This window comes from Hoeflea sp. CAU 1731 (assembly GCF_039888615.1).
In the GTDB taxonomy this organism is placed as follows: Bacteria; Pseudomonadota; Alphaproteobacteria; order Rhizobiales; family Rhizobiaceae; genus Flavimaribacter.
The window spans coordinates 168,431-216,597 of record NZ_JBDQQS010000011.1 but is presented as its reverse complement, the minus strand read 5'-3'; the positions used below and the strand labels follow the sequence as shown (position 1 = coordinate 216,597).

Genomic DNA, 48,167 nt, shown 5'->3' with positions numbered 1-48,167 from the left:
GGTGCGCGACGCCATGCATAGTGGAGAACGGTTGCCGGTCGTGCGGTCTGGCACTGTGCTGATCGACGCTATATCGGTGATCTCGGACAAGGGTTTCGGCCTGACCGTGATAATTGATGAAGACGACAACATCCGCGGCATCATCACCGACGGCGACCTGCGGCGCCACGCTCATGTCGACGCCAATTTGACTATCGTCGACGAGGTCATGACCGTGGGGGGACAGACCATACAGCCCGATATGCTGCTCGCGACGGCCCTGAAGACCATTCAGGATCGCCGGATCGGCGCGCTGGTGGTCGAGGAAGCCGGCAAGCCGGTGGGCATTCTTCACGTCCTTGACATGCTGCGCATCGGCGCCGCCTGAAGAGGGACGAACATGCGCGCGGATAACCGCGCGCATGATGATTATGCAACTTCAGGCGCGGATCTTGCGCAGAACGCCCCAAACCGCCGGTACAATTGCCGACGCGAGCGCGACCTTGATCAAATCAGGCAGGAGGAACGGCGCAACGCCGAACTGCCAAGCCTTGTCCGCGCCGATCAGCACAGCCAGCCAAGCAAAACCGAAAAGCATGATGGCTGCTTCGGCCGACAGGACGGCGCCGAACAGCTTGAACGGATTGCGATCCCAACCACGATCCGCAGCCCAGCCGACGATGGCGGCGGCGGCCACAAAACCAACAAGATATCCGCCGGTCGATCCCATCATGTAAGCCAGTCCGATTCCCTTTTCAGGCGTCCCCTGGAAGACCGGCAGACCATAAAGGCCTTCCGCCATATAGAGAAGCAGTGTCACAACGCCGAGACGCAGGCCGAACGTCGCCGCGATCAGGAATATCGCAAGGGTCTGCATCGACATGTCTACAGGCCCGAGAACAACCTTCGTCTTGGCTGATATTGCCAGTATGATCGTACCGGCAACAACCAGGAAAGCGTACCAGGCATAGCGCAGAACAGGGTTGTCGGAAGCCAGATTTACCGCGAGCGAACGCGTCGGCGCAGATGTCAACATATACAATCTCCAAATTTTCAATTCCCGCAACAGACCCGGAGCAACCTCCGGTGGTCATGAAGCAATTGTAGGTATATTGACTAACTTCAGACGTCGCAATACGCAGAAAGGACACTTAAGGCCTTGTCTTCACCCGAATTCAGCACGGCGTTCGAGCCCGCGCAAGGAAGCGCTGTAGAGGTCGAACCGGGCGTCCAGAGAATAACCGCCCCCAACGCCGGTCCATTGACGTTTCATGGCACCAATTCCTACATCATCGGACGTGATTCCGTCGCAGTCATCGACCCCGGACCGCAGGACGACAGTCATTTCGCAACCCTTATGAAGGCGCTCGAAGGGCGCGAAGTCACGCATATCTTCGTCAGCCACACCCACAGCGATCACTCGCCGCTCGCCAGACCGCTTGCCGAGAAGACGGGCGCGAGAATTGTCGCCGAAGGGCCGCACCGCCCTGCCCGTTCCCTGCATATCGGCGAAACGAATCCACTCGAAGGCAGTTCGGACACGGATTTTCGGCCGGACATCGTCGCAAAGGATGAAGAGATTATTTCAGGCGACGGCTGGGCCATGCGGGTCTTGCACACACCCGGCCATACCGCCAACCATGCGGCTTTTGCACTGGAGGGAACGGGTGTCGTGTTTTCTGCCGACCACGTCATGGCCTGGTCCACGTCAATCGTGGCGCCGCCGGACGGCGCGATGGCGGACTACATGACTTCACTGGACAAGATGCTGCAGCGTGAAGACCGGGTTTATTATCCCGGCCATGGCGGGCCAGTGACCGAACCTTCAAAATTCGTCCGCGCGCTGAAGAGCCATCGGCGGATGCGCGAATCCGCCCTGCTCGACCGGCTCTCCAAGGGCGACCGGACAATTCCAGACATGGTGAGATCGATTTACCGGGATACGGATCCGCGCCTTCACAAGGCGGCGGCCCTGTCGTTGCTCGCGCATCTGGAAGACCTAGTGAACCGCCAGATCGTGCAAACGGAAGGCCCGCCTTCGATCGAGGGAAGCTACAGGCTGAAATGATGCACCAAAGCGAAAGCCCCTCTTGTATCTGACCTTCGACACTATGGACGCGGCGCATGACGTCTTTCTCGGAAAGTCGCCGCAATAGCCCTGCAGGGCAATAAGCTGCCGATGCTACCGTACGGCAATTCCCAGGAGCTCTGCGTCCAGTGCATTGAGAAAGCGCGTGATGATTTGCGCGTTTACGCCAAAATCATGCGGGCCAAAACGCGATACCGATCGCATATCGACGAATGTCGTCTGGGCTTCCTCGGTCAACCTGATGCTGATGTCGCTTTCCAATCCCCAGACGAGCGTCCGGGTTTCGGCCTGGATTACGATTTCGGCGGTTTTACCGGCCGCGCCCTCAAGCAGCAACTGAACGTCGAGCGGCCCGAGGATAAGAGCCTCGGTGGCTTCCTCCTCGTTTTGCGGCGCAGTGATCGAGGAAGGCTCCGCCGTCGACACTTCTATGATGCTGCCTGCGCCTTCTTCCGCCTCTGCAACAGGTTCGGATTCCCCATCGGTCTCCGATGCAGGTTCATCCGGCGCAACATCCTGCTCGGATTGCGGCTCAAGCGTCTCGACAATTTTCAGTCCCTGTTTTTCAGCCACCAGACGCACGGCCTGCAAAATACGGTCCACCGCTCCCTCGTAGCGTCGTCCGGTTACCAGTGGATAGGCCTCCGTCTGCCCGGCGTACGGTCCGGCCGGCGTCATGAAATCCGCGATCAACCACTCGCTTTCATGCGACACGGGCTGCAGGAAGCCGGGCGGCTCCTCAACATTGGTCGTGATGTCATAGATCCGCGGCAAGGTAGAGGCCCGATAGAGCACCAGTCCCGAGGGGATAAGAACCGCCATCGCCATGAGCAGGCCTTTGAAAGCCGCCATGCCGCCAACTGCGCCAACCAGCCAAAGACGGAATATCCCCCAGAGCGCCAGGAGCAGAGCAAGCAGGGCTATAACGCCGCTGAGCGCGAAAGTCGCCGCGAAAGTGATCGCCTCCAGAAACCCAAAGCGATGCAGCACGGCTGTGAATACGAAGAGCGCCAACGCGAACAGACCAAGGCGTCGGGACCATTGCGCGGCATGGGAAACGGATCGCTCGTAACGGACTTTCATGATGCAGACAGGATCGCTCTTACCAGCAAAACGCGCTTCCACCCGGCAGTGAGCGGAAATCGGGAATCTGAATAAAGCCTAGGCTGGATCAAATCCAGCCGAGAATGCAAATTCCCTCGACAGCGGCGGACCGGACGCGATAATGTCCCGTCACTTCCCATACGCGGTTCGATCCCTCGTTTCCTCCCATCTCCCATGCAGGTATAACCATGAACAGCAATCCTCCCCTTACGAATGTTCAGGCTCGCGATCTGGATGCGATCCTGCATCCCTACACGCCGCTGCACACCCTGCCGCAAACGGGCGCGACAGTGATCGATCACGGCAAGGGCGTCTATGTCTACGACACCCAGGGCAACGAATATATCGAGGGCATGTCGGGTCTGTGGTGCGCCGGCCTGGGTTTCGGCAACGAAGAGATGGTTGAAGCGGCCACGGAACAGATGCGCTCGCTTCCATATTATCACCTGTTCGGAGGAATGGGCATCGAGCCGGCGATCGAACTCGCCGAAAAATTGAAGGAACTGGCTCCGGTCCCGATCTCCAAGGTGTTTTTCACATCGTCCGGTTCGGAAGCGAACGACACGCAAGTGAAGCTCGCCTGGTACTACAACAATGCGCGGGGAAAACCGGAAAAGAAGAAGATCATTTCCCGGATCAAGGCCTATCACGGTGTCACTATCATGTCCGCTTCGCTGACCGGTCTGCCCTACAACCACAAGGGTTTCGACCTTCCGATCGACCGCGTCGTGCACACCGAGTGTCCGCATTACTACCGCTTCGGGCAGGACGGCGAATCCGAGGCCGACTTCGTGACGCGGTTGGCCACATCCCTGCGCGAACTCATCGAACGCGAAGGACCGGACACAATCGCAGCAATGATTGCCGAGCCGGTGATGGGCGCCGGCGGGGTGATTGTGCCGCCCAAGGGTTATTTCGAGGCGATTCAGCCGATCCTTGATGAATACGACATCTATCTCATCGACGACGAAGTCATCAACGGCTTCGGCCGAACCGGCAACTGGTGGGGCTCGGAAACGCTCGGCATGACGCCGAAGACGATCTCCGCGGCCAAGCAGTTGACGTCGGCCTATGCCCCGCTTGGCGCCGTTATGCTGCCGGAAGACATCTATCAGGCGTTTGTCGACCACTCGCGGCAAATCGGAACATTCGGTCATGGCTTCACCTATGGCGGTCATCCGCTCGGATGCGCGCTGGGCATCAAGGCGATCGAGATTTATCAGAAGCTCGACATTCTCAGCCACGTCCGCAGCCTCATCCCGGTTTTCGAGGCGCGCATGAAGAAAATTGCGGACCATCCGATTGTCGGCGAAGCCCGGTATTGCGGTCTGATGGGCGGCGTGGAACTGGTCGCCGACAAGGCGACCAAACAACCTTTCGACGCTTCCGTCGGCATCGGACCGAAGGCAGCCACTCTCGCCCGGCAGAACGGCGCGATCTTCCGGGCCATCGGCGACACGCTCGCGGTCTGCCCGCCGATGATTATTACGGCCGAAGAGCTCAATGTACTCTTCGACCGGATGGAAAAGGCGCTCGACGAGACAGAACAGCTGGCCAAGAAGGACAATCTTCGGGGTTAAGGCGCGCGTCGCGCAGGTGAAGACCGGAGTCCGGAGGGTCTAATGGCGCCATGCGGACTCAAAAGTCCAATGTGACGGGTTTGACAAATCAAACCGCATTCCTGATGCTCACCGTTTTCGTTTCGAGGAAGACGAGATGGCGGACAAAATGTGGGGCGTCGTTCTGACCGGTCACGGCGGCACGGACATGCTGGAATGGCGTGATGACCTTCCGGTTCCCGTTCCAGGCAGGAACGAGGTGCTGATCGAGGTCGGCGCTGCAGCTGTCAACAACACCGACATCAACACGCGCACCGCCTGGTATTCGAAGGGCGATGCGGACGCCGCCGACGCAACCTGGTCCGGTACGCCTCTGAAATTTCCGCGTATTCAGGGCATAGACGCCTGCGGCAGGATTATCGCTGTTGGCGACGGCGTCGACAGCAGCCGCATCGGCGAGCGTGTGCTGGTGGAGCCGTGTCTCGTAGAAGCGGCGGGCAGGCCGTTGGAGACACCCTGGTATTTCGGCTCTGAGTGTGACGGTGGCTTTTCCCAGTTTACAAAGGTGGCTTCACGTCATGCCCACAAGGTTGACAGCAGTCTGACGGATATCGAACTGGCGTCCTTTCCCTGTTCCTACTCGACGGCCGAAAACATGCTCACCCGCTCGGGTGTGGAGGAGGGCGAAACCGTTCTTGTTACGGGTGCGTCGGGCGGCGTGGGGTCAGCGGCCGTTCAACTGGCGCGCGCCCGGAATGCGACTGTCATCGCCGTCACCAGCCCGACCAAGGCGGAACAACTGCTGAAACTTGGCGCTGCAAGGACGATCGGTCGCGATGAAGAACCCGCAACCACTTTGGATCAGAGCAGTGTCAATGTGGTTGTCGATCTTGTGGCCGGACCCAAATTCCCATGGTTGCTGGATATCCTGAGGCCTGGCGGTCGATACGCAGTCGCGGGAGCTATCGGCGGCCCCATCGTGGAACTCGACGTTCGCACGCTTTATCTCAAGGATCTGAGCTTCTTAGGTTGCACCAAGCTTGGGCCCGAGGTCTTCGGCAATCTCGTCAAGCGGATAGAGCGCAAGGAGATCAAGCCGCTGGTCGCCGAAACCTATCCGCTTCGCGAGATCGCGGCTGCGCAGGAGGCCTTCATGAAGAAAGGTCATGTCGGCAAGATCGTCCTTGAAGTGCAATGAACTACCTGAAATAGGCGCTAACCGGTCTCCCCCTTCAGCGCCGCCTGTGCGGCGGCGAGGCGGGCGATGGGCACGCGGAACGGCGAACACGACACATAGTCAAGCGCCAGTTCCTCACAGAAATGGATCGAGGACGGATCGCCGCCGTGCTCGCCGCAAATGCCGAGCTTGATGTCAGGACGTCCGGCCCTGCCCTTTTCCGCCGCCATCCGGATCAACTGGCCGACGCCCGCGATATCCAGCGAGATGAACGGGTCGCGTTCGATGATGCCCTTCTTCTGATAGGTCGACAGGAATGACGATGCGTCATCGCGCGAGATACCGAAAGTTGTCTGGGTCAGGTCATTGGTGCCGAAGGAGAAGAATTCGGCGGCTTCGGCGATGACATCCGCTCGAATGGCGGCGCGCGGCAACTCGATCATGGTGCCGATCAGATAGTCGATCTTCTGACCCGCTTCTTCCATGATGTCCTCAGCCACCTTCTCGATGTGCTGCTTGACGTATTCGAGTTCCGTCATCATGCCGACAAGCGGGATCATGATTTCGGGCACCACATGTTCGCCAGTTTTCGCGCCGGCTTCGACGGCCGCCTCGAAGATCGCGCGGGCCTGCATCTCGGCGATTTCCGGATAGGACACCGCCAGACGGCAACCGCGATGGCCGAGCATCGGGTTGAACTCGTGCAGCGCCTCCAGCCGCTGGCGCAAAAGCTCCTCCTCGACCTTCATGGCCCGGGCCACTTCCGCGATTTCCTCGTCGGTCTTCGGCAGGAACTCGTGCAGCGGCGGATCGAGCAGCCGGATCGTGACTGGAAGCCCCTTCATTATCTCGAAAAGCTCCACGAAGTCCGCCCGCTGCATGGGCAGCAACTGCGCGAGCGCGGTCCTTCGGCCCTCCTCGTCTCCGGCCAGGATCATTTCGCGCATTGCCACGATACGGTCATCCTCGAAGAACATGTGTTCGGTGCGGCAAAGGCCGATGCCCTCTGCGCCGAAACTGCGCGCCACATTGGCGTCCGCCGGCGTTTCGGCGTTGGTGCGGACTTTCATGCGCCGCGAAACGTCCGCCCATTCCATGAGGCGTCCGAAATCACCGGACAGCTCCGGATGAAGCATCGGCACAGAGCCTCGAAGCACCTGGCCGGAAGAACCGTCGACGGTGATGATTTCGCCTTCCTTCAACGGTCCGGACTCAGTCAGCAGAAGCTTACGGCGAATATCGACCCGGATATTGCCGGCGCCGGAGACACAGGGCTTTCCCATTCCGCGCGCGACGACGGCCGCGTGACTGGTCATGCCGCCGCGCGACGTGACGATGCCCTGCGCCGCATGCATACCGTGAATGTCTTCCGGGCTGGTTTCGACACGCACGAGGATGACCTTTTTGCCTGCTTCCGACTTTTCGACCGCTTCATCAGGCGTGAAGACGATTTCGCCGGTGGCGGCGCCCGGCGACGCCGGCAGACCGCTGCCGATGACATCGCGCGAGACCGACGGGTCGATGGTCGGGTGTAGAAGCTGGTCGAGCGACGCCGGATCGATGCGTTCGATCGCCTCCTGCTTCGTGATCAGGCCTGATTCAGCCAGATCGACCGCGATCCTCAATCCGGCGCGGGCCGTGCGCTTACCCGCGCGCGTCTGCAGCATCCAGAGTTTGCCGTTCTCGATTGTGAATTCGAGATCCTGCATGTCCTTGTAGTGGTTTTCAAGCCTGTTGCAGATTCCGAGAAACTCGGAAAATGCATCCGGCATCAGCTTTTCAAGCGACGGCTTGTCGGAGCCGGCCTCGATGCGAGCAGCCTCGGTAATGTTCTGCGGTGTGCGGATGCCCGCAACGACGTCCTCTCCCTGGGCGTTGACCAGGAATTCGCCATAGAGGGTGTTCTCGCCGGTCGACGGGTTGCGAGTGAAGGCGACGCCCGTAGCCGAGCCGTCTCCAAGATTGCCGAAAACCATCGCCTGCACATTGACCGCCGTGCCCCAACCGGACGGGATGTCGTGCAATTGCCTGTAAGTGACGGCGCGGGCGTTCGTCCAGCTTGAAAACACGGCGCCAATGGCGCCCCAGAGCTGTTGCTGGGGATCCTGTGGAAAGGCTTGCCCGAGCTCTTCCTCGATGACCGACTTGTAACGCGCGATCACCTGCTTCCATTCGTCGGCGGTCAGTTCTGTATCGAGTTCGTGTCCGAAACGCGCCTTCTCGTCTTCCAGGATTTCCTCGAAGACTTCGTGATCCAGCCCCATGACGACATCGGAATACATCTGGATGAAGCGGCGGTAACTGTCATAGGCGAAGCGTTCGTCACCAATGCCTTCGGCCAACGCGAGCACCGACTCGTCGTTCAGTCCGAGATTGAGGACAGTGTCCATCATACCGGGCATCGAGGCGCGCGCGCCCGAACGCACGGAAAGCAGGAGAGGCCTCTTGGCGTCGGCGAAACTGCGCCCCGCCACCTTGCCGACATGCGCCAGCGCCGCGTTGACCTGTTCTGCGAGATCGTCAGGATAGGCGCCCGCATTTCCGAGATACCAGTTGCACGCCTCGGTGGTAATGGTGAGGCCAGGCGGCACGGGCAGCCCCAAATTGCACATCTCGGCAAGATTGGCGCCTTTGCCGCCGAGAAGATCGCGCATGTCGGCCGTGCCTTCGGCCGTCCCGTCCCCAAAAGTGTAGACCCATTTCGTCATGCGGCTTCTCCAGTTACTCCGACAATATGTCGGTGCGCCAATGACCTACATGACAAACAGGGTCGAATACCAGAGCGCGAAGCCGGACAAATTACATTTTATCGATTGAATTTGTGCATTGCGGCAATCAACTTGCGTCGCGCATCTGTTCGGCGGTCTCCAGATCCACGGAAACCAGTTGCGATACGCCCTGTTCAGCCATTGTTACGCCAAAGAGCCGGTTCATGCGCGCCATGGTGATCGGATTGTGGGTAATGATGACGAAACGGGTTTCGGTGGTCGCCGCCATCTCGTCCATCAGATTGCAAAAGCGCTCGACATTGTGATCGTCGAGGGGCGCATCCACCTCGTCGAGAACGCAGATCGGGGCCGGGTTCGTCAAAAAGACCGCGAAAATCAGCGCCATGGCGGTCAGCGCCTGTTCGCCGCCCGAAAGCAGCGTCATGGTCTGCGGCTTCTTGCCGGGCGGACGGGCGAGGATTTCCAGCCCCGCCTCGAGCGGATCTTCCGACTCGACCAGTTGCAACTCCGCAGTGCCGCCGCCGAAGAGATGGGTAAACAGCCGCTTGAATTGTTCATTGACCACATCAAAGGCGGCGAGAAGACGCTCCCGGCCTTCGCGGTTGAGGTTCTGGATCGCCTGACGCAGCTTGCCGATCGCCTCGACCACATCGTCGCGCTCGACAAGGATGGTCTGAAGCCTCTCCGACAGTTCCTGCTGTTCCTCTTCCGCTCTCAGATTGACTGCGCCCAGCCTCTCGCGCTCGATCTTCAACCGTTCCAGCCGGCGATCGACCTGTTCGGGATCTGGAAGATCCTCGTTGGCGGCCAGCTCCGTGTGGCGAATGGCTTCGTGCGGGGGACATTTCAGGGCTTCGCCGATACGGGTCTCGGAGGCTGATCGCTTTTCCTTCGCCGCATTCAGCCGCTCTTCAGCCCGTCCGCGCTGCTCGCGGCCCTGTGACAGAAGCTCCAGCGCGCGCGAGGCTTCCTGATCGGCCTCGCGTTGATCATTCTCCGCGGCCACCAGAATATCGGCGGCCTTCTTCCTCGCCTCTTCGGCGTTGGTCAGTTCGTTCATCAGCCGACGACGCTGCAGCTCGAGTTCGTCGGGCGCATCGGAAAGCTTGTCGGCTTCTTCAGCCGTTTCCTTCAGCCGCTCTTTCAGCGTCGTGATGTGCTGCTCGGCGTTGGAGACCCGCCTGGTCCAGCTCTCGCGCTCTCCGGCGATCGCCCTGAGCCTGCGATCCCGGGCCTCTTTCTCGCGCTTGAGCCCTTCATACACGGCGCGGGCTTCCGCCATCGCGGAGCGATCGGCGGCGACATTCGCTCTCGACGATTCCAGACGGCTTTCAAGCGCGCCAAGGTCGGGGGCGGACGCCAGCGCAAGCTCTGCTTCCTTGTAAGCGCCCTGCGCTTCCTCGAGCTGTGTGTCGATCTGCTTGCGGAGTTCGCTGAGCACGGTGCGGCGATTGGCGATTTCGCCCGTCGCCTTTTCCGCCGCCGCATGCGCCTCACGCGCCAGCGTCAACTCGCGCTGGGCGCTGCGCAATTCCTCGCGCGTCTGACGCTGCTTCTCGCCGCCCGCCTTGAGCGCCTCTTCAGCCTGTTTCAGCCCGACCTCTGCAGCACGCAGGGTTTTTGTCGCCTCAACGGCTTCGGCGTCGAGTTCGGCCAACCGGTTCTTCTGCGCAAGCCTCTGGGCCGCGGCAGTAGGAGCATTTGCGGTTGCGACGAAACCATCCCAGCGCCAGAGCGAGCCGTCGACGCCCACCAGCGCCTGTCCTGTCTGCAACTGGTCCTGCAGCCGTTCGCCTTCTTCCGTAGTCTCGACGATGCCGATTTGCGCGAGCCGCCGCGCCAGTTCCTTCGGACCACTCACGCGAGAGGCGAGCGACGGCGCACCCGCAGGCAGAGAGGGATCGTTTCCGGCATCCGACACAAGCCCCCAATAGGCGGGGGCGGAATTGTCCAGCGGCTGTTCGAGATCGTCGCCAAGGGCCGCGCCAAGAGCAGCCTCAAAGCCTTTCTCGACCTTCATCTTGTCCACAACGGGCGGGAACAGATCATCATTGCCGCCGGCGTTCAGAATTTTCGAGATGGTGCGGGATTCGGTTTCAATCCTGTTGAGTTCCGAACGCGCCTCCTGCACAGGCTTGCGCAACTCCACTTCGGCGCGGCGTCCGGCCTCGATCGTCTCTTCGAGTTCACCAAGCACCGCCTCAAGCGCGGCCACTTTTTCCTCGAATTCCTTCACGGCGGCCAGTTTGAGCGCGGGATCAGGCAGGCCGGCGATCTTTTCGCCAATCTCGTCAAGCTCACGCCTTGTTTCGGCCAGTTGTCTTTCAAACCGGTCACGGCGTTCACTCGCCTCCGCAAGCGCGCGTTCCGACTGGGTTCGCTGTGCGGCCGCCTCGGCCCGTTCGGAGGTCACCTGTCCAAGCGCCGCCTCGCTGCTCGCCAGCGTGGCCTCGGTTTCCCTAAAAAGCGCTTCCTTTTCTGTTTCCACTTCGCCGCCCGACTGGTCGGCTTCCCGCAACTCGTTTTCCTCGGATGCCAGCTTTTCAAGGATGTCGGCGTTGTCGGCGACGAGTTGCTCCTCGCGCTCAATATCGGCGGAAAGCTGCGCCATGCGGCGTTCGATCTCGGACCGTCGGTCGGCCAGCCGTTCAGCTTCTTCCTCGATCTGCGCGCGGGCGATCTGCAACCGTTGCAGGGCGGCTGCGGCCTTTGCCTCGTCTTCACGCAATTTCGGCAGCTTGTGGGCGTTGACCGCCTGATCCTTGGCGGCTTCCATCTGCTGTTGCGAACGTTCAGCCACAAGGCTGGTCGCCTGCGAGAGAGCGGATTCGGCTTCCGCCTCGGCGGCCTTTGCCTCCAGCCAGCGAATATGCAAAAGCGTCGCTTCGGCCTTGCGGACATCGGCGGAAAGGATCTTGAAACGGTTTGCCTGACGGGCCTGTCGCTTCAGGCTTTCGATCTGGGTTTCGAGTTCGGAAGTCACGTCCTCGAGACGCTCCAGATTGGTCTCGGCCGCCCTCAGCCGCAGTTCCGCCTCGTGCCGACGCGAGTGCAGACCGGAGATGCCGGCGGCCTCTTCGAGCAACTGCCGCCTGGCCTGGGGTTTCGCCTGGATCAGTTCGCCGATCCGGCCTTGCCCGACCATGGAAGGCGAACGAGCGCCAGTCGAGGCGTCGGCGAACAACAATTGTACGTCCTTGGCTCGGGCCTCCTTGCCGTTGATGCGGTATACGGACCCGGATTCACGCTCGATGCGGCGCGTCACCTGGATCTCGTCCTCGTCGTTGAAAGCGGCGGGCGCCGTGCGATCGGCATTGTTGAGAAACAGCCCGACTTCGGCTGTGTTGCGCGAGGGACGGTTGCCGGAACCGGAGAAAATGACGTCGTCCATGCCGGACGCGCGCATGTTCTTGTAGGAGTTTTCGCCCATCACCCATCGCATCGCCTCGACGAGGTTGGACTTGCCGCAGCCATTGGGACCGACAACGCCCGTCAGTCCCTTTTCGATGTGGAATTCCGTGGGGTCGACGAAGGATTTGAAACCCAGCAGGCGTAGCCGGTCAAATTTCACGGGAGTTCCTCCCGTAAAACGACGTCAGGAAGTATTTGCAGAAATACGCGATGTAATCTGCAGAATGGGAGGCGTCAAAGCATACTGTCGATAAGGGCCGACATCTGGTCAACTGACATGTTCCCCGAATACCGGTTTCCATTGATCAGGAAAGTCGGTGTGGATGTGACGCCAAATTCCTGAACAGCCTTGTTTTTTACTGTATTCACATCGTCTACAAGCTGCTGGTTCGTCAAGCAGGCCTCAAAGGTCTCCTGTGTAAAACCTGCAAGTTTGGCGATATTCAGCAGCGCGGTGCGCGCGTCCTGGGCCCGCGCCCAGTTCTGCTGCTGCTGCATCAGCACTTCGACCATGGGGAAAAACTTGTCGTCGGGCGCGCATCGCGCCAGCATGATCGCTGCGGTCGCGCGCGGATCGAACGGGAATTCCCGCACGATGAACTGGATCTTGCCGCTGTCTGCATATTTCTCGACGATCGGCTTGAACGTGTTGTTGTGGAAGGCGGCGCAATGCGGACAGGTCATCGACATGTATTCAACGATCTTGACCGGGGCGTCCGCGTCACCGAGATACTTTTCTTCCATCGGACCGGGCTCAAGGACCGCATCCATATCGACACTGCCGTCCGAAGACGGCAGATCCGCCGAGCTGCCAGTGCTTGCCTGGGCCACCTGAACAGTCTCTTCAACGGACGACGAAGCGGAGGTCTGCTTCGTTTCGCCGTCGGATATGGCGCCTGTAGTGATCGAATTGTCGGCGCTCATTTGCGATGTCGACGTAGCGGGCGCCATCGTCTCGGCGGTCTTGTTTTCGCCGCTGTTGGAACATGCCGCAAGCGCGATCGCCAGAGCCGTTGCTCCAGCCAGTTTGGACATGTTCCGGACAATGATGTTCGCATATGACGACATTGGTGATTTCCCTGATTTCCAGCAACTCGGTTGGGACACTTATAGCCAAAAATGCGGCAAAACAACCGTTTTGGAAACGATTCACGGACGTGTTATCACCATAGCGGAAAGACAGGATCCCACCAGCGAATAAAGAGAACTTTCTCATAGACGAGATAGAGTACAAGCGCAGCGCCGCCCACATAGGCCAGAACGACGGGCGGACGAAAATCTCCCCAGCGCCAAAGGTACAGCGCCACGAACCCGATAAGCGCCGCCGGCTGTCCCAGAAAGTAGGCGACGGCGATCAGCGCAGCCAGCCAGAGCAGGAAGATGAGCGAGCGCTTGTCCGTATCGTCGGACGCCGACTGGTTTGCGTCGTTTCTTCTCCACTTCAGATCGCGCCCGATGGACAGAAGCGCAACGGCCATTCCGACAGGAGCGATGACCAGTGGGAAAAGCCTAGCCGAAGGCGTCCAATCCAGCGCAGGCCAGATCGCCGCCGCGAAAGCGACCAGAAAAACGACCCCGAGCGCAAGGGAACTCAGACCACCGTCGGACGCAGACGCTTCCGTGCGGCTGCCTTCCGCAGCCTTCTGGACGCGCATCGTCGCGCGAACAGCGAGTACGAGCGCTCCCGCCAGAACCAGGATGAGAATAAGCGAGAGAGGCCTTTTCATCACGTCGACGAGAGAATAAGTCTGCGTCGACAGAACAATGGCGTTTTCCATCACCGGCCCTAGCACGAAGCCGAGCACGAGCGCCGGACGCGGCCAACAACCGCGCTTCATCAATACGCCCGTCACGCCAAGCGCAAGCATGGTAATCCAGCTCGCAATGTCCGGCGTGTCGAGCCAAGCGCCCATGAAGACGAACAGCAACACGCCAGGAACGAGCAGGTGTCCATTGATAAAGGCCAGACGCGCCACCTGCCTGCTGAGAAGCATCACCAAACCCGCTCCGATGATATTGGCGAATATCAGCATCCAGACCAGCGAGAAGGTAATGTCGAGCTGATCGCTCAGCATCGCGCGGCCTGGCGCAAGACCGAGGATCATGAAGGCTCCGAGGAGGATGGCCATCGAAGCGCTTCCCGGTATTCCCAATCCCACGGTCGGAATCAGGGCGCCCCCGAGGACCGCGTTGTTCGCCGCTTCCGGCGCGATGACGCCGCGCACATTGCCTTTTCCGAACTCCGGCTCGTCATCCGCCTTCGAGCCCTGGGCGGCGTGCCCGTAGGCGACCCAGTCGGCGATCATGCCGCCCAGTCCCGGCAGCATACCGATATAGATGCCGATCCACGAGCATCGCAAAATCAACCACCAGTTGCGCATAGCGTCGCGGACACCCGCGGCCAGCGTTTCGCTCTGTTTCTGCTCCACGCGCGATATCGAACTGTTGCGAACCGCCAGATCCAGCATTTCAGGGATGGCGAACAGGCCGAGGACGAGCGGGATCAATGGCAGACCATCTATCAGATACTGGACATCGAACCAGTAGCGGGGCACTTCGCTGGCGACGGGAAAGCCAATCTGGCTGAGCATGAGCCCGACGGCGGCGGCGGCTAGGCCCTTGGAGATAGCCCGTCCGGAAACCGCGGCGACCATTGTGAGACCGAGCGCGCCGAGCAGGAAGAACTCGGGCAAGCCGAAAGACAGGATCAATGGTCGAATGATCGGCAGCGAGGCCGCCATCGCCAGTCCGCCCATGACGCCTCCAACAGCTGATGCGGTGAACGCCGCGCCGAACGCGCGAGCCGCTTTGCCGTTCTGCGCCATCGGATATCCGTCCATGATGGTCGCCTGGGATGCGGCCGTTCCGGGAATGCCCAGCATAACGGAAGCGATCGTGTCCGAGGTTGCCGTGACCGCGAAGACCCCGAGGATAAGCGCCAGCGCCGGAACGGTGTCCATTCCGAAGGTGAATGGGAGAATGATGACGACGCCGGTTATGCCGCCCAGACCGGGCACCGCGCCAAGCCAGACGCCAAATGCGACGCCGATCAGCAGATACCCGAAGGCAGGCCATGCGAAAACGAGTTGCAGGCCGCTCAAGAACGCGTCGAACATGATCCACCCATCGGCGCGGGCGCGGCGAGGCTCACCGCGCCTTGCTCTGATTGCTTATTGCGTTCCGGATTCAATATAGCCGGTTACAGTTTCGGCAATGGCGGGATCGACATTTTTCAAGCCGTCGATCATGGTCTGCATCGCCTCGGGCGGGGTATAGGTCGGCACGATGCCGGTCTTTTCCACTGCCTCGGCGAGGAATGCGGGGTCACTGATGGTTTCTGCAAACGTCGTGCGTAGCATCTCGACGGTTTCGGCGTCGACACCGGCCGGGACGCCAATGAACCACGTTACGCCAGCCATGCCGTTATTGAGCCACTGGAGCGAATCCCAGATGGGGCCGGAGGGCGGAGAGCCAGTGATCGTTTCGGCGACCTGCCGGAATGTCGAAATACCCTCGAACTGGTCGTTTTGCGCCCGCTTGCCGTCAGAACCGGGCAATTCGTAGTACCAGAGAGGCAACCCCATGCCCGCTTCGACGACGTTGTCCTCAATGCCGCCGAAATAATTCGCCGCCGGAGTGACGTGGAAATTGACTTCGTCGCGCTGCAGGGCCGCGACAATTTTCGAGCCCCCGCCGAAGCCTGTGGTGTAGTCGTAGTCAACGCCGAGCAGATCTAACGACATGCGCGCCGTCAGGTCGAGATAGGATCCCGGTCTGTAGCCGCCGATGTGGACGCCCTGCAGACCGACAAGGTCTTCATATCCCGACACGCCGTCGCCGACGTCGTTGCGCATGTACGCCATTTGCGGCACGCCCACGCCGGCGATCACCTCGAAATCGCTCCAGTCGACATTCTGGCTCTTCGGACCGATGGCGCGCGTAGGGCCGGACCAAGCGACCCAGGCGATCGTAAAGCCATCAGGACGCGCATTGCGCGCTTCGATGATACCCTTCATCTGTGCGCCGCCGGTCACCGGTTGCACGACGAAGTTCGGGTCGCCGGGGATATGCTCTTTCCAGTGATTGGCAAAAAGTTGCGCCATTACGCCGGTCGAGCCGCCAGCGCCGAGATTGATGACGATGCGGACGTTTTCGCCCTCATACTTGTCTTTGGCATGGATCGGCGTCTGGACCGCCATGGTTAGAACGGCCACGCCGGCCGCGAGCATCATTTTTAGCATTTCAGTTTCCTCCCTGTGATTAAATTCAGTGCCGCCTGTTGCGGCGAAACCTCACCTGGTCATCGATCTGCTGAGTTCCTTCTGCGGCAGATAGCTGCCATCGGCGCGCAAACTTTCCACCAGTCGCCGGGTGTCGAGGTCGCACGCCGGCTCACCCGTTTCCATGGATTGCTTCGCGGCCGTGGCGGCCGCCTGCCCCATCATGTAGGCCGCTGACTGCGCCCGGATCGAACCATGCACGGCGTGGCCGCTCGAATGGCAACGACCCGCCACCCAAAGATTTTCCCATCCCTTCGGAACAAGGATGCTGTAGGGCAACCCGACGGAGGCGCCGCGCGCCAGCTTGCCCGTGCCCTCGAAATCGCGCTTGAAACGCTCGTATTCCTCGCGCGAACTGTTCGTGGGATGGTTGTCGGGCGGACGATTGTAGACGCAGATCTGATCCGGAAACTGGCGGCGCGCCTGATAATCCTCGATCGTCAGCGTGAACTCGCCGACAATGCGGCGCGTGTCGCGTACGCCCATCACTGGCGCCGTGGACACCAGTTCGATGTTCTCGCATCCAGGAACATAGTCGCGATAGAATTCGACGAACTCCCGGGCAACGACGCGCCCGCGCATCATGCCCTCGGAGAGGCTCTTGCTGTCGAGGCCGTCCATTCCGTAGACATGGCCGGCGTTGATGTTGCCGATCCGGTTTCCAAGCTTGTTCATGCCAGGAATGAAACGAAACGTCTCCGAAAAATGTCCGTCCTCGACTGCTTTCGGCAACAGTTCCTTGCGGGTCCGCATCTTGACCGCGTCGATCCCGGAATAGTCGTCGCCATAGGCGGGATCGTCCCAGTTCACATTTCCGACCAGCGAACACAAGGTGGCCGGGGCGGTTTCAGGCCAGTCCACGCCGGCGACCTTGCACTCCGCGCCAGCAAGGTCCGAAAGCGCCGCGTCTCCGGTGCAGTCGATGAAGGTTTTCGCCTTGATGAACGTGTAACCCTCGACATTGCAGATGACGGCGCCGGTGATTCGGTTTCCATCCGTCTCCGCATCAATCACGCGGGTAAAGTACCGGACATCGACTCCCGCCTCGACCGCCTTCTCGTCAAGCAGCCGCTTCAACCCTTCCGGATGGAAGGGAATCCAGCGATTGTAGTGCCTGGTCCAGAAATCGGGTGTGACGCCTGGACCGAGAAACCCGCGCTGATGCATGTTCTCGACCATCTCGCGACAGAACCCGCCGACCAGTGGACGTTCGCCGTCGCCCATCGGACCGAAAGTGGTGACGTAAGAAGACGTGCCCATGCCGCCCATGCATCCGGCGGCCTCGGCCAGCAGAACCTTTGCGCCGAGCCGCGCGGCGCAGATCGCCGCCGCAGCGCCGGCGGGTCCGCCACCCGCGACGAGAACGTCATAACTCTCCTCGACCGGGATATCGCGGACCAGTCTGTAGGTCTGCTCGCCGCTCATGCAGTCGCTCTTTTCAGTGGCGTCGCATCACGCCCGGCGGTCATCTGCTCGACAGTTTCAGGGGTAGCGGCGAGAAGATTCATCGCCGCCTCTACGCCACCTTTCCGGTGAGGGACGCCAGCCAGCCCGAGACTCATTTCCACGCCTGCAATGGCCGACAGCAGCGATAGGCTGTTCAGATCGCCGAGATGCCCGATGCGGAACACCCGATCGGCGAGCCGACCCAGCCCGTTTCCGAGCGAAAGGTCGAAGCGGTCCAGCGCGACAGCTCTAATGGCGTCGGCGGAATGACCTTCGGGAACGCGCACCGCTGTCAGGGAGGACGATGCGTGGGCAACCGGATCGGTGCATTGAAGCTCCAGCCCCCAGGCGCCTACTGCCGCCCGGGTCGCCCGTCCAAAACTCTCATGCCGCGAAAAGATCGCGTCGAGGCCGTCCGACTGCATCATCTCAACCGCTTCAAGCGCACCGAATAGCAGGTTTGTGGCCGGCGTATAAGGAAAGAAGCCGCGCGAATTGATATCCAGCATCGCGCCCCAGTCCCAATAGGAACGCGCCAGACCACCGACCTGCGAGGCTGCAATCGCCCGCGAACTGAGTGCATTGAACGACAAACCAGGCGGCAGCATCAGCCCCTTCTGCGAACCGCCGATCGTCACGTCAACGCCCCATTCGTCGGCGCGATAGGGCATCGAGCCAAGAGAGGAAATCGTATCAACCATCAGGAGAGCCGGATGCTGCTCGGCGTCAATTGCCCGGCGCACCGCCGCAATATCCGTCACGCATCCCGTCGAGGTCTCGTTATGCACGACACAGACGGCGCGAATGGTCTTGTCCCTGTCTTCCCTCAGACGCCTTGCGATAGCGTCCGGATCCGCCCCGCCCCGCCAGTCGCCGGCTATCAGCTCGGCTTCAAGGCCAAGTTTATCGGCGATATCGCGCCACAGCGTTGCGAAATGCCCCGTCTCGTACATCAATACGCGATCGCCGGCGGAAAGCGTGTTCACGAGCGCCGCTTCCCACGCGCCGCTGCCCGAAGCCGGATAGACCACCACTGGACCGGCGCAGCCGAACACCCAGCGCAATCCGTCCTGCACGTCTCCAGCGAGTTTCTTGAATGCGGGACCCCGGTGATCGATCGTGGGTCGATCCATTGCCCGAAGCACGCGCTCCGGCAAGCTGGTGGGTCCAGGAATAAAAAGATGGTGACGTCCTGCCATGCCGCGCTGATCTCCTCCCTTTTCAGCCGCGACAATGACGCCGACGGTCGTAGATATTTGAATAACGAATTTTGAATTCATAATCAAGTCTTGCTTCGGCTGCGCGATCGCGGGATAATTGGGCCAACGGGAACAGAGGAGCGACAGACGCTCGCGATGAATCAGGTTCAGCCTATCAACCGCCTGCATCTTCACGAGGTGCTCGTGACGAAACTTCGCGACCTGCTGACCGAAGGCGGGATACCGCCGGGCGAAAAAATCAACGAAAAATCGCTTACCGAGGCGTTCGGCGTGTCAAGGACGCCGTTGCGCGAGGCGCTGAAGGTTCTCGCCTCGGAAGGCCTCGTCACGCTGACGCCGAATCGCGGCGCGAGGGTCGCCCGCCTCAGTGAAAAGGATCTCGACGACGTATTTTCGGTGCTCATGAGCCTGGAGGGACTGGCTGGACGAATCGCTTGCGAGCGCATGACCGACGCGGAAATTTCGAAGGTCGAGTCTCTGCAGGCGCGGATGGAAAAGGAATTCGAGCAGTCCGACCGCAGCGCCTATTTCCACACCAACCAGGAAATCCACGAGATCATTCTCGAAGGCAGCCAGAACGAGGTTTTGATCACAACGCACAGATCGCTTGCCGGACGGATTCGCAGAGTCCGCTATCTCGCCAACATGTCGCCGGAGCGATGGCGCCAGGCCGTCGAAGAACATGGGGCGATTCTCGTGGCTCTGAAGTCGCGCGACGGCGTGCTGACCTCGGATCTGCTTATCACACATCTGTCCAACAAACTGGAAAGCGTGCGCAACACGATCAGGTCTGGCGAGCGGGCTCCAACGGAAGATTCGGCATCATAACAGTGTGGGGACACGTGTTACGACCGAATCTGGAGTTCGAATCGGACGCGCTGCGAGATGTGACGAATTTCAGTTTCGGGAGACTACATCCTGCTCGGGCGGGTCAGAACCGCCTTGCCAAGCCTATCCAGCGCCTGCCGCAACCGGTCATCCTCGATGTCTTCGAGCATGCGATCGAGCCGGCCTTGCTGTTCAGGCGGCATTTCCCGATCACGGGCCGGACGGCGTGATCGTGCCGACACCGGCTTCTGGACGATCTTGACCCGATCGACCGCCGGAAATCCGAAAATGGCGTTCAGCCTCTGGATAAGCTGATCGGTCTCGTGCGCGAGAAAGAGCGCGCGCGCGCCTTCGCAGGCAATCGTAAGCACGCCGGGGACGAATTGTTCGTCTGGCCCGCTTCTGCGCGGCCATTTGATGCTTTCCGGCCGGGTGCAGTTAACATAGTCAGGTCCGACGACTTCGTCCCACATGCCAAGCAGCATGGTGTTGATACCAGCGCGTTTCGCCAGAACGGGATCAATCAGCGCGTTGGCGATTTCGCTGATCTGCCTTGTTCCAACGTTCTTGACCATTCGAGCGCAACCGAGTTTTCCATCAATCGGCATTGAAAATGCCTTGGCGCACTCTACAAGTCCAATGCACCCACTGCAATGCCGACGGCTCCAATGAAGCACACGACCAAGGCGCACGCCGCAACTCTCCTTGACTGGTACGACAGGCATCACCGCAGCCTTCCCTGGCGGGTATCGCCGCAGGACAGGCTCCGCGGAGAGCAGCCTGATCCCTATCGAATTTGGCTTTCGGAGATCATGTTGCAGCAGACGACCGTGCAGGCGGTGAAGCCCTATTTCACGGATTTCCTGAAGCGCTGGCCAACGATCTTCGGTCTCGCCGCAGCCAGCGAACAGGATGTTTTGAAGGCTTGGGCGGGCCTCGGCTATTATAGCCGCGCGAGAAACCTGAAGAAATGCGCCGACATGATCGTGCGCGACCATGGCGGCCGATTTCCGCAGACAATCGAGGCGCTGAAGAAACTGCCAGGCATTGGCGACTATACAGCGGCGGCGATCGCGGCCATTGCTTTCGACAGCCACGCGACCGTCGTCGACGGCAATATCGAGCGGGTGATTTCACGCCTTAGCGCCATCGACACGCCGCTGCCGGCCGGGAAAACCGAAATCAAGGCGATCGTTCACCATATGACGCCGAAGGAGCGGCCAGGCGATTTCGCCCAGGCTCTCATGGACCTAGGCGCCACGCTGTGCACCCCGAAACGACCGGCCTGCGCGCTCTGCCCTTTCAATTCACACTGTGAGGCGCTCGCAACGTCCGACCCGGAGCTTCATCCCGTCAAACCCGCGAAAAAGGCGAAGCCTGTACGCCGCGGCGCTGCCTTTGTCGCCATTGACCGCAACGGCGCCATTTTGTTGCGCAGGCGCCCGGACAGCGGCTTGCTTGCGGGCATGAGCGAAGTTCCGACCACGGACTGGACCGCAAGGCGAGACGGTGACACCGGTACGCAGGCAGCGCCGTTTTCCGCCGACTGGCGATCAAAAGGCAGCATCAAGCACATCTTCACGCATTTCGAACTTCGGCTCGACGTCTATCGCGCGGATGTGGCGGCTAGCGTTCCGCTTGAAAGCACATGGTGGTCCCCGCCCGGAGAAATCGACGGCGAAGCGTTGCCAACTGTCATGAAAAAGGCGATAGCGGCTGCTATCTCCTGAAATCTCGTGAAGCCCTCGGAAGGATTATCGTCTCATGAACGATCCGGTTCGTCACATCATCTTCGATATCGGCAAGGTGTTGCTCCACTACGACCCGCACATTCCCTTCAGCCGGATCATCCCCGACGAGACAGAAAGACAGTGGTTCTTCGACAATGTATGCACCCATGACTGGAACATCGAGCAGGATCGCGGGAGAAGCTGGGAAGAGGCGGAAGAACACCTGATCGCCGAACACCCTGACCACAAGGAACGCATCCGGGCCTTTCGGCTGAACTGGCACGAGATGGTGCCGCACGCCTATGATGATAGTGTGGATGTCATGCGAAGCCTGATAGGCAAGGGCTACGACGTGACTATGTTGACCAACTTCGCCTCAGACACTTTCCGGGAGGCCCAGGAGCGATTCACGTTTCTCAAGGAACCGCGCGGCGTGACCGTGTCAGGCGAGATCGGTCTGATCAAACCTGATGTCGCGATCTACAATAACCATGTGGAAAGCTTTGATCTCGATCCTGCGACCAGCCTGTTTATTGATGACAGCCACCCCAACGTCGAAGGCGCGCGCGCAGCCGGCTGGAAAGCCATTCACTTCAAAAGCGCGCCAAACCTGCTCACTGAACTTGAAAAATATGGCGTCACGGTTTGAGCCCGGATTTCAGACACCGGCCTTCGCCATTTCCTCACGGATGATCTTGCGCAGATTGTCAATCGGCGCCAGGTCACGGCCGTCGGGATAATGCCAGAAGGTCCAGCCATTGCAGGCGTCGAGGCCTTGCACCTGGGCGCCGACGCGGTGGATCGATCCCGACATGTCGCCGCTCACAAGAGTGCCGTCAGCCCTGACAGTGGCGCTGTGGCGCCCCTTCGCACATTGCAGGGTTGCGCCGGGCTGAAGGTGACCGGCTTCGACCAGAACGCTAAATGCGACGCGCGGCTCCGCCTTTTTTCCAGTCATGACGGTCAGTTCAGCGTTAGCCAGCGGCGTCACATCCGCAATCCGGCGCGTTGCAGCCTCGATGTAGTCCTGTTCGCGTTCGATACCGATGAAGGAACGGCCGAGACGCTTGGCCACCGCGCCGGTCGTGCCGGATCCGAAGAAGGGATCGAGAACCACGTCGCCGGGCTTCGACGATGACATTAGAACACGCGCGAGAAGCGCTTCAGGCTTCTGGGTGGGGTGCAGCTTCTTGCCGTCCTCGCCCTTCAACCGCTCGCCGCCGCTACAGATCGGGAAAAGCCAGTCGGACCGCATCTGCACGTCTTCATTGGCGGCCTTCATGGCTTCGTAGTTGAAGGTGTAGTTGCGCGCCGAACTGTCCCGGCTCGCCCATATCATGGTTTCGTGCGCGTTCTGGAAACGGCGGCCGCGGAAATTTGGCATCGGATTGGTCTTGCGCCAGACGATGTCGTTGAGAATCCAGAAGTTCAGGTCCTGCAGGATCGCGCCGACGCGGAAGATGTTGTGGTAGGAGCCGATGACCCAGATTGTCCCGCTTGGCTTCAGAACCCGCCTGCAGGCGAGCAGCCAGGCGCGGGTGAAGGCGTCATAGGCCTCGAAGGAATCGAACCTGTCCCAGGCGTTGGTCACGGCGTCGACCCTGGACTGGTCCGGCCGGTGGAGATCGCCGCCGAGTTGCAAATTGTAGGGCGGGTCTGCGAAGATCACATCCACGGAATGTTCCGGCAGCGCCTCGAGCGCAGCGACGCAATCGCCCTTGATGATGGAATTCAGGAAAGTGCCGGTTTCGGAACCGCCGGCGAGCTCTGCAGGAGAAAGTACAAACATGGACACCCGGATACGCTTACTCGTTGAACCGGCGACATGTTCGCCCAATATGGTTATCAAATAGAAAACGCGGCGCACTTACCTCTGGCTCTTATAATTGTGCCGGCGTTGTCGCGGCTATGACAATGGTGTAATCCCCGGGCGCCGCAACCCTCCGGTCTCCCCAACCGAACAAGAACCAACAAACAGCAGGAAAATTAATGTCAGGTTTTGACCTCATCGTCTTTGATTGCGACGGCGTGCTCGTGGACTCGGAAATTATCGCCGCGCAGGTTGACGCCAAACTGTTGACGGAGGCCGGATACCCGATCGTCGCGGCGACGGTTGCGGAACGATTTTCCGGGATGACCTGGAAAGACATCCTGTTGACCGTCGAAGCGGAAGCCGACATTCCGCTGCAGGCCACGCTTCTGGAAGCCTCCGAGACGATCCTCGACAAAAAACTGGCGCGGGACGTCAAGCCGATCGCAGGCGTCAAATTCGCCGCTCTCAAGACCGGACTTCCACGATGCATCTGTTCCAACTCTTCGCCGAAGAGAATCAGGGCTATGCTGAAACGCACCGGCGACCTGCAGCTTTTCGAACCTAATATTTTCTCATCGCGCGAGGTTGGCGAGAAACGGCCCAAGCCGGCGCCCGACGTCTTCCTCCATGCAGCAAAAACCATGGATGTGCGTCCGGCCAACACAATCGTGGTGGAAGATTCCGCTCACGGCGTCGCCGGGGCGAAAGCCGCAGGCATGCGGGTTGTCGGGTTCACCGGCGCATCGCACACGTATCCCTCGCATGCAGACACCCTGACGGAGGCAGGCGCGGAAACGGTGATCAGCCGACTGGTCGATCTTCCGGCCGTGGTTGAAGCATTGTCAGGCTGGTCAGATACTTTCTGATCCATTCCACCAATATTTCACGAATTTGATATTGCGTTGCGATGTTAATCTGGCAATTATTGGTTGTATAGATTTAGACAATTTCCGGGGAGTTCTTTATTGTGCGCAAGTTTCTTGCCGCTGTCTCATTCATAACAGCGATCTTCATTGTATATCCAACCTTTGCAGGGACAACCGGTTGGGTTGATTTGGAAAACAGAAAAGCTGTCAAAGCCGCCCTTGTCCTCGCTGAAAAGAATATGGGGCCACAGGAATCCTACAAGCGCGTGAAATGCAAGTATGAAGACGGCAAGCTACTGATCAAAGTAGACTACAACATCATTGGACATAGTGGTTTCTTCGGCGTCATGACGGGCATGAAGGAAGAGATAGACGCGCACTTTCAGCAGCCAAGGGAAAAGAAACTGAAATCCCGCATCCGGTCACGGTCTGACGTGGAATTCAAAAACGGCGTTGTCTCCTGCGTGATCTGGTTCAGACCGCTTTGAGACATTTCTCAACAAAGTATTTCGGGAAATACAAATGATGAAAACCGTTCTGTACGGATTCATTGTCATGCTGACCGTCTTCGCCCCCTCGATGGCATTCGCCAAGTCGACAGGGTGGATCGACCTGACAAGCAAAAAGCAAATTCGAGAATTCAATGCACTGCTAAACCGCGGCAAGGGACAGGGACTGGTCTACAAAAAAATCGAATGCAAACTGGAAAACAGTCGACCCTATGCGAAGATTGAGTATGGGAGCACCGGCACACAGAGCATTTATTACATTTATACCGACTTCTGGAAAAACATCGAACCGGAATTCAAGAAGTACAAGCGCCGCGGCGCGATCGTTGTCAGCCGCTCCGATATCGAAACCAGCAAGGGTCTTTTCACCTGCATCATATGGCGGAAATGGTATTGAATGCGCCCGACATGGCAGTAATCGCTGTGCGTGGTTTTCTTGTGGTCCTTACGCTATCGCTCACAACGGGTTCCGCTTTTGCCGACGGCTTTGGCTTTATGACGCCGTCCGGAAACATCTATTGCAACGGCTTTGTAAGCGGCGGCGGCGCCATTGACTGCACGATCGTTTCCAGAAGCGGTGAATTCGCGTTGCCGAAACCGGCGTCATGCGTCGGCCTCTGGGGCCATGAATTCATGCTTGAAGGGTCTGGACCTGCATCAATGGCATGCGGAGGAGCGCCTGAGAGCGTTGATTACTCCGACATCGCTGGTTATGGCGCTTCCGCGGATTTCGGCGATATCAGTTGCACTTCGGAACGCACCGGTCTGACTTGCCGCAATACGAGCGGTCACGGATTTTTCCTCTCACGACGTAAGCAGGAAATTTGGTGACATCGGCAAGACGCCGCGGGATTAGCTCCGTTTGGGAGGTCCTTCGTCGAAACCGACAAAGACGCGGACAGACCGCGACGCGCTGATCGGGATATTAATGTTGGAATCGTTGAACAGGAACTGCGCTGTTGGCGCGCCTTCCGGCAGCGAGGTTTCGAACTGCGTGAGCTCCGAATAGATCACGTTGTTTGTTCCGTTTTCGACGACGGCGACGCGGATGGGCATCTTGACGACGCCTGCTCCTCCGGCCGGGCCTGCGGCCACATGGCCGGCTGCGACGACGGTGATGTTCATTTGACTGCCGGTTATAGAGCACTGACGCGTCGTGTCGGTGATCGACGCCTGGTAGACGATCTTCTGCGGATCATCTTCACCGCCCCGGGCGTATCTTCGAATATAGGCGGTGCCGTCCCTCAATTGCACGCTGGGACAACCGCCCTGGACGACCTTTGCTCCAAGTTTTTCGTCAATGGCGCCGGCGCCGCCGGTATTGCCGGAGGTGTTGCACCCCGCGACGAGAGCCATAAGCGAAACCAATACGAAACCGCGAACAGACTGTAATGACAACATAATCGACTTTCACTTCCCCCGACCGGACAGATGCTAACCAACAAGATGGTCCAATTTGTGGTGCGGGCCTTTTACGTAATCTTGCGATGTTCTATACCAGCGCCACGCTGCATCACAACACCTTCCGACCGAATTGCCGGATGAATCCATACAGGTAAACGAGCTTGCAATATATATCGACCAGGGGCGACGCTCCGGCCCTCGGCTTCAACGACGCGCTCCTCGCAGGCCTTGCCCGCGACGGCGGCCTTTACGTGCCTGAAAGCTGGCCAGAGCTTTCAAAACGGGACATTCGCAAACTGCGCGGCAAGAGCTATCAGGAGATCGCGTTCGAGATTCTCCTGCCCTTCGTCGAGGGCGACGTCGAGCCGGATGCGTTCCGTTCCATGATCGATGACGCCTATGCGACATTCCGTCACCCGGCGGTGGCGCCGCTCGTCCAGTCTGGTCCGAACAGTTTCGTCATGGAGCTCTTTCACGGACCGACGCTGGCCTTCAAGGACATCGCCATGCAGTTGCTTGCGCGGCTGATGGACAATGCGCTGCAGGAGCGCGGCGACAAGGCCACGATCGTGGGGGCAACGTCCGGCGACACCGGAGGGGCGGCCATCGAGGCTTTTGCCGGTCGCGACAACACAGATGTCTTCATCCTGTTTCCGCACGGCCGGGTTTCGCCGGTGCAGCAGCGGCAAATGACGACTTCCGGCGAAAGCAACGTACACGCCCTGTCGATCGACGGCACGTTCGACGATTGCCAGAATCTGGTGAAGGCGATGTTCAACGACATGCGTTTTCGCGACAGCATGAAGGTTTCGGGTGTGAACTCGATCAACTGGGCGCGTATCATGGCCCAGATCGTCTACTACTTCACCACGGCGATCAGCCTGGGTTCCCCGGACCGCAAGGTTTCGTTCACGGTTCCAACCGGCAATTTCGGAGACATCTTCGCCGGATATTGCGCCAAGCGCATGGGACTTCCGATCGCCAAGCTGGTCATTGCGACCAATGAGAACGACATCCTGGCGCGAACGCTCAGAACCGGGCGCTACGAAACCCGCGGCGTCGTGCACACGACGTCGCCTTCGATGGATATCCAGATCTCCTCCAATTTCGAAAGGCTGCTTTTCGATGCATTCGGGCGCGACGCACAGAGCGTGAAACAGGCCATGGCGGGACTGGCCCAGTCCGGCGCCTTTACCATCGAGGCCGAGGCGCTGAAGCGCATCCGCAAGGAGTTCTCAGCAGGCAAGGCGACCCGCAAGCAGGTGGCTGCGATCATCCGCTCGACAATGGAGGAAAGCGGCTATCTGCTCGATCCGCATTCGGCGGCCGGCGTGCACGTCTCGCATCGTTTCCAGAAGCCAAACGCGCCCATGATTACGCTGGCGACAGCTCATCCGGCCAAGTTTCCCGACGCAGTAATTTCGGCTTGCGGTATTGACCCGGCCCTTCCTTCGTGGCTCTCTGACCTGATGCATCGGGAGGAGAAGTTCGAAAGGTTGCAGCCAGATCTCGAAGCGGTCGAGAGCTACATTGCCCGAAATGCCCGCGCTGCCCGTTGAAGAACGCGGAATATAGTATGTCAGTTGAGTGTACCCGACTCGCGAACGGGATGACGATCGTCACCGAACACATGCCCCACCTGGAAAGCGCCGCTCTCGGTGTGTGGCTGAACGCAGGCTCCCGCGACGAACGCCAGGGCGAGCACGGCATCGCCCATCTGCTGGAGCACATGGCCTTCAAGGGCACCCATACGCGCTCCGCCAGGCAGATCGCAGAGGAAATCGAGAATGTCGGCGGAGAGGTGAACGCTTCCACTTCGGTGGAAACGACCGCCTATTATGCGAGGATCCTCAAGGACAACGTGCCGCTCGCCATCGACATTCTGTCGGATATCCTGACGGATTCGGTGTTCGACGCTGTTGAACTCGAGCGCGAAAAACACGTCATCCTGCAGGAAATCGGCGCGGCCACCGATACGCCCGACGACGTCGTTTTCGACCATTTTTCGGAAACCGCCTTTCACGACCAGACCATTGGCAGGCCGATCCTGGGGACGCCGGACACCGTCAACTCGTTTTCTTCCGACCAGATCAGAACCTATCTCAGGCGCAATTACACTGCCGACAAGATGATCCTGGTCGCCGCGGGAGCCGTTGATCACGATGCGATCGTGAAACTGGCCGAGGACCGCTTCGGATCGATCGCGTCATCATCGACCGAAAAGCCGGAGAAGGTCGAAGCGAAATATACCGGCGGCGAATACCGGGAAACCCGGAAGCTCATGGATGCACAGTTGCTGATTGGTTTCGAGGGGCGCGCCTACCACGCGAAAGATTTTTACGCCTCGAACATACTGGCCAATCTCATCGGCGGCGGCATGTCGTCCCGGCTGTTCCAGGAAGTCCGCGAGCATCGAGGTCTTTGCTATTCGATCTATGCGCTGCACTGGGGCTTTTCAGACACAGGCGTTTTCGCGGTGCACGCGGCGACCGGCGAAGAGGACATTCCCGAACTCGTTCCGGTGATCCTCGACGAATTGCGCAAGGTCGCCGACAGGATCGACCAACCGGAAATCGAAAGAGCGCGGGCGCAATTCCGGTCCGGCCTGCTGATGGCGCAGGAAAGTCCGGCCGCCCGGGCAAGCCAGATCGCCCGGCAGATGCTGTTGTTCGGTCGCCCCATCCCCAATGAGGAGCTGATGGAGCGGCTGGAGAACATCACGACGCAGAGACTGACCGACCTGGCGGCGCGCCTGTTTTTCGACTCGCCGCTGACGCTCTCGGCCGTCGGGCCTCTCGACCGGCTGATGTCCATGGAAGAAATTTCGGGCAGCCTGTCCACCGCTCAGGGGTTGCCCCGCTCGGCTCTCGGATAGCACTCCGGATATCCAGGCGGTATGCGCATATTCGACCGTTTCGCCACCACGCCTTATATCGGCGGAAAAGGCTTTTTCCTGCGGCGTCCGGAAGGACGCGACTATCGCGCCTGGTACGAACTCAGAAGCAACAGCCGCGCTTTTCTCGAACCCTGGGAGCCAAATTGGACGCTGGACTACCTGTCCCGACGCTCCTACCTGGGTTTGGTGCGCCGCTACAGGGCCGATTTCGCTGAAGGTCGGGCCGTGCCATTGTTTCTTTTCCGGTCGAAAGACAACGCTCTGTTGGGCGGTCTCAACATCGGGAACATTCGCGGCGGCGCGGTGCAAAGCTGCATGATCGGCTACTGGATGGGCGAGGAGCATTCAGGACAGGGCTGGATGTTGAAGGCGATCGAAGCCGTGCAACCCTACATCTTCGAGACACTGCGGTTGCACAGAATTGAAGCTGCCTGTATTCCGGAAAATACACGATCCGTAAAACTCCTTGAAAAGGCCGGTTTTCAGTATGAAGGCTTTTTGAGGGGATATTTGAAAATCAATGGCAGATGGCGAGATCATAGTCTATATGCTCTGTTGGCTGAAGACAGGTTCGGCGAGCGAAATGGCAAGCGGGTTGACCGGCGTTCAGGTGGGAACGCGGACCGGCGCGCGCCGTAACGACGTGCGACGGAAACCATCTTCGCAAAGGATAGGCGTTCCTTCATTGGCAGCCGATCCTGGGGACTACAGGAATGGCGGCGTATCTTCGGCTTTTTCGCCGGCAATATGCAATTGGGCGAGCTTTGAGGGATCATTCCGATTTGAAAGTGTCTCGCGCTAGATGCAAAACAGAATTTTGGTTTATCTGATTGGTTGTTTCAGAACCTGCGCGGCGTTCTGCCTGAACGCAGCAGCGGCGCTTGTTTGCGTGCTGACGCTGGCCGTGGTCGTGCAGGCGGCGGAACCGGTCAAGATCTCCAGGGACGACAACGCGCTCGACCTGACGACCACGACCGAGATCTTCTCTGAACAGGGCAGCGCATTTCAGACACAAACCGCCCCTGACACTGACGGCATCGTGCGACGTATCGAGGTTCGGGCCAGTTCCGATAATCACTCCGGCGACTGGGCCGTCTTTTCACTCGCCAACGTCACCGACGAGCAGATCGACAGGCTGATCGTCGCGCCGCATTTCAGGCTTGTCGGCTCCGGGCTCTTCTGGCCGGATCTTGGCTCCAACAGAATCACGTCGATTACGCCAAGCGAGGGATTCGCGCTCGATCGCGAGCAGAGCGACGAGGCGGACATCTTTCGGCTGACGCTCAACCCCGGTTCGATCATCACATTCGTCGCGGAGATGGCGTCGCCGAAACTGCCGCAGCTGTATCTCTGGGAGCCGGAAGCCTACAAGGACACCATCAATTCCTTCACGCTCTATCGCGGCATCGTATTGGGGATCGCCGGTCTTCTCGCCGTCTTCCTGACCATCCTTTTCGTCGTGAAGGGCACATCCGTATTGCCTGCGACCGCGGCGCTCGCCTGGGCGGTGCTCGCCTATATTTGCGTGGATTTCGGGTTTCTGTCGAAACTCGTGAGCACAACCCCCACGGATGAGCGCATATGGCGCGCCGGCACGGAGATAACGCTTGCCGCGGGTCTGGTGATCTTTCTCTTCACCTATCTCAATCTCAATCGCTGGCACGCCAATCTGAGCTTCGCGACGCTGACCTGGATCGTCGGGCTCGGCATTCTTTCCGGCGTTGCGATTTACGATCCTTCGATCGCTGCCGGAATTGCCCGGTTCTCCTTCGCCGCCACGGTGATCGCCGGCACCGCCCTCATCGCGTATCTGTGTCTCAATCGCTACGACCGAGCCATCATGCTAATCCCCACCTGGGTGCTGATTATATGCTGGCTGTTCGGGGCGTGGCTGACGGTCACCGGCCAGTTGGCCAATGACATCGTGCAGCCTGCGCTTGGCGGCGGGCTGGTGCTGATCGTGCTTTTGATCGGCTTTACAGTGATGCAGCACGCCTTCGCCGGCGGAGTGCACCAGCAAGGGCTATTCAGTGATCTCGAACGCCAGTCGCTGGCGTTGACCGGTTCCGGCGACATCGTCTGGGACTGGGATGTGTCGCGCGACAGGATCGTCACCATGCCTGATGTAAGCTGGCAACTCGGCATGACGCCCGGCAGTCTTTTCGGCCCGGCCCGAAACTGGCTGCCGCGCATCCATCCGGACGACCGCGACCGTTTCCGCACCACGCTCGACGTCGTGCTCGAACATCGGCGCGGACGGATCAACCACCAGTTCCGCATACGCGCGGAAGACGGGCACTATCACTGGCTGACCCTGCGCGCACGACCGGTCGTTGGCTCGGACGGCGAAGTGATCCGTTGCGTGGGCACACTGATTGACGTCACGGAGCAGAAGAGTTCGGAAGAGCGACTGCTTCACGACGCCGTGCACGACAATCTGACCGGCCTGCCAAACCGCGAATTGTTCGTCGATCGTCTGGACGCCATCATCGCGCTGGCGAGCGCCGAAGACAGCGTCAAGCCTACGATTTTCGCGATCGACATCGACAGATTCAAGCAGGTCAACGACGAACTCGGCATTTCCGCCGGCGACACGATTTTGCTGACGATCGCCCGGCGCCTCAAGCGGCTCTTGAAACCGCACGACACGCTTGCGCGCATCAGCGGCGACCAGTTCGGCCTGATCCTGCTGTCCGAACAGGACCCGGCCAAGGTTGCGGCCTTTGCGGAAGGCATAAACAAGGCGATCATGGTGCCGATCAATTTCAGTCAGAAGGAAATCATCCTGACGACCTCGATCGGGCTCGTGACATGGGTCGACGAGAAGTCCTCGCCGCAGGATCTGGTCAAGGACGCCGAACTGGCCATGTACCAGGCCAAACGAGCCGGCGGCAACCGGATCGAACCCTTCCGACCGGCGTTCCGAAACGCCGGCACCGACAAGCTGCAAATCGAATCCGACCTGAGACGGGCGCTCGAGCGCAAGGAAATCTCGATGGTCTACCAGCCCATCGTTGATATCGAAAGCCACGACATCGCCGGTTTCGAGGCGCTGATGCGCTGGGAGCACCCGCGCCGCGGCAGCATTCCGCCCAGCGAGTTCATTCCGATTGCAGAGAATTCCGACCTGATCAACCGCTTAGGGATGTTCGCGCTGCAGAAGGCCTGCGAGGATTTCGGGGAATGGCAAAGAGCGATTGGAGAACTGCCGCTCTTCGTTTCTGTCAATGTTTCGAGCAACCAGTTGCTGCGCAATGAACTTTATACCGATGTGCGCTCGGTGCTTACCAAGACCGGGTGTCAACCCGGCAACATCAAGCTGGAGCTGACGGAAACCGTCGTGATGCAGAATCCCGAACAGGCGGCGCGGATTCTGGAGCGCCTCAAGCAGCTCGGCATCCGGCTTGCTCTCGATGATTTCGGCACCGGTCATTCCTCATTGTCCTATCTGACGCGGTTTCCCTTCGACACGATCAAACTCGACCAGTCACTGGTTCGCAGCCCGAACGACAAGCAGTTCGTGCTGCTGCGCTCGATCATCGCAATGGCGCAGGATCTTGAAATGAGTATCATCGCCGAAGGCATCGAAACCACGGAGGACGCCGACGAACTGGCTGAAATGGGCTGTGACTACGCGCAGAGCTTTATCTTCGGACCACCCATCGAAAAAGAGTCCGTGGTCAAGCTGCTGCGCGAACACTTCACGCTCGCCTGATTGTCAATCGAATATGGAAAAGTCAGGCCTGACCGCACTCGCTTGAAAGCATGACCGGGTCTATGCCGAGACAGGCGAAGGCCTGGTCGTATTTATCGTCGATCGCTTCACCAAAAATGAAATCGGCGGTGGCCGGACAGGTGAGCCAGCCATTGGCGCTGATTTCGTTCTCGAGTTGCCCCGCGCCCCAACCCGAATAGCCCATCATGACGATTGCCTGTTCGGGCCCGCGGTTTTCGCTGATCGCGCGCAGGATGTCGGTGGTTGCGGTCACGCACAGGTTTTCGGCAACAACCATCGTAGATTGGCTGGTGTAATTGTCGGAATGGAGGACAAACCCCCTGCCCGTGTCGACGGGCCCGCCATGCTGCACCCGCATCCGCCGCGCATGGTCCGGCAAGGTGATTGCTTCCTTCTCGTCTATGAGTTCAAGTTGAAGGAGCAATTCGTCGAAACCGAGCTGCTGCGGACGATTGAGGACGAACCCCATCGCGCCGTTTTCCGAATGGGCGCAGACATAGATCACCGTACGGGCGAAATTGCTGTCGCTAAGACCAGGCATGGCGATAAGAAGCTGGCCTTCGAAGCAGCCATTGCCTCTTTCCTCAGGACCGGTTTCCTCAAGAATGTTCATGAACGCCAGCTTAGCACGCTCATTGTGAATGGGAAGGGACGGAGCGGCCGGATGGGTGGATTTTGCTGCGGCGGCATCACCCGAATATGATCCGGAGCGAACAGAGTTGACTGGTTCGCGCACGCGGCAGCGCCTATTGTGTTGTCATGTTTACGATCCGTCATTCTCTCTTGTCCGTCATAGTTGTGTTTTTTCTTGCCGCCATCACGATTCCGGTCGTGGGGCACACCGCAAGCAGCGAGTGGGCTGAAACGGAGGGCGGGCGCGTGCGCCTTACGGCATTGCCGCCGTCGGAAGACGGCGTAATCCGCGCCATCCTCGACGTCGACCTGCTGCCGGGTTGGAAAACCTATTGGCGCGATCCAGGCGACGCCGGTATTCCGCCACAGCTCGATTTTGCAAAAAGCGCTAATGTCGAGGCGGCGGAGGTAAAGTTTCCGGCTCCCGCACGCATCGACGACGGCTATGCGGTCTGGGCGGGTTACACCTATCCTGTCGCGTTTCCGATCCGCCTCGATCAAGAAGAAGCCGGAATACAGAGCGTCATCGACGTTAACGTCTTCATGGGAATCTGCGAAAAGATATGCATACCCGTACAGGCGGAGTTCAGCGTGACGGTTGCGCCGCAGGACGCAGCGACCGACTACGAAAAACATCTTGTCGAAACAGCTTTTCGCCAATTGCCTGCTCGGCCGCATGATGGGTTCCACATTGACGGCGTCACGCTTGGCGACAATAGCAAGTCAGTCAGCTTTAATGTGCATGCGCCCGAAGGAGAGATTGAAATCTTTGTGACAGGTCCCCAGGGATGGGCCTTCGACGTTCCGCAAGCACAGGCTTCGAAGGATGGCTACACCACATTCGAGGCGCTTGTTCTCGACGCGCCACAAGACGCAACGCTCTCAGCAACCGGCATCACCATCCTTGCGAAAGCCGGACGGCAGAGCATCGAGACCGAAATTAGTATGCCATGAGGCATCGACAGACGCCGGCGATCCAGTATGTATAACGGCGCACACATATGACGGCTACTTAAGCCGCCAAGCAAAGGGATGATAAAAGTGACGATAGCAGCAGGTGAGAAACTGCCCGAACTGACGCTCAAGGAAGCGACGGCCGACGGCATGAACGAGGTGACGACGAAGGATCTGTTTTCAGGCAAGAAGGTGGTGCTGTTCGCAGTTCCGGGCGCCTTCACGCCGACCTGCCATCTCAACCATTTGCCGGGCTACCTCGAAAACCGCGACACGATCCTGGCCAAGGGCGTAGACGAGATCGCGGTGCTTTCCGTCAATGACGGTTTCGTCATGGACGCTTGGGCGAAAGCCTCCAACGGCGCAGGGAAGATCCGCTTCGTGGCGGACTGGGACGCTGCCTTCACCAAAGCGATCGGCATGGATATGGACCTGTCGGCGGGGACGCTTGGCGTTCGTTCGAAACGCTATGCCATGATCGTCGAGGACGGCGTGGTCACATCGCTCAACGTCGAGGACAACCCCGGCCAGGTGGCCAATTCCGGCGCAGCGGCGATTATCGAGCAGCTTTAGGCTTGTAAGGCTCCATGGCGTGGCGGGCGAGTTCGTCCGCCCGCTCGTTCTCCGGATGTCCGGCGTGGCCCTTGATCCAGTGCCACTTGACCTCATGCCGGTTGCGGGCTTCGTCGAGCGCCTGCCAGAGATCGGCGTTCTTGACGGGCTTCTTGGCGGCGTTTCTCCAGCCGTTTTTCTTCCAGCCATGTATCCACTTGCCGATCCCGTCCTTCACATAGGATGAGTCGGTGTAAAGATCGACGCTGCACGGCCGCTTGAGTGTCCTTAGCGCTTCGATCGCAGCGGTCAGTTCCATTCGGTTGTTGGTGGTTTCTGCTTCACCGCCCGACAATTCCTTTTCGACCTTGCCGTAGCGCAAAATCGCGCCCCAACCGCCAGGCCCCGGATTGCCCGAACAGGCGCCATCGGTGAAGATTTCGACTGAATTCATGTGCCGCCCCGATAGCCATATTCACCGACATTCCCGATCCGTCGATGAAAGCGGAGATATTTCAGGTATTCGAGCGGGTTTTTCTTGACCACTTTCGCGTCGTTGGAAACCGTCAACCAGTCATAGAGTCGCGTCAGGAAGAAACGCAAGGCCGCGCCTCTTGCAAGCAACGGCATTGCCTCCAGTTCCGCCTCGTCAAGCGGCCGTACGGATATGTAGCCGTCGAAGAGGGCCATGCCCTTGGTGATGTTGAAAGCCCCGTCTTTCTCGAAACACCAGGCGTTGAGGCAGATGGCGACGTCATAGGCCAGGAGATCATTGCAGGCGAAATAGAAATCGATCAGGCCGGAAAGCCTGTCCGAAAGGAAGAATACGTTATCGGGAAACAAGTCCGCGTGGATCACGCCGGCTGGCAGGTCAACGGGCCACCCGGCCTCGAGTTCAACCAGATCCATTTCGATCTCCGCCGCCATACCGCGCTCGACTTCGTCGGCGCGCGCCGACGACATCTCCCACAGGGGCCGCCAGGCGCCAACGGACAGCGCATTGGGGCGCTCAAGCTGAAAATCCCGGCCGGCGCTGTGCATCTCCGCCAACGCCCGCCCGACCTCGCGGCAATGAGCGGCCTGGGGATTGCGCGGCCACATGCCTTCCAGGAACTCGATGATGGCCGCCGGGCGACCGGCCAGTTGCCCGATCGCCTCGCCATCCTTGCGTCGTATCGGCAGCGGGCATTGCACCGACTTGTCGGCGAGATGTTCCATCAGTCCCAGAAAGAAAGGCAGATCGGAGCGGTCGACCCGTTTTTCATACAGCGTCAGGATGAATGAATTCCGGTCGGTGGTCATGAGAAAGTTGGAATTCTCGACCCCCTCGGCGATGCCCTTGTAGGAGAGCAGTGTCCCGATATCGTATTGCTCAAGGAATGCGATCAGTTCCGCTTCGGAGATATCTGTATAGACGGCCAATTCCGAGCCCCTTGTCGCGGCAGTGTTGAGATGTTCCCGATGGAACTAAATTTCCCGCAACCAATATGCAAGGCGGTTTGGGTGCGCGGCGGGCTTTTTCAGGGAAAAACGCTTATTCCGTTCCGGTGCGGGCCAGGCTGCGTGGGCGGGGCGCGGGCGCCTCGCGCGGTCTATCGCCATTCACGAAGGCCATGTCTGAATCGGTCAGTTCAATGTCGCGCAGATCCCGCATGACCGGAAAATTCTCGTTTTCGATGGCCGTCTCGGCCAGTTCTATTCGAACGTCGAACCGCGACTTGAAGGCGTCGATGATCTCGTCGACGATGATCTCGGGCGCCGAAGCTCCGGCTGACAGACCGACGGTCAAAGACTGTGTGTCATCGATCCTGTCCCACGGAATTTCAGATGCTCTTTGCACCAGAATGGAATCATGCGCGCCAAAGCGGCTAGCCACCTCGACAAGCCGTCGTGAATTTGACGAGTTCGGCGCGCCGACGATAACGAACAGGTCGCAGTCGGGCGCCGCCGCCATGACGGCCTCCTGCCGGTTGGTCGTCGCATAACAGATGGATTCAGCGGCCGGCGCAGTCAGATTTGGAAACCGCCTCTGCAGAACCTTGATGATGCCGGCCGTATCCTCGACCGACAGGGTCGTCTGGGTTACAAAACCGAGCGCGTCGGGATCAGCCGGCTGGTAGGTTTCGGCGTCCTGTTCGGTCGCTATGAGGCTCACGGCTTCCGGCGGAAGCTGCCCCATCGTTCCGATCACCTCCGGATGTCCGGCGTGTCCGATCAGAACCACGTGCCGGCCGAGCCGCTGGTGGCGCATGGCCTGCTTGTGGACCTTGGAAACCAGCGGACAGGTAGCGTCCAGGTAAAACAGGTTGCGCTCACGGGCATCGGCGGGAACCGACTTAGGCACGCCATGGGCAGAGAAGATCACCGGCTGGCGATAGTGCTCCTCCGGAATCTCGTCGAGTTCCTCCACAAACACGGCGCCGCGCGCCTGGAGACCCTCGACAACGTAGCGGTTGTGGACGATCTCGTGGCGTACATAGACGGGCGCGCCGTATTTCTTGAGCGCCAGAACGACGATCTGGATCGCCCTGTCGACGCCGGCGCAAAAGCCGCGCGGCCCACACAGGCGAATAGTCAGCGGAGCCTTTTCAGCGTCGGTCATGGATCAAATCGCAATCATTCATGTAGCGCGTCATCGCTACAGCAGATATGGGATCGCCGGTCCGGGATCAACCTTCATCAGTCTTTTTCGTTGCGCGCGCGCCAAACATAAAAACCTGCCACCAACACGAGAGCGGCCGCCAATCCAAACCAAGTGATGACATATTGCAAATGATTGTTGGGCAGATTGACCCGAGTGACGCCGGCGATCGGCCCATCAGTCGGCGGCGCGTCCGACAAGGCGACATCCGCAAAAAACGGCGTAACCGTTTCGACGTCGAGGCCCATCGCAGCCGCCATCGCTGGCAGGTCCTTCCAGTACCACGTGGCGTTGGCGGGATCGTTGTCCGGCACCACCCAGCCAGGCTTTTCGAAGAGCGGATTGCGGGCGAGCGCCAAAAATTCGACTGATCCGTCCACCGGCTTCCAGGAACGGTCCGACGCGTCCTTCAAATCATAAGGCACGAAGCCGCGATTGACGATGATCGTTTTGCTGTCAGTCGTGGTCAACGGCGCATACAGATACCAGCCGGACGCGCCTTGATGTGTCGCCAGGTAATCCTGTTCCTTCGTGTGATCGAAAACGCCGGAGAGCCGGATTGGCACATAATCCACATCCCCCGTATTTTGCCATAACGCCAGCGCCTCATCCAGCGTCAGCGGCGCGCCCCGCTTTCTCTGCTCGATTGTGGCGATGAGATTTTCTTTCCACTCGAGCCGCCTGACCTGCCAACTGCCGAGCACGACAAGTATGACGAGCGCGGCGATCGTGATTGTGTAGAACAGCAGACCGGGTCGACGCCTTCGCCCTGGCTCCTGCCCGGTCGCTTCGCGCTTACTCGCCGTTTTCCGGTTCGCTGTCACCGCTCGCAATCCTGATGGGTCGGCGTTCGATCAACCTCTGTCGATCCTACCTTCACTGGCGTCATTCTTGAACTGCATGTTGATCAGCACGCCTTTGAGCGCCCGCAACAGCCACAGGGACAAACCAATGGTCAGAGGTATCCACAAAATGAAATGCAGCCATAGCGGCGGTGAGTAACTGACCTCTAGCCAAAGCGCCAGACCGACGACAATAAAGCCAATGATAAGGATGACGAAGACCGCCGGTCCGTCGCCAGCATCAGCAAAATCATAATCCAAACCGCACATTGCACAGTTCTTCTTCAACGTCAGGAAACCATCGAACAGATGTCCCTGACCGCACCGCGGACATCGTCCCTTCATACCTGTCGAAATCGGATCGAGTGATGGATAGATCGCCCTGTCCTGTTCGCTCATCGAAAATCAGTCTCCCGAAATGACGAAGGGCGCCGTCGCGAAGCGCCGGCGCCCTTTCGAATTGCCGCTGGACCAGTCAATGCGCAATTTCCGCGCCCCAGGAAGCCCAGATATAAATGCTGAAGAAAAGGAACAGCCAGACAACGTCAACGAAGTGCCAGTACCAGGCGGCGGCCTCCATGCCGAAATGCTGCTTGGGGGTAAAGTCTCCAGCCATCGCCCGGATAAGGCAGACCAGCAGGAATATCGTTCCGATAAGGACGTGGAACCCGTGAAACCCTGTCGCCATGAAGAACGTGGCGCCGTAGATCGATTCCTTGAAGGCGAAAGGCGCGTGAATGTACTCGTAGGCCTGCACACAGGAAAACAGGACCCCGAGCGCAACGGTGATGATAAGTCCAGTCACCAAGCCATCGCGACGATTGTGCAGAAGAGAATGGTGCGCCCAGGTCACTGCGGTGCCGGAAAGCAGCAGGATGATCGTGTTGTAAAGCGGCAGGTGCATCGGATCCAGCACCTCGATGCCGACCGGAGGCCAGTGCCCGCCGGTATGCTCCACACGGGCGTATTGAGCGGCCTCGCCCGCATAAATAGCTGCGTCGAAGAAGGCCCAGAACCAGGCGACGAAGAACATCACTTCCGACGCGATGAACATCATCATGCCATAGCGCAGATGCAGCGACACAACGCGTGTATGATGGCCCTGATGGGCTTCCTTCACGACATCAGTCCACCATCCGATCATGGTGAACAGCACAACCGCCAGTCCGATGAAGAAAAGATAGGGGCTGGCCATGTCCATTCCGAACAACGGTAGCGAGCCGCCGGACAGATAGCGCATGTATCCGATACCGCCCAGCGCCATGACCAGCGCGCCCACGGAGCCTACGAACGGCCACGGACTGGGATCGATGATGTGATAGTCGTGGTGTTTCTGATGCGCCTCGGCCATTTCGTTTTCCCCGATTACGTCATTCTCTCGCCGCCTGCGCGGCGCCGTTGATACTAAAGCCTTCCGGCTTCTTCCTTATTGATCTGCCTGACTTCCGCCACCGGCTTCGCCTGATCCTCCATGGGATACATAGTATAGGAAAGCGTCAGTGTCGTGATGTGTTTCGTTTCAGGCGCGTCGACAATCGCCGGATCCACGTAAAACACGACCGGCATATCCAGCGTCTCGCCCGGCTGCAGTTCCGTTTCCGTGAAACAAAAGCACTCGACCTTGTTGAAATAGACGCCGGCTGCCTGGGGCGTCACGTTAAACAAGGCCTGCCCGCCCGTCGCCCTGTTTGATTTGTTCCTGGCGAGATAAGAAATCTGCCGGGTTTCGCCAATCCGAACTTCTACCTCGCGCTCTACAGGCTTGAACTCCCAGTCAAGCCCGCTGGAGATGTTGGAATCGAAGCGCACCTTTATTGTACGGTCAAGAATCCGGTTCGAATATTGCTCGGCTCTCTGGATAGTCCCGCCATACCCCGTGACCTGGCAGAAGAGCTGGTAAAGCGGAACAGCGGCGTAGGACAGTCCGATCATACCCACAACGACGCCAACGCAACTCAGTAATATAGCGTTGTTACGCTTTGCATTCGCTTTCAGCTTTTCCGAAGACCCGTCCATCATCGTCCTCAAAGCGGCCTGTCAAACATGCCGGGACCGAATTTCACAATCGTCGCGACATAGAAAAGCACAACCAGAAGCGCCAGCGCCACAGCTATCGCTACCGAACGACGGCGTCTGACCTTCTTCTGACCCTCGGTCAGTTTTATCTGATCCATGGCTCATAATCCAAAACGCACGGCCAGTCCTTCGACAAGAAGAACCGCAAACAGACTGGCGAGATAGACAAGAGAAAATCCGAACAGGGATTTCGCCGGAGCCATCACCGCATCGGTGTCCAGCATTCTGAATACCCGCCAGGCCCGTTGCACGAAAACCAAGCCCATGCCGGCGGAAAACACGCCGTAGACTGGGCTGGCGAAACCCAGAACATACGGAAGCACGCCGACGCACGCCGTAAGCACGGCATAAAACAGAATCTGCCGCTTTGTGGATTTCATGCCAGCCACGTTCGGCATCATCGGAACGCCAGCCTTCTCATAGTCGCCGACCTTGTAAAGCGCCAGCGCCCAAAAATGCGGCGGAGTCCAGAGGAAGATCATCAGGAAGAGAACTATGCTTTCGAGGGACACAGATCCGGTTACACAGGCCCAGCCGATCATGGGAGGGAACGCGCCGGCGGCGCCGCCGATGACGATGTTCTGCGGTGTCGATCGTTTGAGCCACATCGTATAGATGACTGCATAAAAGAAAATTGTGAACGCCAGAAGAAAACCGGCGAACCAGTTTACCAGCAGTCCGAGCGTCAGTACCGAAAAGGCGGCCAGCACCAGACCGAAGGACAAAGCTTCCTGCGGCTTGATCCGGCCGGTCGGGATCGGACGGCTGGATGTGCGCGACATCACACGGTCGATGTCGGCGTCGTACCACATGTTCAACGCACCGGAAGCGCCAGCGCCGATTGCGATGCACAGGGTGGCGACGAACGCCAGGAACGGGTGAATTGCACCCGGAGCAATAGTCATTCCCGCAAGAGCCGTGAAGACGACAAGCGACATCACGCGCGGCTTCAACAGCGCGAAATAGTCACGCGGCTCGGCTTCGGAAAACCCGATATCGGCGGCGTCGAGTGTTGCCATGTCTTCAGAATACGTCATTCGCGACTTTATACGTCCCTTGTCAGATGCAGGGAGCCGCCCGAAGGCGGCTCCGCGTATGCCTATTTGATGCGCGGAAGCTGTTCCCACTGATGGAAAGGCGGAGGCGAACTCAAGGTCCACTCCAGGGTGGTTGCGCCCTCTCCCCACGGGTTGTCGCCGGCCACGCGCTTGCGACGGAAGGCTTCCCAAACACCGAACAGGAAGATCAGCACAGCGACGCCCGCGATATAGGATCCGATAGAGGACACCATATTCCAGCCTGCATACGCGTCCGGATAGTCAATGTAGCGGCGTGGCATGCCGGCCAGACCCAGGAAGTGCTGCGGGAAGAATACGAGGTTGACCCCGATGAACATGATCCAGAAATGGCTCTTCGCCAGGAAGGAATTGTACATGTAACCGGTCATTTTCGGGAACCAGTAGTACCACCCGGCGAAGATCGCGAAGACTGCGCCAAGCGAAAGCACGTAGTGGAAATGCGCAACCACGTAGTACGTGTCATGCATCGCCCGATCGAGACCGGCGTTGGCGAGTTGAACACCTGTGACGCCGCCAACCGTGAAGAGGAAGATGAAACCGAGAGCCCACAGCATGGGCGTGCGGAATGTCAACGATCCTCCCCACATGGTGGCGATCCACGAGAAGATCTTGACGCCTGTTGGCACCGCAATGACCATCGTTGCGAATACAAAGTAGCGCTGCGTGTCAAGCGACAGGCCGACCGTATACATGTGGTGCGCCCACACGATGAAGCCGACGGCGCCGATGGCGACCATGGCGTAGGCCATGCCGAGATAACCGAAGACCGGTTTGCGCGAAAAGGTCGCCACGATGTGGCTGACAATTCCGAAGCCCGGCAGGATCAGAATATACACTTCCGGATGCCCGAAGAACCAGAACAGGTGCTGGAAAAGGATCGGATCGCCGCCGCCCTGCGGTTCGAAGAAGGACGTTCCGAAGTTGCGGTCAGTCAGAAGCATTGTGATGCCTCCAGCCAGAACCGGCAGCGCCAGCAGCAGCAGGAAGGCGGTGATCAGCACCGACCAGGCGAACAGCGGCATTTTGTGCAGCGTCATGCCGGGCGCGCGCATGTTCAGGATCGTGGTGATGAAGTTGATCGCGCCAAGGATCGACGAGGCGCCGGCGATGTGCAGCGACAGGATCGCGAAATCCATCGCCGGTCCCGGCTGTCCACTGGTCGACAAGGGCGGATAGATGGTCCAGCCGCCGCCCACGCCGTAGGCGCCCGGCGGTCCTTCGACGAACATCGACAACAGCAGCAGGATGAAAGCCGGAGGCAACAGCCAGAAGGAAATATTGTTCATCCGCGGGAACGCCATGTCCGGCGCGCCGATCATGATCGGCACCATCCAGTTGGCGAAGCCGCCTATCAGCGCCGGCATGACCATAAAAAAGATCATGATAAGGCCGTGCGCCGTGGTGAACACGTTGTACATCTGCTTGCCGCCGTCAATGGAGCCGTCGGCGCCATATCCGTAGACCATCGACGCCAGGCCGTTGAAGATCTGAATCCCCGGCTCGGCCAGCTCCATGCGCATGAAAATGGAGAGCGTGCCACCAATAATACCGGCGATGATCGCGAAGATCAGGTAGAGGGTGCCGATATCCTTGTGGTTTGTGGAATAGATCCAACGCGTCCAGCCGTATGGCTTGTGTTCAGCGTGATCGTGCGTCGCTGTGGAAGATCCAGCCATGTTCTACTCCTTGATCTTCTCTGCTTCGTTGGCTGCAAGCCGGACGGACTTGTCCTTTTGGATTGAGGCCATCAGCTGCTCGTTGGCTTCACCGAGATTGTCGGCCGCAGCGGCAAGCCACGTGTTGTACTGTTCTTCCGATACGACCCTGATCGCAATCGGCATATACGCATGGTCCTTGCCGCAGAGTTCCGAACACTGTCCGTAGTAAAGGCCCTCTTTTTCGGCAAGGAACCACGTTTCGTTCATCCGGCCCGGCACGGCGTCCATCTTGATGCCGAATGACGGCATTGCGAAGGAATGTATCACGTCCGCAGCAGTAATCAGAAGCCTGACGGTCATGCCGACCGGAACGACAACTTCGTTGTCAACAGCGAGCAGACGCGGGTAGACAGCCTTGTCTTCCTTGCCGTACTGCGCTCTGTCCGCGTCGGTGAGAATCAGCGCATCGAAGGAGAGTTCATTCTCGGTCTGGTATTCGTAACCCCAGTACCACTGATATCCGGTGGCCTTGATCGTGAGATCAGGCTCTCCCGGCGGCGTGTATTGGGCGTTCAGCAGCTGAAAGGAGGGGACGGCGAGGAAAAGCAGGATAACGACGGGGCCGATCGTCCAGATAACCTCGACGAGTGTGTTGTGGCTGGTTTTCGACGGAACGGGGTTTGCTCCCGCCCGGAAACGGAAGATCGCAATTATCAGCAGCGCCAGCACGAGGATAGAGATGGGGATAATGAACCACAGCGTATAGTTATTGAACCATCTGATTTCATGCATGATGCCGGTCGCCGCCTGCTGCATGCCAGTTTCCCACGGGCGCGGCTGATCGGCCAAGGACGGGGTCACCATCAGCAGCACGCCGATCAGGGCCAGAACTGCATTCAACGGGTTTCTCACTACCATTCTCCCTCGAGCGTACGGATTGGCTGCAGGCCAAACCGCAAAGTCCCTCAATTTATAGCGCTTAAAATCATAGTTTAGAGCCAATCGCAACTAGAGGACGGATGAATGCATGCGACATTTTCGGCACTTCCAACAAGATATCGCGGTATCGAGGCCTGGCAAATCTTGTAAAAGAGCCATGAAACAGGACATATGGGACCGGTCGTCAAAATCAATCGGAGGAGCGTAGGCGGGATGGTGAACGATTGTTGCCGCAATTTATCCCTAGGCGTCGACCCGTCGATTATTGTGAACTTGATTGCGACCCGTTTCCTTTCGGCGCCAGCCAGTCCACGATAGGCATGTGATTCGCTTCCCAGCGACGAAAACAGAAACTCTGCAGATGAAAAAACACCTTATTGCTCTCTTTTCCATTGCGACGCTGGCCTTCACGCCCGTCCCGACTTCGGCCCAACAGCCTGGTACGGTCAAGTCCACGCACGGCGCCTGGTCGATTCTCTGCGACAAGCCGGCCGGTGCGACAACCGAGCAATGCGCGCTCATGCAGAATGTGATCGCCGAAGACCGCCCGGAAGTCGCGCTGTCGGTCGTTGTGCTCAAGACGGCGGACAAGAAGGCAAGGGTCTTGAGGGTGTTGGCGCCGCTAGGCGTTTTGCTTCCCAATGGTCTCGGTCTGAATGTCGACGGCAAGGATATCGGCCGCGCCTATTTCGTGCGCTGTTTCACGGACGGCTGCTACGCTGAAGTGATACTCGACGACACGTTGCTGACGACGCTTGAAAACGGCACCATGGCCACCTTCATCGTCTTCCAGACGCCGGAGGAAGGAATAGGCATCCCGGTCGATCTCAGCGGCTTCACCGATGGTTTCGAAACCCTGCCCTGACCGCCGCTTCGATACGCCCTTGGAAACTACGGCTGACGCGCATTATATGTGACGCGGGGTCGGGGCCGTTCCGGCGCGACCGAAACAGGCAAGACACCGGGACTAGACATGGACAAAAATCTACTCCGCAACTTCGACTGCTCGGAAGAAACAATCACCGAAATCGTCAGCGAGGCGCTGCATGGTTCCGATGATGGCGAGTTGTTCGTCGAGTATGAGGAGATGGAGTCGCTTGTCTTTGACGATGGCCGGCTGAAGGCCGGCAATTTTACATGCGACCAGGGATTTGGCCTGCGTTGCGTGGCTGACGAGGCAATTGGCTACGCCCATGCGGGCGACCTGTCGGAAGCCGCGCTGAAACGCGCCGTTTCAGCCGTCTCATCCGTCACGCGCGGGTATGGAGGCGCTTATGCAGCGTCGCCAGCAAGAACCAACAAGCATCTCTATGGCGAAGAAAACCCGATCGGCGCGCCGAGTTTCGAGGAAAAGGTTCAGCTTCTGCGGGAGATCGACGCCTATCTGCGCGCGAAGGACCCGAAGGTACGCCAGGTGACCGCCTCTCTGGCCGCAAGCTGGCAGATCGTCAACATTCTGCGCGCAGACGGCGAGAGAATGCAGGACATCAGGCCGCTGACCCGCCTGAATGTCAGCGTGGTCGTCGGTGAAGGAGAGCGCCAGGAAAGCGGCTCCTTTGGAGCGGGCGGCCGCCGCGGATTCGGAGAATTTATCGCAGAGGATTCCTGGAAACAGGCCGCCGACGAGGCGTTGCGACAGGCGCTCGTCAATCTCGTCGCCCTCCCGGCGCCCGCTGGCGCCTTCGATGTGGTGCTCGGCGCCGGCTGGCCCGGCGTGATGCTTCATGAAGCGGTCGGACATGGTCTCGAAGGGGATTTCAATCGCAAGAAGACGTCGGCTTTCGCCGGGCTTCTCGGCCAGCAGGTCGCAGCGCCCGGCGTGACGGTCGTCGATGACGGAACGATCGAGGGCCGTCGGGGATCGCTGACGATCGACGACGAGGGCACGCCGTCCGGATACAACGTCCTGATCGAAGACGGCAAGCTTGTCGGCTACATGCAGGACAGGCAGAACGCCCGTTTGATGGGCATGAAGCCGACCGGCAACGGGCGCCGCCAGTCGCACGCTCATCAACCCATGCCACGCATGACCAACACCTACATGCTGGGCGGCGATTACACGCCTGAAGAGATCATCGGCTCGGTGGACAAAGGCGTCTACGCCGTTTCATTCGGCGGCGGACAGGTGGACATCACGTCCGGCAAATTCGTGTTCGGCTGCACGGAGGCCTACATGATCGAAAACGGCAAGATAGGCGCTCCCATAAAAGGCGCCATGCTGATTGGCAACGGTCCGGACGCCATGCACCGGGTCACCATGGTCGGCAATGATTCCAAGATCGACAACGGTATTGGCATGTGCGGCAAGGCCGGACAGAGCGTGCCGGTCGGCGTCGGACAGCCGCATTTGCGCATGAACCAGATGACAATCGGCGGAACTCGGGTCTGACGCCCGCAAGATGCTTCGTTTATCTACCAGTTAGGAACGGATTCAGCATCGATTAATCCCGATGGTGATATGAGCCGACAAACGCTGGCGTATTTGCCTTTGCCGGCGGGAATCGATTTCATCCACCAACGCGATCGAGCGACGTATGAGACCAATAAAGGCCATGGCCTACCGGAAGGCGCACCGCTTGGCTATCAGCGGCGCGCTGGAAGCGATCTCGCTCGCGGCACGGCTGAAAATCGTTGCTACGCAGAAGCATCGCGGCGTCATTTTCACCTTGCATCATGTCTGCGCCGACCGTCCGGATCGTTTCCAGCCGAATGCGCACCTTTCGATAACACCTCAATTCCTCGACAGGGTTCTGGCCACGGTGCGTCGCAACGGCTGGAAACCTGTTCGACTGGACCAAATGCCGGACCTGCTTTCGCGCGGCGACAATGACGACCGATACGCAGTGTTCACGCTTGACGACGGCTATCGCAACAACAGAAGCGAAGCCCTTCCCGTATTCCGGAAGCACGAGGTTCCCTTCACGGTCTTTGTGACCTCGGGCTTCATGAGACGCAGCCGTTCGATATGGTGGATGACGCTGGAAGAAATACTGCGTAGTCGCCGATCAATTACATTCGGCGGCGGCGCGCCGATGAAGACAGAAAGCACGTTCGAGAAATATGCGGCATTCGATCGGGTGTGCCGCTACCTTGAAAGCACAGGAGAGAATCAGTTCGTCGACGATCTGGACGACCATGCGCGCGCCATTGGCGTCGATCCGATGTCGATCGTCGAGCGAGAAGTTCTTTCGTCAGAGGACGTCGCAGCCTTTTCCAATGATCCCCTCGTTTCCATTGGCGCACACACGGTGAATCATCTCAACCTTGCGAAACTCGAATCGAAGCTCGCCGCCCGGGAAATGTCGGCGTCGGCCGACGATATCGGCGCGCTGACCGGGCGACGACCGACGCTCTTCGCCTATCCGTATGGCAGACGCGGCGCAGCCTGTGAGCGCGAATTTGAAATCGCCGCACAATGCGGTTTCGACGTTGCGGTCACGACACGGCCCGGCATGATAGAAACTCCGGATGGGGTCAACATGCTGTCGCTGCCGCGCATATCGCTCAACGGCTATTTCCAGAAATCTCGCTATATCGAGGCGCTACTGACAGGCCTGCCATTCAGATTCGCCAGCGCGCTCGGACAAAACGTCGGAAACGGATAAGCGCATTACTTTCGGCGAATTAAAACTGTCTACGGGTAAAGACGGGTTTTGCGCCAGCTACCGTTCTCCGGGTCGCGCTCGAACCTCATACGGTCATGCAGCCGGAACTTTCGATCGTGCCAGAATTCGATGCTTTCCGGTACAACGCGGAATCCTGACCAGTGATCAGGTCTCGGAATCTCGCCTATGCCGAACTTCGCTGTGTACTCCGCAACGGATTTTTCGAGCGCAAAGCGACTTTCCAGCGGCCGCGACTGTCGGGACGCCCAGGCGCCGATACGACTGCCGCGCGGTCGGCTGTCATAATAGGCGTCAGCTTCCTCGTCGCTGACGATCTCGACCGTTCCCCTGATCCTCACCTGGCGACGCAGGGATTTCCAGTGAAAGCACATGGCGGCCTTGCGGCTGGCGA

Annotated in this window: 46 protein-coding genes (1 of these 46 cut by a window edge); 20 read left to right on the top strand and 26 right to left on the bottom strand. The window is 59.2% G+C overall.

The features are described from left to right. Positions 1–367: CBS domain-containing protein (locus tag AAFN47_RS18715; RefSeq protein ID WP_499810763.1), on the top strand; the 367-nt coding region annotated here is incomplete at its 5' end. A gap of 51 nt (positions 368–418) precedes the next feature. On the opposite strand, the gene AAFN47_RS18710 is transcribed toward AAFN47_RS18715, so the two are convergent. Continuing rightward, positions 419–1,015 (bottom strand): biotin transporter BioY, encoded by a 597-nt coding sequence (locus AAFN47_RS18710; RefSeq protein ID WP_499810762.1) that lies wholly within the window; start codon positions 1,013–1,015, stop codon positions 419–421. A 123-nt stretch (positions 1,016–1,138) separates the two neighbouring features. Between AAFN47_RS18710 and AAFN47_RS18705 the strand changes: the two genes are divergently transcribed. Further along, the gene (locus AAFN47_RS18705) at positions 1,139–2,047 is read left to right on the top strand and encodes an MBL fold metallo-hydrolase (protein ID WP_499810761.1); all 909 of its coding nucleotides are present in this window, start codon (positions 1,139–1,141) and stop codon (positions 2,045–2,047) included. Between the two features lie 114 nt (positions 2,048–2,161). Here AAFN47_RS18705 and AAFN47_RS18700 read toward each other — a convergent pair whose 3' ends face one another. Continuing rightward, positions 2,162–3,151 (bottom strand): DUF1499 domain-containing protein, encoded by a 990-nt coding sequence (locus tag AAFN47_RS18700; protein WP_499810760.1) that lies wholly within the window; start codon positions 3,149–3,151, stop codon positions 2,162–2,164. 88 nt (positions 3,152–3,239) lie between these two features. Beyond that, complete coding sequence (locus AAFN47_RS18695) at positions 3,240–3,362, bottom strand: hypothetical protein (protein WP_499810759.1); 123 nt, start codon at positions 3,360–3,362, stop codon at positions 3,240–3,242. On the opposite strand from AAFN47_RS18695, the gene AAFN47_RS18690 reads away from it, so the two are divergent. Continuing rightward, the gene (locus AAFN47_RS18690) at positions 3,361–4,752 is read left to right on the top strand and encodes an aminotransferase (RefSeq protein WP_499810758.1); all 1,392 of its coding nucleotides are present in this window, start codon (positions 3,361–3,363) and stop codon (positions 4,750–4,752) included. The two genes, AAFN47_RS18695 and AAFN47_RS18690, sit on opposite strands and share 2 nt — an antisense overlap. Positions 4,753–4,888: 136 nt before the next feature. Next, on the top strand, positions 4,889–5,929 hold the full coding sequence (locus tag AAFN47_RS18685; protein ID WP_499810757.1) for an alcohol dehydrogenase family protein: 1,041 nt from the start codon (positions 4,889–4,891) through the stop codon (positions 5,927–5,929). A gap of 17 nt (positions 5,930–5,946) precedes the next feature. Here AAFN47_RS18685 and ppdK read toward each other — a convergent pair whose 3' ends face one another. From ppdK to AAFN47_RS18650, 7 genes are all read right to left on the bottom strand, one after another. Further along, entirely contained in the window at positions 5,947–8,616 is a 2,670-nt protein-coding gene (gene ppdK / locus AAFN47_RS18680; protein WP_499810756.1) for a pyruvate, phosphate dikinase, read from the bottom strand. Positions 8,617–8,743: 127 nt separating this feature from the next. Continuing rightward, on the bottom strand, positions 8,744–12,208 hold the full coding sequence (locus AAFN47_RS18675; protein ID WP_499810755.1) for a chromosome segregation SMC family protein: 3,465 nt from the start codon (positions 12,206–12,208) through the stop codon (positions 8,744–8,746). Between the two features lie 74 nt (positions 12,209–12,282). Further along, positions 12,283–13,116 carry a DsbA family protein gene (locus tag AAFN47_RS18670; RefSeq protein WP_499810754.1) on the bottom strand — a complete coding sequence of 278 codons (834 nt, stop codon included), beginning with the start codon at positions 13,114–13,116 and terminating at the stop codon, positions 12,283–12,285. A 95-nt stretch (positions 13,117–13,211) separates the two neighbouring features. Next, entirely contained in the window at positions 13,212–15,164 is a 1,953-nt protein-coding gene (locus tag AAFN47_RS18665; RefSeq protein ID WP_499810753.1) for a tripartite tricarboxylate transporter permease, read from the bottom strand. 54 nt (positions 15,165–15,218) lie between these two features. Further along, positions 15,219–16,289 carry a hypothetical protein gene (locus tag AAFN47_RS18660; RefSeq protein WP_499810752.1) on the bottom strand — a complete coding sequence of 357 codons (1,071 nt, stop codon included), beginning with the start codon at positions 16,287–16,289 and terminating at the stop codon, positions 15,219–15,221. A gap of 51 nt (positions 16,290–16,340) precedes the next feature. Next, the gene (locus AAFN47_RS18655; protein ID WP_499810751.1) at positions 16,341–17,753 is read right to left on the bottom strand and encodes an FAD-dependent oxidoreductase; all 1,413 of its coding nucleotides are present in this window, start codon (positions 17,751–17,753) and stop codon (positions 16,341–16,343) included. Further along, positions 17,750–18,973, bottom strand: coding sequence for a pyridoxal-phosphate-dependent aminotransferase family protein (locus AAFN47_RS18650; RefSeq protein ID WP_499810750.1), 1,224 nt, complete (start codon positions 18,971–18,973; stop codon positions 17,750–17,752). Before AAFN47_RS18650 ends, AAFN47_RS18655 begins: the two co-directional genes overlap by 4 nt. 156 nt (positions 18,974–19,129) lie before the next feature. On the opposite strand from AAFN47_RS18650, the gene AAFN47_RS18645 reads away from it, so the two are divergent. Continuing rightward, complete coding sequence (locus tag AAFN47_RS18645) at positions 19,130–19,822, top strand: GntR family transcriptional regulator (protein ID WP_499810749.1); 693 nt, start codon at positions 19,130–19,132, stop codon at positions 19,820–19,822. 83 nt (positions 19,823–19,905) lie between these two features. Here AAFN47_RS18645 and AAFN47_RS18640 read toward each other — a convergent pair whose 3' ends face one another. After that, positions 19,906–20,397, bottom strand: a complete 492-nt coding sequence (locus tag AAFN47_RS18640; protein WP_499810748.1) for a DUF721 domain-containing protein — start codon at positions 20,395–20,397, stop codon at positions 19,906–19,908. Positions 20,398–20,490: 93 nt separating this feature from the next. On the opposite strand from AAFN47_RS18640, the gene mutY reads away from it, so the two are divergent. Then, the gene (mutY, locus tag AAFN47_RS18635; RefSeq protein ID WP_499810747.1) at positions 20,491–21,552 is read left to right on the top strand and encodes an A/G-specific adenine glycosylase; all 1,062 of its coding nucleotides are present in this window, start codon (positions 20,491–20,493) and stop codon (positions 21,550–21,552) included. 34 nt (positions 21,553–21,586) lie between these two features. Continuing rightward, positions 21,587–22,201 carry an HAD family hydrolase gene (locus AAFN47_RS18630; protein WP_499810746.1) on the top strand — a complete coding sequence of 205 codons (615 nt, stop codon included), beginning with the start codon at positions 21,587–21,589 and terminating at the stop codon, positions 22,199–22,201. 9 nt (positions 22,202–22,210) lie between these two features. Here AAFN47_RS18630 and AAFN47_RS18625 read toward each other — a convergent pair whose 3' ends face one another. Then, positions 22,211–23,341, bottom strand: coding sequence for a site-specific DNA-methyltransferase (locus AAFN47_RS18625; protein WP_499810745.1), 1,131 nt, complete (start codon positions 23,339–23,341; stop codon positions 22,211–22,213). Between the two features lie 200 nt (positions 23,342–23,541). Between AAFN47_RS18625 and AAFN47_RS18620 the strand changes: the two genes are divergently transcribed. From AAFN47_RS18620 to AAFN47_RS18605, 4 genes are all read left to right on the top strand, one after another. Further along, positions 23,542–24,231 (top strand): HAD family hydrolase, encoded by a 690-nt coding sequence (locus tag AAFN47_RS18620; protein ID WP_499810744.1) that lies wholly within the window; start codon positions 23,542–23,544, stop codon positions 24,229–24,231. Positions 24,232–24,332: 101 nt separating this feature from the next. Continuing rightward, positions 24,333–24,719: a hypothetical protein gene (locus AAFN47_RS18615; protein ID WP_499810743.1), complete on the top strand. Its 387-nt coding sequence runs from the start codon at positions 24,333–24,335 to the stop codon at positions 24,717–24,719. 34 nt (positions 24,720–24,753) lie between these two features. Beyond that, positions 24,754–25,137, top strand: coding sequence for a hypothetical protein (locus tag AAFN47_RS18610; protein WP_499810742.1), 384 nt, complete (start codon positions 24,754–24,756; stop codon positions 25,135–25,137). Positions 25,138–25,148: 11 nt separating this feature from the next. Continuing rightward, complete coding sequence (locus AAFN47_RS18605) at positions 25,149–25,571, top strand: DUF6636 domain-containing protein (protein WP_499810741.1); 423 nt, start codon at positions 25,149–25,151, stop codon at positions 25,569–25,571. Between the two features lie 21 nt (positions 25,572–25,592). On the opposite strand, the gene AAFN47_RS18600 is transcribed toward AAFN47_RS18605, so the two are convergent. After that, positions 25,593–26,096, bottom strand: a complete 504-nt coding sequence (locus AAFN47_RS18600; protein ID WP_258571303.1) for a hypothetical protein — start codon at positions 26,094–26,096, stop codon at positions 25,593–25,595. A gap of 209 nt (positions 26,097–26,305) precedes the next feature. Between AAFN47_RS18600 and thrC the strand changes: the two genes are divergently transcribed. From thrC to AAFN47_RS18580, 4 genes are all read left to right on the top strand, one after another. Then, positions 26,306–27,703: a threonine synthase gene (thrC, locus tag AAFN47_RS18595; RefSeq protein ID WP_499810740.1), complete on the top strand. Its 1,398-nt coding sequence runs from the start codon at positions 26,306–26,308 to the stop codon at positions 27,701–27,703. Positions 27,704–27,720: 17 nt separating this feature from the next. Continuing rightward, positions 27,721–29,019 (top strand): M16 family metallopeptidase, encoded by a 1,299-nt coding sequence (locus AAFN47_RS18590; protein ID WP_499810739.1) that lies wholly within the window; start codon positions 27,721–27,723, stop codon positions 29,017–29,019. Between the two features lie 21 nt (positions 29,020–29,040). Next, on the top strand, positions 29,041–29,679 hold the full coding sequence (locus tag AAFN47_RS18585; protein ID WP_499810738.1) for a GNAT family N-acetyltransferase: 639 nt from the start codon (positions 29,041–29,043) through the stop codon (positions 29,677–29,679). A gap of 163 nt (positions 29,680–29,842) precedes the next feature. Then, positions 29,843–32,755: an EAL domain-containing protein gene (locus tag AAFN47_RS18580; RefSeq protein ID WP_499810737.1), complete on the top strand. Its 2,913-nt coding sequence runs from the start codon at positions 29,843–29,845 to the stop codon at positions 32,753–32,755. Positions 32,756–32,777: 22 nt separating this feature from the next. Here the strand turns inward: AAFN47_RS18580 and AAFN47_RS18575 are convergent, their stop codons facing one another. Continuing rightward, positions 32,778–33,389 (bottom strand): YqgE/AlgH family protein, encoded by a 612-nt coding sequence (locus tag AAFN47_RS18575; RefSeq protein WP_499810736.1) that lies wholly within the window; start codon positions 33,387–33,389, stop codon positions 32,778–32,780. Between the two features lie 170 nt (positions 33,390–33,559). On the opposite strand from AAFN47_RS18575, the gene AAFN47_RS18570 reads away from it, so the two are divergent. Beyond that, the gene (locus tag AAFN47_RS18570; RefSeq protein WP_499810735.1) at positions 33,560–34,363 is read left to right on the top strand and encodes a protein-disulfide reductase DsbD domain-containing protein; all 804 of its coding nucleotides are present in this window, start codon (positions 33,560–33,562) and stop codon (positions 34,361–34,363) included. Positions 34,364–34,450: 87 nt separating this feature from the next. Continuing rightward, the gene (locus AAFN47_RS18565) at positions 34,451–34,936 is read left to right on the top strand and encodes a peroxiredoxin (RefSeq protein WP_499810734.1); all 486 of its coding nucleotides are present in this window, start codon (positions 34,451–34,453) and stop codon (positions 34,934–34,936) included. Here AAFN47_RS18565 and rnhA read toward each other — a convergent pair. The 11 genes from rnhA to coxB all read right to left on the bottom strand — a co-directional run bounded on the left by rnhA (position 34,920) and on the right by coxB (position 44,075). Continuing rightward, positions 34,920–35,369 (bottom strand): ribonuclease HI, encoded by a 450-nt coding sequence (gene rnhA / locus AAFN47_RS18560; RefSeq protein WP_499810733.1) that lies wholly within the window; start codon positions 35,367–35,369, stop codon positions 34,920–34,922. The genes AAFN47_RS18565 and rnhA overlap by 17 nt on opposite strands. Beyond that, positions 35,366–36,337, bottom strand: a complete 972-nt coding sequence (locus AAFN47_RS18555; RefSeq protein WP_499810732.1) for a homoserine kinase — start codon at positions 36,335–36,337, stop codon at positions 35,366–35,368. Before AAFN47_RS18555 ends, rnhA begins: the two co-directional genes overlap by 4 nt. Before the next feature lie 112 nt (positions 36,338–36,449). Further along, positions 36,450–37,517, bottom strand: coding sequence for a 4-hydroxy-3-methylbut-2-enyl diphosphate reductase (gene ispH / locus AAFN47_RS18550; protein WP_499810731.1), 1,068 nt, complete (start codon positions 37,515–37,517; stop codon positions 36,450–36,452). Positions 37,518–37,594: 77 nt separating this feature from the next. Next, on the bottom strand, positions 37,595–38,380 hold the full coding sequence (locus AAFN47_RS18545; RefSeq protein WP_499810730.1) for an SURF1 family protein: 786 nt from the start codon (positions 38,378–38,380) through the stop codon (positions 37,595–37,597). Between the two features lie 30 nt (positions 38,381–38,410). Further along, positions 38,411–38,797 (bottom strand): DUF983 domain-containing protein, encoded by a 387-nt coding sequence (locus AAFN47_RS18540; RefSeq protein WP_499810729.1) that lies wholly within the window; start codon positions 38,795–38,797, stop codon positions 38,411–38,413. 76 nt (positions 38,798–38,873) lie between these two features. Beyond that, the gene (locus AAFN47_RS18535) at positions 38,874–39,749 is read right to left on the bottom strand and encodes a cytochrome c oxidase subunit 3 (RefSeq protein WP_499810728.1); all 876 of its coding nucleotides are present in this window, start codon (positions 39,747–39,749) and stop codon (positions 38,874–38,876) included. Between the two features lie 53 nt (positions 39,750–39,802). Further along, a complete protein-coding gene (locus tag AAFN47_RS18530) occupies positions 39,803–40,414 on the bottom strand; it encodes a cytochrome c oxidase assembly protein (protein WP_499810772.1) in 612 nt (203 codons plus the stop codon). 8 nt (positions 40,415–40,422) lie between these two features. Next, on the bottom strand, positions 40,423–40,572 hold the full coding sequence (locus AAFN47_RS18525) for a cytochrome c oxidase system small membrane protein (RefSeq protein WP_499810727.1): 150 nt from the start codon (positions 40,570–40,572) through the stop codon (positions 40,423–40,425). Positions 40,573–40,575: 3 nt separating this feature from the next. Beyond that, positions 40,576–41,511, bottom strand: a complete 936-nt coding sequence (locus AAFN47_RS18520; protein WP_499810726.1) for a heme o synthase — start codon at positions 41,509–41,511, stop codon at positions 40,576–40,578. 62 nt (positions 41,512–41,573) lie between these two features. Further along, complete coding sequence (ctaD, locus tag AAFN47_RS18515; protein WP_499810725.1) at positions 41,574–43,229, bottom strand: cytochrome c oxidase subunit I; 1,656 nt, start codon at positions 43,227–43,229, stop codon at positions 41,574–41,576. A 3-nt stretch (positions 43,230–43,232) separates the two neighbouring features. Then, on the bottom strand, positions 43,233–44,075 hold the full coding sequence (gene coxB / locus AAFN47_RS18510) for a cytochrome c oxidase subunit II (protein WP_499810771.1): 843 nt from the start codon (positions 44,073–44,075) through the stop codon (positions 43,233–43,235). A 436-nt stretch (positions 44,076–44,511) separates the two neighbouring features. Between coxB and AAFN47_RS18505 the strand changes: the two genes are divergently transcribed. The 3 genes from AAFN47_RS18505 to AAFN47_RS18495 all read left to right on the top strand — a co-directional run bounded on the left by AAFN47_RS18505 (position 44,512) and on the right by AAFN47_RS18495 (position 47,755). Next, entirely contained in the window at positions 44,512–45,015 is a 504-nt protein-coding gene (locus AAFN47_RS18505; RefSeq protein ID WP_499810724.1) for an invasion associated locus B family protein, read from the top strand. A gap of 108 nt (positions 45,016–45,123) precedes the next feature. Next, complete coding sequence (gene tldD / locus AAFN47_RS18500; RefSeq protein WP_499810723.1) at positions 45,124–46,539, top strand: metalloprotease TldD; 1,416 nt, start codon at positions 45,124–45,126, stop codon at positions 46,537–46,539. A gap of 145 nt (positions 46,540–46,684) precedes the next feature. Continuing rightward, the gene (locus AAFN47_RS18495; RefSeq protein ID WP_499810722.1) at positions 46,685–47,755 is read left to right on the top strand and encodes a polysaccharide deacetylase family protein; all 1,071 of its coding nucleotides are present in this window, start codon (positions 46,685–46,687) and stop codon (positions 47,753–47,755) included. Between the two features lie 29 nt (positions 47,756–47,784). Here AAFN47_RS18495 and pdxH read toward each other — a convergent pair whose 3' ends face one another. Further along, a protein-coding gene (gene pdxH, locus AAFN47_RS18490) for a pyridoxamine 5'-phosphate oxidase (RefSeq protein ID WP_499810721.1) crosses the window boundary here: on the bottom strand, positions 47,785–48,167 show its 3' portion. It continues 241 nt past the right edge of the window; the window shows 383 of its 624 coding nt (coding positions 242–624); the start codon falls outside the window, past its right edge — the gene reads right to left on this strand; its stop codon occupies positions 47,785–47,787.

What these genes read in the sequence shown, in the direction of transcription:
- AAFN47_RS18710 (WP_499810762.1), bottom strand. Translation starts at nt 1,015, where the DNA reads ATGTTGACATCTGCGCCGACGCGTTCGCTCGCGGTAAATCTGGCTTCC.
- AAFN47_RS18700 (WP_499810760.1), bottom strand. Translation starts at nt 3,151, where the DNA reads ATGAAAGTCCGTTACGAGCGATCCGTTTCCCATGCCGCGCAATGGTCC.
- AAFN47_RS18690 (WP_499810758.1), top strand. Translation starts at nt 3,361, where the DNA reads ATGAACAGCAATCCTCCCCTTACGAATGTTCAGGCTCGCGATCTGGAT.
- AAFN47_RS18695 (WP_499810759.1), bottom strand. Translation starts at nt 3,362, where the DNA reads ATGGTTATACCTGCATGGGAGATGGGAGGAAACGAGGGATCGAACCGC.
- AAFN47_RS18685 (WP_499810757.1), top strand. Translation starts at nt 4,889, where the DNA reads ATGGCGGACAAAATGTGGGGCGTCGTTCTGACCGGTCACGGCGGCACG.
- ppdK (WP_499810756.1), bottom strand. Translation starts at nt 8,616, where the DNA reads ATGACGAAATGGGTCTACACTTTTGGGGACGGGACGGCCGAAGGCACG.
- AAFN47_RS18670 (WP_499810754.1), bottom strand. Translation starts at nt 13,116, where the DNA reads ATGTCGTCATATGCGAACATCATTGTCCGGAACATGTCCAAACTGGCT.
- AAFN47_RS18665 (WP_499810753.1), bottom strand. Translation starts at nt 15,164, where the DNA reads ATGTTCGACGCGTTCTTGAGCGGCCTGCAACTCGTTTTCGCATGGCCT.
- AAFN47_RS18660 (WP_499810752.1), bottom strand. Translation starts at nt 16,289, where the DNA reads ATGCTAAAAATGATGCTCGCGGCCGGCGTGGCCGTTCTAACCATGGCG.
- AAFN47_RS18655 (WP_499810751.1), bottom strand. Translation starts at nt 17,753, where the DNA reads ATGAGCGGCGAGCAGACCTACAGACTGGTCCGCGATATCCCGGTCGAG.
- AAFN47_RS18650 (WP_499810750.1), bottom strand. Translation starts at nt 18,973, where the DNA reads ATGGCAGGACGTCACCATCTTTTTATTCCTGGACCCACCAGCTTGCCG.
- AAFN47_RS18645 (WP_499810749.1), top strand. Translation starts at nt 19,130, where the DNA reads ATGAATCAGGTTCAGCCTATCAACCGCCTGCATCTTCACGAGGTGCTC.
- AAFN47_RS18640 (WP_499810748.1), bottom strand. Translation starts at nt 20,397, where the DNA reads ATGGTCAAGAACGTTGGAACAAGGCAGATCAGCGAAATCGCCAACGCG.
- mutY (WP_499810747.1), top strand. Translation starts at nt 20,491, where the DNA reads ATGAAGCACACGACCAAGGCGCACGCCGCAACTCTCCTTGACTGGTAC.
- AAFN47_RS18630 (WP_499810746.1), top strand. Translation starts at nt 21,587, where the DNA reads ATGAACGATCCGGTTCGTCACATCATCTTCGATATCGGCAAGGTGTTG.
- AAFN47_RS18625 (WP_499810745.1), bottom strand. Translation starts at nt 23,341, where the DNA reads ATGTTTGTACTTTCTCCTGCAGAGCTCGCCGGCGGTTCCGAAACCGGC.
- AAFN47_RS18620 (WP_499810744.1), top strand. Translation starts at nt 23,542, where the DNA reads ATGTCAGGTTTTGACCTCATCGTCTTTGATTGCGACGGCGTGCTCGTG.
- AAFN47_RS18610 (WP_499810742.1), top strand. Translation starts at nt 24,754, where the DNA reads ATGATGAAAACCGTTCTGTACGGATTCATTGTCATGCTGACCGTCTTC.
- AAFN47_RS18605 (WP_499810741.1), top strand. Translation starts at nt 25,149, where the DNA reads ATGGCAGTAATCGCTGTGCGTGGTTTTCTTGTGGTCCTTACGCTATCG.
- AAFN47_RS18600 (WP_258571303.1), bottom strand. Translation starts at nt 26,096, where the DNA reads ATGGCTCTCGTCGCGGGGTGCAACACCTCCGGCAATACCGGCGGCGCC.
- AAFN47_RS18590 (WP_499810739.1), top strand. Translation starts at nt 27,721, where the DNA reads ATGTCAGTTGAGTGTACCCGACTCGCGAACGGGATGACGATCGTCACC.
- AAFN47_RS18585 (WP_499810738.1), top strand. Translation starts at nt 29,041, where the DNA reads ATGCGCATATTCGACCGTTTCGCCACCACGCCTTATATCGGCGGAAAA.
- AAFN47_RS18580 (WP_499810737.1), top strand. Translation starts at nt 29,843, where the DNA reads ATGCAAAACAGAATTTTGGTTTATCTGATTGGTTGTTTCAGAACCTGC.
- AAFN47_RS18575 (WP_499810736.1), bottom strand. Translation starts at nt 33,389, where the DNA reads ATGAACATTCTTGAGGAAACCGGTCCTGAGGAAAGAGGCAATGGCTGC.
- rnhA (WP_499810733.1), bottom strand. Translation starts at nt 35,369, where the DNA reads ATGAATTCAGTCGAAATCTTCACCGATGGCGCCTGTTCGGGCAATCCG.
- ispH (WP_499810731.1), bottom strand. Translation starts at nt 37,517, where the DNA reads ATGACCGACGCTGAAAAGGCTCCGCTGACTATTCGCCTGTGTGGGCCG.
- AAFN47_RS18540 (WP_499810729.1), bottom strand. Translation starts at nt 38,797, where the DNA reads ATGAGCGAACAGGACAGGGCGATCTATCCATCACTCGATCCGATTTCG.
- AAFN47_RS18535 (WP_499810728.1), bottom strand. Translation starts at nt 39,749, where the DNA reads ATGGCCGAGGCGCATCAGAAACACCACGACTATCACATCATCGATCCC.
- AAFN47_RS18530 (WP_499810772.1), bottom strand. Translation starts at nt 40,414, where the DNA reads ATGGACGGGTCTTCGGAAAAGCTGAAAGCGAATGCAAAGCGTAACAAC.
- AAFN47_RS18525 (WP_499810727.1), bottom strand. Translation starts at nt 40,572, where the DNA reads ATGGATCAGATAAAACTGACCGAGGGTCAGAAGAAGGTCAGACGCCGT.
- AAFN47_RS18520 (WP_499810726.1), bottom strand. Translation starts at nt 41,511, where the DNA reads ATGACGTATTCTGAAGACATGGCAACACTCGACGCCGCCGATATCGGG.
- ctaD (WP_499810725.1), bottom strand. Translation starts at nt 43,229, where the DNA reads ATGGCTGGATCTTCCACAGCGACGCACGATCACGCTGAACACAAGCCA.
- coxB (WP_499810771.1), bottom strand. Translation starts at nt 44,075, where the DNA reads ATGGTGACCCCGTCCTTGGCCGATCAGCCGCGCCCGTGGGAAACTGGC.
- AAFN47_RS18505 (WP_499810724.1), top strand. Translation starts at nt 44,512, where the DNA reads ATGAAAAAACACCTTATTGCTCTCTTTTCCATTGCGACGCTGGCCTTC.
- tldD (WP_499810723.1), top strand. Translation starts at nt 45,124, where the DNA reads ATGGACAAAAATCTACTCCGCAACTTCGACTGCTCGGAAGAAACAATC.
- AAFN47_RS18495 (WP_499810722.1), top strand. Translation starts at nt 46,685, where the DNA reads ATGAGACCAATAAAGGCCATGGCCTACCGGAAGGCGCACCGCTTGGCT.